The sequence below is a fragment of the Streptomyces sp. NPDC030245 genome (assembly GCF_055572995.1).
On record NZ_JBVICF010000002.1, the window covers coordinates 56,361 to 112,101 of the forward strand.

The following is a 55,741-nucleotide window of genomic DNA, read 5'->3' on the forward strand; positions in this document are numbered from 1 at the left end:
ACCGACGACATCGACCCCTCCACTCTTCCCGTCACCGCGCAATCCTGGCTGCGCATCCGGAAGTTCGGCGAATTCGTCAAGTTCCTGCACCAGTCGGTGGAGTGGGAGAACGTCCTCTACTTCTTCTACCCGTACTTCTGGGGGTCGGAGAAACTCGCCGAGACCAAGCGGCTGCTGTGGCATCCCGACCCGCTGCGCCGGGAGTTCCTGCGGGCGGGCGCCGCACGCGTGGTCCTGCCCATCCGGCCGGGGTTCGAGCGCGCGTTCTCCCGGCTGATGTCCACCGGCCGCATCGACGGCGACGGTTCGCCGGACCCCCAGGACCCGCCGTACATGTCCATCGCCGAGGAGATCCAGGCGTACGCGCGGACCAACTACCCGGGCATTCCACCCGCCAACCCCGACATCGCCGCCCGCGCACGCCCGCTTCTGACGGTCAATCAGCAGCGGGCCTGGCGCGAGATCGAGGCCATCGTGGAGGCCCTGGAGGAGTACGCCGAGAAGGCGAAGCAGCGGGTCGATCCGGCGTGGCGCGGCGTACCGATCGAGCCGGAGTACTACCCCACCACCCGGCAGGGTCTGCGCGTGCTGCTCGACGGCCGTCCGAACCTGATCATCACCGATCCGTGGGGTCGGCCGTATCTCTATCAGAACCCGGGGCGCACCGCGCCTTTCGTGGTCACCAGCCAGGGCGCGGACTCGTCGGCGGGCGGCACGGACGAAGGGCTGGACATCTCCACGGACGCGGAAGGAAATCTCGTCGGCACCTGGTTCGAGTACACGCCGTGCAGCGGCCTCGACCTCGAGGTGGGCTCCGACTTCGCCGAGAACGGATAGCGGGAGCGCCATGGCGGACATCCAACTCCTGGACTCCTTCTGCTCGTTGCCGACCCGCAAGGTCGGTGCGGACGGCAACGGCAACAGCGACGGCACGCGCCGGTATGTGGAGGCGCTCACCGCGGAGTACTACATGGTCGAGTGCTTCACGAAGTACTACACGCGGCGCTATCCGGACTCCGAGGTGTTCAGCGAGATCAGCTACCTCAACACCAAGCGGTTCCGCGGCGCGACGGAGATCCTCGCCAAGTGGATCCTGGCGGAGTACCGCAACGTATTCGGCCGCGCCGCCCTCAAGCGCGACATCAAGACGCAGACCTCCGGCCGGCAGCTGCGTTCGGACATGCTCGGCGTCCGGACCGAGGGGACGACCATGCTCCTCGAACTCGTCGAGGTGACCACGGTCGACGAGGCCAAGGACGCCGAGGTCGAGGACCTCCAGCACAAGATGGACACCCTGCGGCGCTTCGTCATCGACCCGGCCCTGAAGGAGATGCTCACCCTTCAGCGTGCCGGGCGGGTGAGCATCGGCGCCCCGACGCGGATCGAGGTGCGCCCGTCGACATGGCGGCCGTACTGGAACGAGCTGTACTACCCGCTCGTCCCCACCCAGGCCTCCACCGGCGCGCCCGGGAATGTCAAGTACGAGTGGATCTGCTACAAACCCACGTTCCGTCCGGACGGCATCGGCAAGGACGGCCTGGTGCTGTACGAGATCCACACCACTCCCCTGCCGCAGGGCGCCCCACTGGAAGTGCTCAGAAGGGTCGCCCGCCGCCTGCGCGAGCTGGAGAACCAGCATCAGCTCGTGCTGCTGCCCGCGATGCAGCAGTACTGGGACGACAACTCCGCCGACAGCCGGGAGCTGAAGAAGTGGCTCGCGATCGGCCTCGGCGCGGCCCTGATCGTCACGCTCGTGGTGCTGGCCTGGCCGACGGCGGTGCCTCTCGTGGCGGCGGCCGCCGAGACCGCCGGTACCGCGGGAGCCGCGGGAGCCGCTGAGGCGGCGGCCGCGGCCGAGGCCGCACAGCTGGCGAACGCCGTCCGGTACGCCCAGAGCGCGACGAAGGTCCCCGGCTACTTCGAGCGGGCGCAGGTGGCCCTGCGCCCGCTGCTCGCCGGCGGCCCCGGCCTGCGCCTCGTGGGCAGCCACTGACAGGGAAGACGCACGCGTGATGGCAGAGAACGTCGAACACACCGAGGACGGCCACTTCATCATCGTCAAAGGGCGACGCTGGCGGGCCACCGACCCCGACCTGGCCGAGGACGTGAGGGAGCGGCTGGTCCACCACCTGATGGCGGCCCGCCGGGCGGTCGCCGCCGCTCGCGACGACGAGACCGCGCGCAAGGCGGCCAGGGCCCGCGTGCAGCTGGCGAAAACAGGGCTGGGGGAACGCGGCACGGCGTGGTGGGAGCTGACCCCCGCGGAACGGAGCGAGCGGGCCGACGACTGCCTGCGTCGGCTGGAGGAATCCTGACATGCTGCGCGTCGAGCAACTCACCGACACCGTGCGTGCTCGATACCCCTGTCCCCCGCGATGCCCGGTCTCGGTCTCAGTCCCCAGACCCCGGTTCCGCCAGCCGCCGGTGGGCCGCAGCCTTCACCCCGTCGGGGAGCACCTTCCCGGCCAAGCCCTGCGCCTTCGCCTTGAGCGACCCGGTCACTGCCTTCTTCTCTCCCCGCACTATCGCTTCGAACGCCTGCTCTGCCACCTGTGCGGGATCGTCCTTCTTCATGGTGCCGATCCTGGTGTCGTCCGCCATGCCCGCCCGGTCGAAGAATTCCGTGTCTGTCGGGCCCGGCATGAAGGCGGTGACCGTCACGCCGGTGTGCCGCACCTCCTCCGCCAGCGCCTGGGCGAAGGATTGCACGAACGACTTGGACGCGTTGTACACGGGCTGAAAGGGGCCGGGCATCGTCGCGGCGACGGAGGAGGTGAAGGCGAGCCGGCCCGCGCCGCGCGCCACCATGGCCCGGAGCAGCGGCTTGGCCAGCCGTACGGTCGCGGTGACGTTGAGGTCGATGACCTCCTGGTCGTCGGCGAGGTCGGTGTCGACGAAGGCGCCGCCCCGGCCCACCCCGGCGTTGAGGACGGCGACGTCGACCGTCAGGCCGTCGAGCGCGTCCAGGAGCCGGAAGCGCCCTTTGGACGTCCGGAGATCGGCTCGTACGGCGCGTACCTCCGTGCCCGACTCGCGCAGGGCCTGCGCAGCGGACTCCAGCGACTCGTCCTCGGCGTTCACCAGGAGGTCGTAACCGTGGAGCGCGAACTGTCGGGCCAGCTCGTGGCCGATTCCGCTGGACGCACCGGTGATCACGGCGAGCGGCCGTGTGTCAGTCCTGCCGGGCCTTGTGTCGGTCATGCCGGACCTCGTCTCACTCATGCCGGACGAGTAACCGCCGCGCCCCGTGCCATGCCATGCCCGTTCCGGGCTCAGTCGGTGTTCTCGGTGCGTTCGCCCTTCGGGCCCCGGCCGCGTTCCGTGCGCGGCCCTCTGCTCTGCCAGGCGGGGTCGGCCTGGAGCGTCTCGTTCGCGGCCTCGTTGGCCTCTTGGTCGCTGATCCCGGACTGCTCCGCGTCCTTGCGCAGCCGCGCGCGACGGGTGTCGTACTTCTTGCTTCCCGGTTCGGGCATGGCGGTCGTCTCCTAGCCCTTGCCGAACACGGTTTTCTGGACGTCGTCCGGTCCGTCGAACCGGTCGGCCGACGCGTCGCGGAGCTTCGACACGAGGCTCTCGTCCGCGCCGTTGTCCTGAGCCAGCGAGACCAGGTCGTCTCTGCCTGCGGGGTACTCGGCGCCTTTGAGCGCCTTCTGGAGGTCGATGGGGCTGACGTCGGCCATGATGTTCTCCTTGGTGCCTTGTCGGAGGCGGCGGAAGGTTGCCGGAGGCAGCGGAAGATCAGTACTGCCCCTAAAAGTCTGCGCACCGTCTCGCCGGACCGCCACTCGGTCGGGCCCGGCGCCCCACGGGCCGGAGGCCAGGTTGGTGCATGCCGCTTGGCTCACTCCGGCCATTCCCATTCCATGCCGTAGACACCCGGCGAGCAGTGCGCCGGCAGCAGGTGGGCCGTGTGGAAGGCGTCGAGGGTGGAGCGGTGGCGGTGCTGAGGGACGGCGCCGATCTGTTCGCGGTGGTAGCTCCAGCAGCTGGCGGGGACCGCCCGGGGATGGAAGCGCACGTGCAGCAGATACGTGCGCAGCGGTGTGGTGATGCGGCGCTCGTGCTGGTGGGAGACGTCCGAGGCGGACCGGAGCGTGTAGGCGACCACTGCGGTCTCGGTGCGGGCGAGTTGGCGTCCGAGGGGGATGTCGGCCGCCACACAGCCCAGCTCGGGCACGAAGCGGATGGGCGGCGGTGGGCCGCCGGGCACGGTGAGGTCGACCGTCCCCGCCTTCGGGGAGTCGAGGAAGTGGACGACGGTCAGATGCCGCACGCCGCCCATGACGGCCTGCACCACGGTGACGATGGACGTCTCGTGGATGGAGCGGTGCTCGTCCAGGTTCACGGTCTCGTGGACGGTCAAGGTCCGCAGTCCCTCGTTGAAGTGGGGGAACGCGTCGCCGAGGGCCTGTTCGACGTCTGAGTTCTCGCCGAGGACCTTGCGGGCGGCCGCCGGGTCGTGCGGCGGGGGCCCGCCGCGCGGCCGGTGCGGGCCCAGCAGCGAACGCAGGGTGCCGGTGGGCAGGTTGAGCAGCGGCTCCAGCGCGTCGACGGCGAGCAGGGACTGGGCTCTCTCCGGCTGGCTGCGCCCGCGCTGCCAGTGGCTGAGGGTGGCGAGGCTGACGGTGATCTGCTGGGCCCGCAGGTGGTCGCGTATGCGTTCCAGTGACAGACCGCGCTGTCGCAGGGCCTGCCGGAACACGGTCGCGAACGTCGGGTCGGGCCCTTCGGCGTGGGGGTTGTTCGGCATGGCGTCCGGCGTCTTTCAGCGGGCGGGGAGGCACCATCGGCTCTTGGGTCGGTGGGTCCCTCGCTCCGATGAAGGCGCGACTCAACGGCGGTTTCAGGCCACACAGGCGACCAGGGGCCGCCCACCTTAGCCGGTGGGCGGCCCCTGGTCTGCCCTCGAAGGCCGGTCAGTTGGTGTTGAGTGTCAGCCCGTAGTACGAGAGGGCGTCGTCGAGCGGCTGAAAGTAGGAGGAACCGCGCGAGTTGACGCCGCCGGTGCACTCCTGGCGGAGCGGGCCGCCGGAGGTCATGCCCTGGGCCTGGTTGCCGGAGATGTACGCGCCGCCGCTGTCGCCGCCCTCGGTGCAGACGCTGGAGGTGGCGAGACCCGTGACGACCGTGTCGGGGCCGCCGTTCTGGTCGACGTAGGTGACGGAGACGTTGTACGAACCGATCGCGCCGCACGTCCATCCGGTGGTCGCGCCGGACTTGCAGATCGCGGCGCCGGACGCGGCACGGCGACTGCCGTTGACGGCCACGTCGGAGGCCTGGCCCCAGGTGCCGACCCTGGTCGTGATCGAGTGGCCGGAGTTGACGGAGGCGACGCCCATGTCGACGCTGCGGGTGCCGACCGCGAAGCGGGTGTGGGTGCCCTTGGCGAACGCGACGCCGCCGTAGCGCAAGGTGGGCAGGCCGGCCACGCAGTGTCCGGCGGTGACGAGGTACTGCTTGCCGGAGCGGTCGCGTGCGCCGTAGCCGACGGAGCACCACCCGGAGGTGTCGTTGATCGTCATCTTGCTGCCGGGGGCGATCGCGGCCTGCGGCGCGAGCCGCTCCCCGCCCCGCACGATGCGGACGGCGGAGCCGTACTTCGCGGCCTTGGTCAGGAACGCCTTGGCGGCGGCTCCACGGTCGCTGTTGACCTTGACGGTGACCTTGTCCGCGGCCAGATCCACGGACCAGTCGGTGATTCCGGCGGGAGTGCGGCGGGTGGCCGCGGCGTCCAGCCGTGCCTTGATGTCGTCCAGCTTCTCCTGGCCGCGGGCGGGCACTCGCGCGTCGAGACCGGCCTTCTCGATGGCGGCTGCGTCGGCGCGGTCGTCGGCGTTGACGGTGAGATTGCCGGAGGCGTCGAAGAAAGCGCCGTCCTCGGATATCCCGTTCTTCTTCAGCTTCGCGAGCTTGTCCTGCTGTATTTCCTGCCGGTCGAGCCGATCGCTCGCGGCTTTCTCACTCACGCCGAGCGACGCGGCCAGCGCTTGCACCATCTCCGGCTGATAGCGGTCGGCGCGAGCGCCGTCCGATACCTGCGTCTCTGCTTTTACCTGTGCCGCTGCCGTGACCTGCGTTCCCATGACCACCGATGCCGAGAGCAGCGCTGCCACGGCGGTGAATCTGTATCTACGAGCTGTACGAGATGGGGGCACACCGATTCCTTCCGGATGGCAGGCAGGAACTCTCGGGGAATACCGGAAGACAGTGGGGGTGTATTCACCGATGGATGAGTCCCTGCCCGGCGACGGGCGTGGGGCCCGCCGCGGCATGAACTCTCGCGCCGACACCCGGGATTCGGCAAGGTCCACAACAGCAGGAGCTTTTAACAGAACATCAAGGGAACTGTTAAAAAGGCTCGTCGCGGTAGTGCTCGTCTATGTGTGCCCGGTAGCTGGGGTCGGTGACACGCAGGTCTCTGTCGAAGCGCGGGGCGTCCTTCACCCGCTCCTTCGTGCGCGGCACATGGACGGTGCGGCTGACTTCGTCGACGTGCTCGATGACCCAGAGGGGCAGCAGCACCTTCTTGCTCAGCAGCGCCCCGCCGGTGTCGACGACAAGGTGATCGGGCGCCACTTCCTCGGTGACCGGGTCGACTTCCCCGATCGAGCCGTCACTCGCCTCCACGGTGCAGCCGATGAGACCGGTGGCGGAAAAGCGCCTGTTCGGGTCGGGGTTCGGGTTCGGGGTTCCGGAGGCCTGGAAGTCGTCGGACATTCGCTCTGAATCCTCTCCCTCGTCGATGGAGTGGGGACCTGATGTCCGCGCCGACGCGGACGAAACGTGGGAGGGGACGGGGGGTGAGCGACGGTGCGACGGCAGGGCGTTGCGGGACCTTCACATCTTCAAGTCCGTGAAGGCGTTCGAGCGGGGCAGGCGAGAAGGGACGCCGCGGGGAGGTCGCCGCAGATGCTAGTTGTCGCTCTCTTGTTGTTGCCGGTCATGGGTCTTCTGCTGATCGGCATGGACCGGGTCGAGGACCGGTTGAACGGACGCGCCGCCTCGCCGGGTGGCCGCCATCGAGGTCATCTACGCCTCATTCACGGGCAGAAACGTTCGGGGCGCCGCGACACGGCACCGCAGAGGCGCCGCGATTCCGGGGAGCACCCCGAAAAGCGCCACGCGGCCTGAGGCGCCCGCCAGACGGGCACCGCCGAAGGGGCATCCGTGTCCATAGGTGGCATCTATAGCGGGCATGGTGAGCGCGTCTTGGACGCTATGCGCCCAGCTCACGCAGACTGAACACGTCGGCATGCTACAACCCACCGGAGGCACGACGTGGACTACGTACAGCGCACCATCGACCTGGCCCGTCGGAACGTCCAGGACGGCGGCCGCCCCTTCGCCACCGTCATCGTGAAGGACGGCGAGATCATCGCCGAGCGGGCCAACCAGGTGGCCCAGACCCACGACCCGACGGCCCACGCGGAGGTGCTGGCCATCCGTGACGCCTGCACCCGGCTCGGCACCGAGCACTTGACGGGCGCCACGGTCTACGTACTGGCGCAGCCGTGCCCGATGTGCCTGGGAGCGCTCTACTTCTGCTCTCCGGACGAGGTGGTCTTCGTCGCGACCAGGGACGCCTATGAAGCGCACTACGTCGACGACCGCAAGTACTTCGAACTGAGCACGTTCTACGACGAGTTCGCCAAGCCGTGGCAGGAACGCCGCCTCCCGATGCGGCACGAGCCGCGGGACGGCGCCGTGGACGTCTACCGCCTGTGGCAGGACCACAACGGCGGGGACCGGCGGGTGCCGGGCGCGCCCACCGCCGCCCGGTGAGACCGGCGAAACCCATGAGCACGGCGCGCCGCATGCGCTTCGACGGCTGGATCGCGGGCCTCGGCACGAGCGTCGGCGTACGCATCGTCGTCGGATACTGGCCGTCGTCCCCGCTGGGTCCCTTCGCCGACGTCATGGTGGAGCGGGCCGACGGGCACCGGCTGCTGCTTGCGCCCTCGGAGGAAGTGGCGCGGTTCGTCACCGCCACGTACCGCTTCGACGAAGTCATCATCTGTCCCGTCGCCGTCGGACCCGCGCGTGACCGGTGGGATGTGACAGCCGGCCCGCTGCGGCTCACCTTCACGCCCGGCCGGTCCACCCCGCTGGGGCGCCTGCTGAGGCTGGCCCCCGGCCGCCTGGCGGGCAGCCCCGGATGGGCCGCGCTGTGCGACGCGCCGGCCCGCGTCCTGATGCGCGGTGTGCGGACGCGTGGCAGCGCGGGGGCGGGGCGCCGTGAGTGGTACGCCGCCAGGGACCTGCGCTCGATCACCTCGGCGGACGCGAGCTGGGACGGGCAGCGGCTGGGTGCGCTGAGCGACGTGCACCCTCCGGTCCGCTTCGGCTTCGGCTCCGTACCCCGCCGTCCTTCTCTGACCCGTGTCGTCACCACTGTGGAGGTCTCCGACGACGCGTGACGTGGCGGGGGGGCGGCGTCGGCGTGCTGCCACGGCCATCGCGCGCTCGGCGGCGGACTGAGGGCGGCCCTCAGCCGAGGACGGCTCGCATCTCCTGCTCGATGATCTCCTGGAACGGTATGTCGTCCTGATTGCCGAGGACGACGCCGACCCAGCCGGTGTCCGGGTAGATGTTCCAACTGGCGACGGAGCCGGGGTTGACGCCCGCGCGACCGTTCACCCAGCGGCCGCCCACGAGGCTGACCGGCATCATGTAGGCCGCGAACGACGCGTCGGCCGGGGCGGTCCGGGCGGCCAGACCGCCGCCCTGCGGGGGCAGGGGTGCCTTGGCCCCGGTGAGCAGTTCGGCATAGGGGCGGTCCAGTACGGTCCCGTCGCTCAGCGCGTGCGCGAACCGGACGAGGTCCGGCGCGGTCGCGAACCCGCCGTCCCCGGGCGGGTCGATGAAGTTGCGGCCCGGGTTCTTGCCGAGTTGGTACGGATCCGGGCTGCCCTTGTCCAGGTTGCGGACGGCGTCCACCCGGCTGCCGTCGGCCTGCCGCATGTACGAGTGCGCGATGTGCTGGTCGGTGAGCCACTGCGGCCGGGTGTAGAACCCGGTGCCGGTCATGCCGCAGCGCCGGAAAACGTGCTCCTCGACATAGTCCCAGTAGGTCATGCCGGTCACGGCTTCCACGATCAGCGCGGGGATGGCGACCTCGGCCCCGGCGTGGTCGGTGGGCGTACCGGGGGCGCTCACCGGTTTCGCCTGCCTCGCCCACCGCTCGTAGAACTCTCGCACCTCCTCCCGGCTCCGGAAGACGCGTTGCAGGTCCTCCTCCGGGGTGTTCAACCCCGAGGTGCCGGACAGCAGGTGATGGATCGTCACCTGCTCGGCGATCTCCTTGGCGAAACCGGACAGATGGGTGCCCACCGTGTCCGAAAGTCTCAGCTTGCCGCGCTGCGCCAGTTGCAGGATGGCCACGGCACCGAACGGCTTGCCCGCGGAGGAGAGGTTGAACGCGATGCCCTCGTGGTTGCGGACTCCCTTCTCCTTGTCCGCCATACCGTAGCTGCGCGACAGCACGGTCCGGCCCCGGTGCGACAGCAGGACCACGCCGGAGAACCTGTCCTCGGCGGCCAGCTTCGCCACGTACCGGTCGTAGGCCCCGCCGGGCCGGGTGTCCGGCGGCGCGGCGGCGGAGTCGACGGCGGGTGGGGCGGCGCGTGCGGTCCGGGCGCCCACCGGCCGAGCACCCGCCGCCACCGCACCGACGGCCGAGAGCCCACCCCACCCCAGCAACCGCCGCCGGTCGACACCCTGTACGGAATCCGAGCCCATCCCCACGTTCCTCTCCTGGCCACCGGGTCCTGGTCGACGGGCCGGTAGGTCACATCCGCTGGCCCGTGCGACTACTGAACACGGGCGGGAGTTGCGGGAGCGTATGCGCTTTTCGATACGTCAGCGATATGTGCGGGATCCCTTCGGATCTGCGCACGATGTGCAACCGCCTCAGGTCAGGGGTGGTCGATCGATTCGGTAGACGTAATGAGCCCGACCATCAACAGGGTTGTCAGGCGTCATGTCGCCTTCGGTGACACGCCGCAGCCCTGCCTTTTCGAGGGCCCGCCACGATGCCCGGTTGGCCACCGGCACCGGCACCAGGACGCAAGGCGCATCGGGATGGTCGCTCCAGGTCGCCTGGGCGACCGATCGGATCATCCGCGGCCCGAGCCCGCGGCCGATGTCCGCGGCCTCGCCGATCAGGTAATCGATGGTCATGGCCCCGTCGGGCACCTCGGTGAGGGCTGCGAGCTCTGAAAGGTACTCGGGGTAGTCCGACAGGCGACAACGCTGCACGAGGCCGATCGGGCGGCCGTCGAGGTGGACCAGCAGGTCCTCGGACGGCTCCTCTCCCTTGATGGCGGGACCGAAGTCCCTTGCCACCGCCTCCGTAGAGGTCTCGTGATTCCACCAGCGGGCCACATGCGGCTGCCGCAGCCAGTGCCTCAGTAACGGAAGGTCGTGCTCGGTGAGGCGACGGAAAGTGCACATGGGGATGGCGCCGGTGTCGGTGGCGTGGAGCATGCGCGTGGCGGCCCGGTGGAGGTAAGCGGTCACTTCGGGGTCGGCGTCGAGGGTGTAGTCGGTGTCGAGGGCGGTGAGGGCCTGGGCGACGGCGGGGAGGTGGTCGGCGGAGCAGTCGACCGTGCAGGTCGCCTCGGAGCGGGGGCGGATGCGGGTGGCCAGGGCCCGGGTGCGGCGGCGGACGGTGTCGGCGGGGACGTGGACGGTGGCGATGGCGCGGTAACGGGTCGGCGCGGTGGCGATCTTGTCGGCGACGTAGGCGGCCGGGTCGTCACCGGGGACGGGGCGGGGCGTGAAGCGGTGGCGGGTGGGGGCCGGGTCGGTGATGCGGTCGAGACGGTAGATACGCCAATCGTTCTTGTCGGTGTCGTGGGCGAGGAGGTACCACAGGCCGCCGGAGACGATCAGGTGGTGGGGCTCGACGCGGCGGGCGGCGCGGCCACCGTGCCGGGTGGTGTAGTCGAAGGTGACGCTCTCGTTGTCGCGGCAGGCGGCGGCCAGGCCGCCCAGCAGCTCGGGGTCGACGCGCGGGCCGCGGGTCTCCCAGCCGATGGTGGCCGTCGTCTCCTGCACGGCCGCGACGTGGGTGCGCAGCCGGGCGGGCAGGACCTGTTCGAGTTTGGCCAGGGCCCGCAGTGAGGTTTCCTCCATGCCGGTGAGGTGGCCCGCGGCGGTGCGCAGGGCGACGGCGGTGGCCATGGCCTCGTCGTCGTCCAGGATGAGCGGGGGCATGGCGGTGCCGGAGGCGAGGCGGTAGCCGCCGGCGTGGCCGGTGGTGCCCTCGACGGGGTAGCCGAGGTCGCGCAGGCGGTCGATGTCGCGGCGGACGGTGCGGCCGGTGACACCGAGGCGTGCGGCGAGTTCGGCACCGGACCATGCGCGGCGGGTCTGCAACAGGGACAGCAGACGGAGCATCCGGGCGGGCAGGTCGGTCGTCATGTCTTCCAGCATGCCCCTCTTTACGGACGTGAGGTGTCCTAAAGGGGTCCTAGCTTGGACGGCATGCCGACGGGGTGGCTCTTCGCAGCCGAGGGAGGGCGACCGGCGCCCCGATCACCGCCAAGGAGACAAGAGATGAAGATCGCACTGCTGGGAACCGGCTTCGGGCAGGCGCACGCCGCCGTCTACGCCGCTCGCGACGACGTGGACGTGGTGATGTTCGGCCGGGACGCGGCCAAGACCGCGAAGGTGGCGGGCCAGTTCGGGTTCGCCTCGTCGACCGAGACGGACGCCGCGTTCGAGGACGACTCCTTCGGCCTGGTGGACATCTGCCTGCCACTCCCCCTGCACGCCGAATTCGTCCTGCGCGCCCTTCAGGCAGGCAAGCACGCGCTGGTCGAGCTGCCGCTGGCCGATGACATCGACGACGCGAAGCGGGTGGTCGAGGCCGCCGCGCACAGCGACAAGCATGTGTTCGTCGACATGTTCGAGCGGTTCATCCCGGCCAACCAGGCCCTGTTCGACGCGGTGAGCCAGGGGACGTACGGGCGCTTGGAGCAACTGACGTTGTGGAACCTGACCGCGCACCTGTGGCCGGACGCCTCACTGGGGCTGAAGGTCCTGCCGCTGGAAGCACTGCACAGCGACATGGACATCATCACGCGCACCCTTGGCCTGCCCCGGGCCACCACGGTCACCACCGTGGCCCGCGGTGAGGACTCCGGGGCCGTGGACGCCGTCTTCCGCTTCGACGGCGCGGCGGCCCGCAGCTCCGTCTCCTCGCTGATGCCCCAGGCGTGGGGCGCCCGCGGCGGCTACACCGCGACCTTCGAGCACGGCGTACTGGACGCCACGTCGACGATGGGCTTCGACGGCAAACCCTCCGGCACCGTCACCGCCTACACCGCCCGGGGCGCGCACGAGCTCCAGTTGCCGGCCGCCGACCAGTACACCGCCATGATCGACCACGTCCTGGAGGTGGTGCGCGGCGAGGCGGAGAACCGCATCGCCCCCCAGAGTGTGCTGGACGCGCTTCAGCTCACCCTCGACGTGGACCGCCAGGTCAACCACCCCGCCTGAACGCGTCTCCCGGCCGTACCGCCCACCCGGTGCCGTTGGGCCGGCTCGCCAGGGCCCGGGCTCAGTCGATCGTCTTGATCACCCGGGCGGGAACTCCCGCGACCAGGGTGTTAGCAGGAACATCACGGCTGACCACCGCACCGGCAGCGACCACCGCGCCGGCGCCGACGGTCACTCCCTGCAAGATCACGGCGGACGTCCCGATCCAGACGTCGCCCTCGATGACGATCGGGGCGAAGGAGAGGTACTCGCGGCGCTCGGCGAGCGGCAGAGGGTGTCCCCCGGTGATGAGGCTGACTTTTGGAGCGATCATGACACCGTCGCCGATGCGGATCCCGCCCTTGTCCATGAACGTGCAGCCCTGGTTGACGAAGACGTTCTCCCCGAACGTCGTGTTCAGCCCGTTCTCGGTGAAGAACGGCGGGTAGATGGTCACCGACTCCGGAAGCGGGCGACCGAACACAACGGAAAGTAGTTCGGCACGGCCTTCGCTGTCGCTGAACGGCAGCACGTTCAGTCGGGACGTCGCGTCGGTCACCTCCACGATGCGCTCCGCATGAAGCGCGAACTCTTGCGTCTGGACATACATGAATTGCTCTGTGCGGGTGGACATGCGACGGATCCCACCACCGTGGCCAGGGAGTGATCAAACAACCACAGGGCCCACCGACCACAACCACTGGTTGTAGGAGTAGCCTGCCGGGGTGGATGCCGAAGCTCTGCGGACGTTCGTGACCATCGCCGAGACCGGCCAGTTCCAGGCGGCTGCGGACGAGCTCGGGATCAGTCAACAGGCGGTCTCCAAGCGGATCGCGGCCCTTGAGAGACACCTCGAAGTCACGCTCCTGGTACGCACCTCACGGGGCTCGCGGCCGAGCTTGGACGGGCAGGTCTTCCTGCCTCACGCCAAGAAGGCCCTCGCAGCCCTCGAACAGGCCGAGCAGGCCGTGCGCCCCGGCAGCCGTCCCCTGCGCGTCGACGTCCTCAACGCGCGCATCGCACCGGCTCAGGCCGTCTACCGGTTCTACCGCTCACACCCTGAGATGAACCTGGACACGGTCGCGTTGAGCGACGAGAACGCCGCTCAGGCCGCCCAGGCGGTGCTCGAAGGCACCATCGACGCGTCCTTCCGTGCCCTGCCGGTGGACCAGGTCCCGGCCGGGATCCGCGCCGAACGACTCCTGGAGGCACCCCTGGAGGTCCTGGTCGGGCCCGGCCACCCCTTGGCGAACGCCCCCTGGGTGAGGCCTGCGGACCTGGCCGGCCACCGCATCTGGATCCCCGGGATCAGACCGGGCACGGAGTGGGCGGCGTTCTACGATGCGCTGTCCGAGGCCTTCGGTCTGAGCATCGACGCGCTCGGCCCCCACTTCGGCGACGAGGCCCTGATGGACGCACTGGCCGACTCGGCGTCGCTGGCGACCCTCGTCGGCAGTGGCGACCGGTACCTGTGGCCGCACACCCACGACCTGCGGCGCATCCCGTTGCGCGAACCCACCCCGGTCTACCCGCACGTACTGTTGTCCCGCACCGGGGACCAGCACCCCGTGCTGACCGCGCTCCACGACCACCTGCGCACCTCGGGACCACCCACCCCGGACGACGTGTGGGTGCCGGACTGGATGGCCCGCTGACCGTACGCCCGGCCGGATGCGGTCAGGGATGTGCAGGGCGTGTGGGCGCGTCCGCGAAGCGCGCCGCTTAGGGCGTGTTCGCCAGGCTGCATCTCCAGATGAGCGTTGAGCGCAGCGATGTACTGCTGCGGCGACCGCTGGCAGACCCACGCCCTCGGCCCGCCCAGGTGATGACGGACGACAGGTCGTGGACGTCCCGCGGGCCCGCGGTGTCGATGCGCCCGGTGGATGGGCGCCAGCTCCGGGTGACGAAGCCGCGACGCAGACCAGCCCGGCGGCGACTGCCCAGTTCCGGCAGCGCCGGGCCGCCCGCCTCGCTGAGGAAGGCACGAGTTGTTCGCTCCTCGGTGGCAGCAGTCTCGGTGGTGCAGTGGTGCAGTGGTGCAGTGGTGCAGTGGTCAGGCGGTCGAAGACATCGACGCGGCCGCCGAGTTGTGCGGGGCATCGGCATCGGCGAGACGGCGGCAGTAGGGCAGACCCAGGCAGTCCTGCCCCCGGAAGTGGGTGAGCAGCAGCTGCGCGTACTCACGGTCCCGCTGAAGGAACGAGAGATGGTCCGTCCCCGCGATCGTGACGAAGGAACCGCGGGGGTAGGCGACGGCGAGCCGGCGCCCGCCTTCAGGAGGCGTCAGCGTGTCGAACTCGCCGGTGCACACGAGCGTGGGCGTGTCCGGCATGGGGCCGTCGTAGGCGATCTGGGAGGTGTACAGGCGACGCGTATTGGCGATGATCTTGGACCGGGCCTGCTGCGGCAGTCGGAGCATCGCCGCGTGGAGCATCCGGCGCACGACGCTGTGCCGGTGGACGGGCCCGGGTGGAGAGGCGGGCGAGAGGTGATCGACCGCCATCCGGGCGAACGACTCCGCGTCGCCGGTTTCCAGGAGGTCCGTGAAGCGACGCAGGCCGGCGACTTCGTCCTCGTGCAGGGGCTTCCGCGGGTCGGCCGCCCCTGTCAGTACGAGGCGCCGCACCACGTCCGGCCCGTACCGCTGTGCCAGACGGTGACCCACCAGCGCGCCGTAGGAGACCCCCACCACGTCGTACCGCTCGTGCCCCGCCGAGCGCATCGCACGGTGCGCCGCCACGGCGAGGAAGTCGATGCCGTAGTGCACGGGCAGTTCGTCGGCGATCCCGTACCCGGGCAGGTCGAGGGTGACGATCGTGGCGTACGGCAGGAAGGCCGCCTCGTGGCGACGCATGAGCTCATGTCCTGGAACGCGCCGCCGAGGAAGAGCACGGGAGGCATCCGCGGCCGGGCGTGGGGCAGCACGCGGCGGAAGTACATGAAGCCTTCGTGCTCCAGCCGGTGGACCGCGGCGGACACCGGACTGGCTCCCTCCTTGGACACCACGCCCGCTCCTACCTCCGTGTCGTTCCGGATGCCGGTGTCACCCGGATCAGGGTGTTGATGACGTGGTCCATGACGTCGGACGCGGGATCGTCGGTCAGGTTGGAGAGGAGCCGGACCATGAAGCGCATAGCGTTGGGTGACCCGACGGCGTTCTGGGTGACCACCGATGTGAAGGCGGGGCGGGCCATGAGGGCGGAGAACACCCGGCCGAACCGGTAGTAGCGGCCCAGTCTGTGGGCCATCTCGCGCGGGTAGTGCTCCATGGCGCGGTCCCGGGACGGTCCGGTGGGCCGGGCCAGGGCCTGTGCGACGACGTCGGCGGCGAGCTCCGCGGACTCCATGGCGTAGGCGATGCCCTCGCCGTTGCACGGGTTGACCATGCCGCCGGCGTCACCGACGAGGGCGAGTCCGGGACGGTAGTGGGGCAGGCGGTTGAAGCCCATCGGCAGGGCGGCGCCGCGCAGCGGTCCGTCCGCGTTGTGTGCGTCGCGCAGCCCCCAGGAGGCGGGTGTGCGGGCCAGCCAGGTGTCGAGCAGCGTGGGCAGCCCCATGGAGCCGGTCCTGGTGTCGTTGAGGACGCCGAGACCGACATTGACCCGTCCGTCGCCCATGGGGAAGATCCAGGCGTATCCGGGGAGGATGCGGCCGTCGTGGCGGCGGAGGTCCAACCAGGTCTCCAGGTAGGGGTCCTGGTGCTTGACGGGGCTGTGGAAGTACCGGCGGACGGCGGTGCCGAGGGGGCGCTTCTTGAGCCGCTCGATCCCGACGGAGACGGCGAGCCGCCCGGCGACACCGTCCGCGGCGATCACGAGGGGTGCTTGGAAGTTTTCCGGCCGGCCGTCCGCCCCGGTCGCCGAGACGCCGATGACCCTCCCGGCTCGGTCGAGCAGAGCTCCCGTGACCTTCGTCCGGGTGTGCAGCCGCGCTCCCGCCGCCGTGGCGTGCTGGACGAGTACGTGGTCGAAGTCGTCCCGCGTGCGGGTCAGTCCGTGCCCGGGGAACCGTCCGCATTCGGGCCAGTCCAGTTCGACGGTGCGTCCCCGGGAGACGAAGCGCAGGCCCCGGTTGCGGGTCCAGCCGGGCCCGGTGGTGTCGACGCCCATCCGTACCAACTGCTGTACGGCGCGCGGCGTCAGTCCGTCGCCGCAGACCTTCTCCCTGGGGAACTCCGACTTCTCCACCAGCACCACGTCCAGGCCCTGTCGCGCCAAGTGATAGGCGGCGGTGGAGCCCGCGGGGCCCGCGCCCACCACGACGACCTGGGCGTCCGCCGTCCGTGCCGTGGTCATGCGTCCGCCTTCTCGGGTACGGCGGTGGGGCGCGTGGCGGGGCGTGTGGCGCGGTGCAGGGCGACGATGCCACCGGTGAGGTTCCGCCAGGAGACGTGGGACCAGCCCGAGCGGGCGATCACGTCGGCGAGCCCCGGCTGGTCGTGCCAGGCGCGGATGGTGTCCGCGAGGTAGGTGTACGCGTCGGGGTTGCTCGACGTCCAGCGCGCGACACGGGGCAGGCCGCCCATCAGGTACCGCAGGTACACCGTGCGGAACGGCGCCCATGTGGGATGGCTGAACTCGCAGACCACCAGGCGCCCCCCGGGTCGTACGACCCTGCTCATCTCGCGCAGTGCGGTGGGCGCGTCGACGACGTTGCGCAGCCCGAACATGATGGTGACCGCGTCGAACTCCGCGTCCTTGAAGGGCAGGGAGAGCGCGTCGCCCACCTGGAGGGTGACGTTGCGGTGAGTGCCCCGGCTGATCATCCCGGCGGAGCGGTCGATGCCCACGACGGTCGCGCCGGAGCGGGCCAGGGCCTCGGTGGAGACGCCGGTACCGCACGCGACGTCCAGGCACCGCTCGCCGGGGCGCAGTCCGAGAGCCTGGCGCGTATGGGCCCGCCAGAGGCGGTCCTGCCCGGCGGACAGGACGGTGTTGGTGACGTCGTAGCGGTGTGCCGCCTGGTCGAACATGCGGGTGACGGCGTCGGGTTGCCTGGCGAGAGTCGCCCTCGACATGAGTGCTCCTGCGGTCTTGGGCAGCGTCGGCCCGGGGTCAGAGGTTGCCGCGTCGTTCCTGTTCGCGTTCCACGGCTTCGAAGAGTGCTTTGAAGTTGCCCTTGCCGAAGCCCTGGCTGCCGTGGCGTTCGATGAGTTCGAGGAAGAACGTCGGACGGTCCACCAGGGGGCGGGTGAAGATCTGCAGGAGGTAGCCGTCGGCGTCCCGGTCCACCAGGATTCCGCGGGAGCGCAGTTCGGCGATGTCGACGCGGACCGGGCCGATCCGCGCGCGCAGCACCGGGTCGTCGTAGTACGTGTCGGGTGTGGGCAGGAAGGCGACGCCGGCGGACCGCAGGGCGTCCGTCGCGGCGATGATGTCGTCCGTCTCCAGGGCGATGTGCTGGGTGCCGGGCCCTTGGTGGTAGGCGAGGTATTCGTCGATCTGCGACCGGCGCGCGCCGGGGGCCGGTTCGTTGAGCGGCAGTTTGACCTTGCGCGTCCCGTCGGCGACGACTTTGCTCATCAGGGCCGAGTACGTCGTCGCGATGTCCTCGCCGATGAACTCGGCCATGAGCGAGAAGTCCATGGTGCGCCGGTAGAAGTCGACCCACTGGTCGAGCAGTCCCAGTTCGACGCAGCCGACGACGTGGTCGATGCCGTGGAAGAGCGGAGGGCCTGCGGGACGGGGGAAGTTCCCGGCGGGCGGCTCGAATCCGGGCCGGAAGGGGCCTTGGTAGGAGCCGCGTTCCACGAGGGTGTGCCGCAACTCCCCGTAGGTGGCGATCGCCGCGGTGCGTACGGCTCCGAAACGGTCCTGTTCCAACTGGGGTTCCTGGAGGACCCGCGCGCCCGCGGCCACGGCGTGCGCGAGCCCTTCGTCCAGATTCCGCACGGCCAGGGCGATGTCGCTCACCCCGTCACCGTGCGCGGCCGCCCACCGCACGGCGGGACTGTCCGGTTCGGCTCCGCCCGTGACGACGAAGCGCGCGGAGCCGGAGGTGAGCACGTACTCCGCGTGGCCGTGCGGGGAATTCTCCGGCCGGCGGCACGCCGTGAGCTCCATGCCGAGGACGGAGACGTAGAAGTGCGCGGCCTGAAGGGCATTGCCCACGCAGAGCCGCACATGGTCGATCCCGGTGATGTCCCAGGGGCGCGGGGAGACGGCGGAGGCGGCGGGCGTCTCCGTGTCCCGTGCCGGGGCAAGTGTCGTGGGTTCCATGGCGACTTCCCATGCGCAGGGGGCGGGTGGCGGTGCCGCACAACAAGCGACGAGCCGTCACTATACGTGATGAATCAACTGCGTATAGTGACTGTGCGTTCCGGTTCCGCCGGTGCACCGGGATTTCGCCGCGTGTCGGCCCGGTCCATGGGGTCCGGAGCGGTCAATGAGCGACGAGTGACGAGCAGAAGGAACGTATGACCACCCAAGTGATGGACTCTCCGGCACACTCCTCGGCCGTCCCCGGCTCCCGGGAACCGTCCGAGCTGGACATGGACGGGCTGTCCCGGCTCCTTTTCGGACACGCTGCCTTCCAATACCTCAACGCCGCCTGCGAGCTGCGGCTGTTGGACCTGCTCATGGAACGCGGAGCACTGACCGCCGACGAGATCCGGAGCCAACTGGGCCTGGCCGAGCGTGCCGCCGACATCCTGCTGCTGGGTTGCACCGCCCTCGGGCTGACACGCAAGGAGGGCGATGCCTACAGCGTGGCACCCTTGATCGCCTCGCTCGGCGCCGAGGGGACCTGGGGCAAGATCAAGGACACCGTCGCGTTCGAGCAGCACATCGTGTACCAGGGCCAGGTCGACTTCGTCGCCTCACTGCGGGAGAACACGAACGTCGGACTGCGGCACATCCCGGGCGACCACCCCGACCTGTACCGTCGCTTCAGCGGTCACCCGCAACTGGAGTCGGTCTTCTACCGCTACATGCGGTCGTGGTCACAGCTGGCCAACGAACACCTGGTGGCGGCGGTGGACCTCGGCGACGCCGGGCGGCTCCTCGACTGCGGCGGAGGCGACGCCGTCAACGCGCTCGCCCTCGCCCAGCGCAACCCGCACCTGGAGGCGACCGTACTGGAGATCCCCTCCTCGGCCCCGCTCACCGAGAAGAGGATCGCCGAAGCAGGCCTCGGCGACCGCGTCTCGGTGCTCCCCTGTGACATGTTCGCCGACGCCTTCCCCACCGGGAACGACTGCGTCCTGTTCGCCCACCAACTCGTCATCTGGACTCCGGACGAGAACACGGCTCTGCTCCGCAAGGCCCATGACGCGCTCAACCCGGGCGGCCGCGTCGTCATCTTCAACTCGATGTCCAACGACGAGGGGGACGGCCCCCTGGTGGCGGCTCTGGACAGCGTCTACTTCGCCACCCTGCCGGCCGAAGGCGGCATGATCTACCCCTGGCGGCTCCACGAACGCTGCCTGCGCGAGGCCGGCTTCACCTCGATCGAACGCGTCCCGGTGCCCGGATGGACGCCGCACGGCATCATCATCGCGTACAAGCAGGACGGGTGAGCGTCCCGCACGCGGCGGCGACATCTCCGCGCCCCGGTTCACTCGCCGCCTTCGTCAAGCTGGGGCGGGTCAAGTTCCTCTTCCAGAGCATGATGGTGACCGGTTTCGGCGTGGGCCTCTCCGTCCACATGACCGGCACCTTCTCCGTCAAGTGGTACGCGCTGACACTGGCCTTCGCCTGGTCCACGCATCTGATGACCCACTTCTGCAACGAGTACTTCGACCTCGAGGCGGACCGGGCGAACACCCGCCCCACCGCCTGGACCGGCGGCAGCCGCGTGCTCGTGGACGGGCTCCTCAGCCCCGCCACGAGCATCGGCGCGGCGTTCGTCCTGCTCTTCGTCTCCATGGCGCTCATGGCCGCGATGCCATCGCCGACCGCACGGGCGCTGGCCTGTGCGCTGACGGCGCTCGCCTGGTTCTACACGGCGCCGCCGCTGCGCCTGAACTACCACGCGTGGGGCGAGGTCACCTGCGCGGCCGTCCTCTACGGAATGGGACCGCTGCTCGCGGCCCAGCTCCAGGCCGGCCGGTGGAGCCCGCTCCTGCTGTGGAGCACCGCCCTCGTCGCGGCACTCCAAGTGCTCCGCTGCCTGATCATGAACCTCGCCGACATCAAGGGCGACACCCTCGTCGGCAAGAGGACGCTGGCGGGCGTCCTCGGGCCGAGCCGGCTGGTACGCGTGTACGTGATCGGGCAAGTGGGCCTGTATCTGGGCGTGCTCGTGCTGGCGACGGCCGGCCTCCTGCCTCCGCCCGTGGCACTGGCGCAGCTCCTGGTCGCGCCGGTCGCCGTCTTTGTCGCCCGCAGCCTTCGCGGCGGCGCGATGGACGACCCGGTGCGCTGCGACGACGTCACCTTCTGGTCATCCATGCAGCTGCCGCTCACCACGTGCTCGACGATGCTGGCCCTGCTCGTCGACATGCTGCGCCGGGACCGCGCCGTCCCCCCGCTCTGGCTCGCCGTCGCAACCATGACCACCGCACTGTTCACGCTGTGGCTGTACCGCACCATCGCCGCCCGCCACCGGAAAGCGCCGAGCCGGACCGCTGCACCCGTCCGGGGGGAGCGATGACGAACCAGCTGCGCGACTGGTGGCGCAGGACCGGGGCCGACCTGCCCGGCGGAGACCCGCTGCTCTCGCACCGGGCGCCGATGGAGGGTTACCTCTGGCGCTTCACGGACACCGCGCGCGGCAGAGTCCTGGTCGTCGCCTGCGGTGTCAACCACCACCCCCAACGGCCCTGGGGGACGGTCGTGGTCGCGGCGCACCCTCTGGGCCTGGTGCGCTCGACCAGCGTCGACGGAGCACACACGAGCACAACAGGCCACGAGGTGTTCGCGCCCACTGTGTTCAGCCTCAGTGAGGGCCGACTGCACGCCCGCATCGGCGACGACGTCGACATCCGGTGCACGCTCACCCCCCTGCGCACCTGGCCGCCGGGGCGTCTCCTGCACGGCAGCGGTGTCTTCTCCGTCGTCCCGGGCCTCAACCACTACTGGCACCCGTACCTCTTCGACGCCCGGGTGGAGGGGACAGCACGCCTCGCTCAGGACACATGGGACCTGTCCGACTGCCGCCTTTACGCCGAGAAGTCCTGGGGGCGCGGCTTCCCAAGGGCCTGGTGGTGGGGCCAGGCACACGGCTTCGACAACCCGGAGCTGTGCGTGGCCTTCGCCGGGGGCCTGCTCGGCCGCGGCCGTGCCACCGTGAACGTCAGCGGCCTCACCCTCAGCACGGGAAGCAGGGTGTTGAGTCTGGTGCCCCCCACGGCGATGGTGCGGGCCAGGGTGCGGGACGGCGTCTGGCGGCTCAGAGGCCGTACCCCCCGTTACGAGGTGGACCTCATCGGGGACGCGGCACACAGTCGGGCCGTGCCCCTGCCGGTTCCGCTGCTCCAGCCGCACCGCTTCGGGCACTCGCTCCAGCACCTGGCCGGCCGCCTGCGTCTGCGCGTACGACGGGACGGCCGAGAGGTCTACGCCGGGAGCTCCGCGCTGGCCGCGCTGGAGACCGCGGCGCTGTGACCCGGCCGGTTCCCCGCGACGGCATCCCCATGGCATCCGGGGCGGTCCCCCTGGCCGGTCATGGCTGGCCGATGCTCCGACAGCCACTGGACTTCACCACTTCCCTCGCCCGGCACGGGGACATCGTCCGGCTGCGGCTGCGCAGCCCATCGGCAGCAGAGACGCGCGCTGCCACCTCTCTTCCACCCGGCGCGCTTCCCGGGCTACGTACGGGCAGTGGCCACCGCCGCCGACGCGCTGGCCGCCTCATGGCCCGGCGACCGGGTCGTACGCGTCGACCGGGCGGTGGAGCAGCTCACCTTGAGCATGCTGCTGACGGTGTTGTTCAGGGCAGCACGAGGACAGCGCTTCGACCCAGGACCGATGGCTGCCCGCCACCGCGACGGATCCGTGCCGCGGCACCGTGGTTCCGCTCGAGAAGCGTGGAGCGGACTCTGCCCCAGCCGGTCAATGTTCGACGTTGGAAGCGCTCATGGCAGCCAGCGTTGTCAGTTCCTCTGCCACGGCGTCGGCGATCAGTTGGGAGTCACCGGGGCGGAGGTGGCTGACGACGGTGAGGGTGTAGGTGTCCGCGTTCTGGATGAGGTCGAGGTTGACGGTGCCGGGTGGCGGGAGGGGAGGCAGGGCCGTGATGCCGGTCAGGCGGCGGCCGTGCAGGTGGCTCGGGCCGCCTCGCCACTTGAACGCCGTGCACACCGCTGTGCTCACGTCGGGCTGGAGCATCCGCCTGGTCAGCGTTGTGGTGAGCGCCGTGGTCAGCCAGGGTGCCGCGCGGTTCAGGTTTTCCAGGACGGGCAGGGCCGCGCGGTGGGCCTGGCATCGCTGGTTCGCGGCCGACAGCAGGTGCTGGCACGTCCGCAGGCGGTCGGCCGGGGATTCGGTGTCCACGGGCAGCGGGACGCGGATGGCGGTGCTGAGGTTGCCGAGCCTCTGCGCCTCGGACGGGCCGCGCAGGTCCACGGGCACTCTCGCGTACAGGGGCGGTGCGTCGCAGGACCGGGTCGAGAGGGTGTCGTAGCAGGTGGGGAGGGCACCGGCCAGCGCGCTGAGGAGGAGCTCGTTCAACGTCGCGCCCCGGCCGGTCGCGGGCTGGCGCCGTGCCGAGCGCATCACGGCGGCGTCGAGCCGGGTGACGGTGAGGGAGGGATGGCATTCGCCAGGTGTCGGCGGCAGGGGCTGTCCTGGGGCGCTGCTGGCATGCCACTCCCCCAGCAGGTCGGCGACCGGGACGCGGGGCCGCGGCAGCCTCGGGACGGGTTGCGGTGCGCGGACCCGGACGTCGGCCTCGTCCATGAGGAGGCGGAGGAGGATGGCGAGGGAGCCGCCGTCAAGAAGCGCGTGGTGGGCCAGGAGCACCAAGCCCTGCTCGCCGGTCGGTGCGGGCTCGGGCACCAGGAGCTGCCAGGGGGGCCGGTCGGCAGGCAACTGTCGTACTACCGCCGTGGTCAGGAGCGAGGGCAGATCCTGTGCGCAGGCGTTGATGTGTGCGGCCGGGTCGAACGGCCCCGCGAACCGCCAGCGGTGGCCGGACAGCGCTGTCGGCCGGGAAGACGGCTGAAGGATCTGGTGCATCCGCTCCAGCCCGCCCCAGCGCTCACCGACACGAGAGCGGAGTTCGGCCAGGTCGAACGGCTCGCCCGTGTACAGCGTGGCAAAGCCCATGGTGCCGGGCAGCCCCGGCCGCAGGAAGCTCGCCTCTTTCCCTGACAGCCGCATGCGGCTCCCCCTGTGCTCGTGATGGATACGGTCGTCGTTCTCGGTGCGGTCGGCGGGTCAGATCCAGGGGGTGTCGAAGACGAGGCAGGCGTTGTGGCCTCCGAAGGCGAAGCTGTTGCTGAGCGCCGGCCCGGCGGGCAGTTTGCGGGGCCGGGCGGTCACGAGGTCCACGTCGCACTGCGGATCGAGGCGCACGGTGTTCGCGGTCGGCGGCAGGATCCCCTCGTGCAGGGACAGGCAGGTGATCACGGCCTCCAGGGCTCCCGCCGCTCCGAGGGAGTGCCCGGTGACCGCCTTGCTCGCGGTCACCGGGACGGCGGAGGGGCCGAACAGGGCGGTGATGGCGCGTGCTTCGGCCAGGTCGTTCAAGGTGGTGCCGGTGCCGTGCGCGTTGATGTGCGTGACCGCGTCGGCGTGGGTGCCGGCGTCGGCGAGCGCCTCTTCCATGCAGGCTCGGGCGCCGGTGCCTTCGGGGTGCGGCGCCGTGAGGTGATGGGCGTCGGAGGTGCTGCCGTATCCGGTGAGGGTGGCGTAGATCCGCGCACCGCGGTCGCGGGCGTCATCCAGCCGCTCCAGCACCAGGAAGGCCGCGGCCTCGGCGAGCAGAAATCCCTGCCGGTCCGTGTCGAAGGGCCGCAAGGCACTGGCAGGGTCGTCGCATTCGGTGACCATGGCACCGGATCGTCCGAAGGCGAGCGCTGTTGTCGCGGTCATCGGGCTCTCGTGGCCGCCCGCGACGACCACGTCGGCGCGCCCGGCCCGGATCAACTGCATCGCCTCGCCCAGCGCGTGGCTACCGGAGGAGCAGGCCGTGGAGAGGGTCAGTGTGGGCCCGGTGGCGTCGTGCTTGGCGCTGATCCAGTGGGCGCCTGCGTTGTGCATCATCCGGGGTACGTACGGTACGTCGGGCCCCCCGATCCCGGACTCCTGCGCGATCACTCCGCCATAGGCGGTACCGGTGACGACCGCCCTCCGGCCTGCGGGGGCCCGGAGGCCTCCGGCATCCACGACGGCGTCCGTGGCGGCGCACACCGCCAACTGCACGGACCGGTCCGTTCGCCGCACTTCCTTGTAGGTGAGGTAGCCCTCCGGTGTGAACTCGGGCATCGGGCAAGCGGGGCGTACGACGGTGCCTTCGGCATCGAAGGCGTGCATCCGGGCCGGGGAGCGTGAGACGAGCAGGTTCTCCCACAGTGCGCCGATACTCGCCCCTGCCCCACAGCGGACACCCAGGCCGGTGACCGCGACAGCGCGTCGGTGAGTCATCCGGTGACCACACCCGAGGCACGGGTGGTGCGCAGTTGCTCGGTGAGCTCGGCCAGGTCGCCGACCGTGCGTACGGAGGCGGGATCGACACCTTTGAACGACACGGCGAAGTGGTCCTCCACGACAGCCTGGAGTTCGGTGATGTCCAGACTGTCGGCTCCGAGGTCCGCCACGAGCCGAGCTTGCGGCACGACGTCCTGCACCGGCACGGACAGGCAGTTCGCGCACATGGCGCGCAGCTCATCCCAGTGGTCCGGGTGTGCTGTGTTCACGGTGTCTTCCTTTGTTCTGGTGCCGTCATCAGGGGCCTGGTCGGTGCGCCACCGAGGTGGCCTGCGTGGTGGCCCGGCTCTGCCATCCGCGCCAAGGTGTCGATCTCCTGGGATACGGCGTCGACGAGCCGGTCGGCGCTGCCGGGGAGCAGGTGGCACACGGCGGTCAGCGCGTACGCGCCCGGAGTCTGCATCAGCAGGAAGCTGGCACCGCCCGGCCGGGACAACGGCGGCAGGCCCACCATGTGCCTCAGCTCCCGCCCTTGAAAGGTGGTCGAACGGGCACGCCACTTCGCGGTGGTCGTCACCGTCGCCATGTAGGACGGTCTGCCTCCTCTGCCGGTCAGCCGCGCGCCCGCCCACGGCATCATCCGCCGAACACTCTCGGCCAGGGGGAGCAGTACGGCGGCGTGCACGCCGGCTCGTCCGGGCACCGCTTGGAGCGCCTCCTGGCAGACCCGCAGGCGGGCCACTGGGTCGGTGATCCCGAGGGGCAGCGCGACCCGGATGGCGGTGACGATGTTGCCCAACTCGTCCTGGTTCTCCCGCGTCCGCAGGTCGCACGGCACGCACGCGTACACCGGGCGCGCGGACGGCCAGTCCTGCGAAGGGCCGAACTGAGTGTGCAGGGCTCCGGACACGGCGCTGGTCAGCAGCTCGTTCGGGGTGGCACCGCGCGTGCCCTCAGGGTGCCGGGCCGCGGCACGCAGCGTGGAAACCGGCAGCAGGCGGACGGCGACCGAAGGTTCCGCATGGTCGGGAGAGGACAGGGGGAGGGTCTGCCCGGGTGAGGTCAGCGACTTGAGCTCCCGGGCCACCGCGGCGAACGGGATGCGGGGCCGGGGCACGAGGCCGGTGGCCCGCACAGGATCAGCGCCGTCCATCAGCACGCGCAGCGCAACGGTGAGGGAGTGCCCGTCCAGCAGCACATGCTGGGCCACCAGCGCCAGCGCGAAGCCGCCTTCCGATCCGCCCGGAACGAGGTACAGCCGCCAGAGCGGCACTCCGCCGGGCGGCGGCCGGTTGACGAGGTGGGCCCACAGGTCGTGCAACTCACAGTCCGCGGCAAGAACGTGCTCACGAGGGCGAAACGGTCCCGGGACGGTCCAGTGCGCGTGGCTCCCGTCCTCGTCGGCGCCGGGCTTGAAGTGCAGCACCTGGTTCAACCGGGGCAGGGCCGTCCAGCGTTCGGCGACCCGCCGCCGGACTTCCTCCAGCGAAGGCGGTTCCCCGGTGAAGACCGCCGCCAGCCCCGTGACACCGGAGCATCCGTTGCGCAGGAGCATCTCATCGACGAGGGACAGTCTCATGAGTCGCACCGCCTGTCTGTCTTCTGTCGGTACACAGCCTTTCGTCGGTACACGGCTCCGATGCCGGGCGCTGGAGAGGAGGCAGAACTCATGGCCTTCCACGGTGATCAGGTACGTCCATGGCACAGCGACCGGCCCGGTGTGCGAGACCGGTGACGGGCCGGTCACCGGGCCGGGTGCTGAATGCGGGCACGCCGTCCGCGAGCAAGGCCAGTTCTCGCCCGAACGCATCGGCCAGCTCCCGGGCGTGGCCCTCAGGGGTGTGGCCCGTCACGGTCAGGGTGAAGGAGCGCGCGTAGTCCGTGAGTGTCAGGCGGATCGTTCCGCGGGTCTGCAACGGCGCCAGGGGAATGACCCTTTCCAGCGCTCCGCCGTCCAGGGACCAGGGCCCGCGGGGCCAGGTGATGACGGTGCAGGCCACCGGGGCCCAGTTCGGCAGAGCGGCCGGAACGCTGACCAGGCGAAGCGCCCAAGGCCCGATGCGGGCGGCGGAGTTGATGAGGTCGAGCGTGGCTTGCGCCTGTTGCAGGAGGCCGGGGCCGGCCAGCAGCGCACGGCAGGCTCGCAGCCGTTCTCGGGGGTCGTCGACCGCCACGGGCAGGGGAAGTCGTACCACCGAGAGGAGGTTGCCGAGCTCGTCGCCCTGTTCGGGTGTGCGCAGGTCCACGGAGAACATGCCATAGAGCGGGCGAGCCGCGCCGGGCCGGCGCTCCGGGGGGCCGTGGACGGCGCGGAGGGCGCCTGCGGACGCCGTGAGCAGCAGTTCGTTGAAGGTCGCGCCCAGCCCCGGCAGAGCGCGGCGGGCCGCTCGTACGGTGTCGGTGTCCAGGCCGCTCCAGGCGAAGTCCCGCTCCGGGCGGGCCGGCCCGCGCAGCCGTGGCAGGGCACGCCCGCACCGCAGGGTGTCGAGCGGCCGGCCCGCGTCCCGAGGCGCAGGTGCGGCCCGCACACCGCGGTGCGTGGTGCGGCCGCGTTCGCTGCCGCTGTCGAGGAGCCCGCTCAGCAGGCGCTCCAAGGACCGTGCGTCCATGAGGGCGTGGTGGGCGGTGAGAATGAGGGCGAAGCGCTCCTGCGCCTCCTTGTGGCCGGGGCGGACCAGCAACAACCGCCAGGGGGGCCGCCCGGCGGACACCGGCTGGCTGCTCAGGCGGCCGAGCAGCCCCGTGAACGCCTCTTGTCCCATACCGTCACTGGGCACCGCCGCGCGGACCTCGGCGACATGAGCGCCGAGGTCGACGTCCTCACTGTGGTGCCAGCGGTGACGGCGCAGCCAGGAGGGCTGCCCGGGCCGCACCAGGACGCGGCGCAGCTGCGGAATGCCGCCCCAGCGGTCGGCCACGCGAGCGCGCAGATCAGCAAGGGACGGTGGTCTCCCCGTGAACAGCAGGGCCATGCCGATGGGAGGTGAGGGACGTGCGCCGATTCCGGCGAGGAGTTCATCAACGGGCGCCAGAAACACACGCTTGCTCGTCTTGCTCGTCTTGCTCGTCTTGCTCGTCTTGCTCGTCTTGCTCATCGTGTGAACCGGGTTTCCATCTCCGAGCCGCTTGCCGCGTCTTGGCCACTGCTCGGTGTCATGGTGCCGTCACCTCTGCACCGGCGGCGCACGAGTCCGCACCTGCGGCGCATGTGCCGTCGATGAAAGCGGCGACCTCACTCAGCGTCGTGTCCAAGGTGACCTGATCGTGGCTGAATGGCAGGCCGGTCCGGTTCTCCAGGGCGACAGCGAACTCGACCTGCGACAAGGAGTCCAGGTCCACGTCCTCCATCGTGGTCTCGGGCATCAAGTCGCCCTCAGGGCAGCCGAATTCGCCGACCAGAACTTCCACGACGATGCTGTATCCCGTGCCCACTACAAACTCCTCATGACGTCACTCGAACGGCTGCTGCCATCGCTGTAAACAACTCCCGATTCTGGCTGGGGAGAACCGCGCACCTGGCCAACGGCGGGCCTTTCACTCGTACGAGGCTCCGGCTGTGGCACAGCGCGCGAGGCCAGCTCCCCGGCACCCTGCCTCACCACTCCACAAGCAGCCGTGAGAGCCCGCGAGTGAACAGACCCTCCTTCCAGGCGACGGCCTGCGGTGGCCCGGCGGCCAGACGCAAGGACGGGAAGTGCCGCAGCAGTTGCGCCAGGACGATCTGTAGCTGGAGCCGGGCGAGCGGCGCGCCGAGACACCGGTGCGCGCCGTGTCCAAACGTCAGGTGGCCGGCAGAACGGTTCTGCGACGTGCCGCTCCGCGACTCGGCGAAAACGCTCTCGTCCCGGTTGCCGTGCAGCAACGACACCACGACGGCCTCGCCTGCGGCGACGGTGACTCCGCCCAGCCGAACCGGTTGCGTTGCCACCCGGGTCAGACTCACCGGGGTGGAGGGCGTGAGCCGCAGCAGTTCCTCCACCGCGGCGGGTAGCAGCTCGGGCCGTCGGCGCAGTTGCCCGTACGCGAGCGGGTCGGACACCAAGGCGAGCGCCGCCAGGCCGATCTGACCCGCGGTCGTCTCGTATCCGGCCGTCAGCAACGTCAAGCCCATGGTGATCAGTTCGGCGGAAGACAGCGTGCCCTCGTCGTGTGCCTGGATCATCGCGGTGAGGAGGTCGTCGTCCGGTTCCCGGCGCCGGCGCTCGATCAGGCCCGCCATATAGCTCACCAGCCGGACGCGGCGCCGCGCCTTCTCCTGGCGTGTGCCGTGCGTACAGTCGAACACCACTTCCACATGCTCACGGAAGCAGTCACTGTCCTGCGCGGGGATGCCCAGCAGCGAGCAGAGCACGCCGCGCGCCAGCGGCAGGGCCAGACCTCCGCTCAGGTCCGCGGGTGGCCCAGCGGCGATCAGCCGGCCGATGTGCTCGTCGGCCAACCGCTCGATGGACGGGCCCAGAAGCGCAGCCCGGCGGCTGGTGAACGCACCCGCCACCACGCGCCGCAACCGCGCATGGTCGGGGCCGTCCATGCTCACCATCGACTGCGGGGCAGGCTGGACGTCGACCAGCTTCGGCGCCGGGGCCCCGGCGGCCGCGACCCGGCTGAATCTGTCGTCCGTCAGCACCAGGCGTCCGAGGGCGTGGTCACGTACGAGCCACACGTGGTCGCCGGTCGGTGCTGTCACACGACCAACGGCTTCCGGGGCTCCCGGAACTCCCGGGGCTTCCGGGGCTTCCGCCAGGAACGCCGGCAAGGGCCCCAGCTCATCCATCTCGATGCACAGGGACACAGATGCCGCCGCTTCCACCGTTTCCATGGCCCTCCAACTAGCCCTTCAACTGGCCCTCCAACTCGGTCGGACACGTCCACGGGACGTCATCCGGGCCGATGGCCGATACCGCTGACGCATTCGGGCGTCCCGCAGTTCGCCGTATACCGGCTGGCGGCGACAATAACAGCCCACGAGGGTGCAACTCCCGTTGTACGCACAGGCGTTCAATACTCTACGGAGACGGGTTTATGCGATTTCATTGATGGCTTTTCGGGGCAACACAGCTTCACGGAATCACTCATGTGAGTGATTCCGCCTTCCCTGCTGTCCGGTAACGGTCACTGCTGGATCGCTCTCGACCATTAAGGGGTGCGGGAGGCACGGAGAGCCGTCCGCGACGTGGCTCGACGTGGACGGCGGCTGAGACGAGTACGACGCGGCGCGGCGCGGCGCGGTGCCATGCGGCTTGAACTCAGGCGGTTGCCTGCCGCTTGCGCAGAGCCTCGCCGAGAGCTTTGCGGACAGGAGTGGGCAACGGCTCACCCTCTGTCGTCGCGATCAACTCCTCGGCGACCGCGCGCAGCTTGGTGTTGGAGTGCTGCGACACCTCGACGAGGATCCCCCACGCCTCGTCCGCCGTGTACGGGCCCAGCGTCATCAGCATGCCCCGCGCCTGGTCAATGGAGGGATGGGACTCCATGGCGCGATGGAGTTCGTCGACTTCCTTGCGCAGCGCCTTGATCTCGGCGACCTCGTCCGCGCACTCGTCGCCGGAGTCCTGTGGCTCGCTGTCGCGACGAGGGTTCAGTGCCGATGTGCTGCGAGAGTCCGGTGAGGAATTCACCTGATCTACCTCTCGTCCACTCGGGCTGCCCCGGTCGAGGCCATCAGAACCGCTGATGAGCCAGAACCGCTGATGAGCCGAGCATCGCAGATTTTCCGGGCCCATGGCCATAGTTTGCGATTCCGCGCATGTGGCAGCGCCGGTGGCTGTCTGTCCGAACCGACCGGCGCCTACGTCGCACAGCGCTGTGCCTACGCAGCGAGCGGGTAGCCACCTGCACTGATCTCAAACGGCCTAGGCGCCCGTCCGCTCCGTGGGCGGCATGGGACCGAGCTCGCCGAGGTCGCCGAGGTCGCCCTCGATACGGGTCTGGATGATCTGTGGTCGGCCCCAAAGGGCCAGGATCTCGTTGGCGATGGCCACGGTGAGCAGCGGGTCCTGCTCACCGTGGACCGTGATGCCGGCGGCCAGCAGGCTGCGCGGTACGGCTCCCGCATCGAGAAGGACGCGCCATTCGGCCGGGCCGATCTCCAGGAACTCCAGGGTGGTGAGGTTGGCGATTTCCAGGGGGTCGGCGAGAGTGTCGGGATAAGCCGCAAGGGTTCTCAGACGGGGCAGTTGGGCGACCGGGGCGAGACTGAGCGGCTCGGCGTCCCAGACGCCGATGGACAGGACCTCCAGACCGGGGTGCGCTGCGGCCTCGATGCTCGGCAGGCTCCGGATGTTGACGTGCGCCACGGCGGGCGGCTGCTCCACGCCGACGCCACCGCCGCGGTCTGTACTGCCCCGCCGGTCCCCCAACAGGTTGGGGCCCATCACGAGATCAGTGAGCGAGTCGGCGACCAGGCAGCCTCCGATGTTCGCCTCGTGGCTGAGAATGATGATCTGTCCCACATGCCCGCCCGGCCCTGGTGTCAGATCGACCGCGAGGCAGTCGCCGCCGCCGTTGTCCCCGAAGACGATCCAACCGGGCGAGCCGACCAGACCCTGTACGGCGGCGTCGGGTGGAGTGACGACCGCTTCCATCGCCGCGGACGCCCAAGGACTCGGGCGGGACGACGCGTCGGCGATGTACAGGTCGTCCACGGCCAGGAGTTCGCAGCCGATCGCCTCGCAGGCGCGCTCCGCCGCCTCGGCGTCGTCACCGAAATCCTCCCAGCGGGCCCGCGTCACCCCGTAGAGCACCCTGAGCTCCTGTGGCAGGGGGACGCCGAGACGCGCTTCGGTGGCGGCGAGCTCCGCCTCGGTCGCGCCGACGGCGTCGGGCAACCGCTCACGGAGCGTCCTCTCCAGCAGCGCCGCATCCGCCGAGGGGGCCGGCACCGCTCCGGGTGCCGGATCGGGAAGCCGGCGCCACGGCTGGGGAACGGCGCCCTCGACCAGGAGGAGTGCCCCCGGGTGCGGGGTGCCCACGCCAGTCTCTACGGCGGGGCTCGGCCCGAGCAGGCGCAGCACGGTGTTCCCGTCCGGCGATATCTTCGCCGTGAACGAGACGGTGTCCACGCCAGCCTCCGCGAGCGCGCGCCGCACTGGCCCCACCGCCGCGGTCTCGTCCCGCACGTCGTCGGCCTGCGCCGCCGGGCCGGGGGCCGGTTGCCGTCGCCGCAGGGGCAGACTCCAGCTCTGCCGACTGATGCGTCCCGACAGGCGGAGGTCCGTCGCGGCGCCCTCCCCCTGCGTCCCTCTATTCCACAGGAGCCTCAACACCGGCTCCCAGGTCGCGAAGCGGCACACCGAGGGCACGGAAAAGTTCCGATCACTCTCATCGTCCATGCGCAGACCGTACGCGCCGCCACTGACAGAGCAGGCAGCCCAGCTCGCCGTACTGACCACAGCGGGACAGTCACGGCACTCAGCGACGCCGACTGCGTCCGATAGACCGAGCCCTCAGTGCCTACGACGTAGGACAGGCCGCCACCGTCCGACCCGATCACCAAGCCCTGAGGCTCTTGGGCGTCGCCCACCCTGACGGGCCCGTAGTCCGCGAGATGCTGGAGGACATCGTGCACGCGATGAATGAAATAGCCGTTACCGACGTCCTCCCACACGAGTTCGCTAATGGTGCCGTAGAAGGTGACCAGATCACTGGCTGTCCGAGCATCACTGCCCAGAGCCCGCGATGCCTCTCGATCAGCATGGTCGGCGAGACGGATCTCGTTGGTACCCGGCGGAAAACCGTGCTTGCGCTCGAACTCTCCCGACAACTCACCCAGCAGACCGGACACTGCACCTGCCCACGAAGCCACCCAGGCTGACGACAGCGAACGCTCACTCACAAGGCCAGATCCTGCCATGAGCTGCGGGGCCCTCAAGACCTGATCAGGGGCACGGAGTCGACAGGGACGATCTCAGCGCCAGCTCAAACCTGTGCTTCTGCTTCCACGCGCTCGGCCGCGTCTCAGGGGCGAAGTCACCCGCGCCAGCGTCCAAGACGTCCTCATGCAACGACCACGACCCGCAAACCCATGCAACGACGGCATTGCCCGAAGATGTGGTCACCCGCCAGGGAAAAGGCAGCTCAACCCGGCGGTCTACCAAGCTGGGTGGAGGAGGGTGACCGTCGCTCTGCTGTCTTGAAAGAGCGGAACCGGGGACGCTAGCGTCATGGCCGTGACGACCGACACCCGTGGGCCCATCGCCAGCTCTTCTGAAACTGCCAGCGCCTTCGCTGGCCAGGGGCGTACTGCCCGAAGGGTCGCCGACATCACCGTCGTAGTGACGCCCATCGTCATGTTCGCCGTTCCCGTGGCTTTGGTTCGGGCTGGGGTAATCCCTGAGGCATTCCTCTTGCTCAATGTGGCCTCGCTGTTGATCAGCGTCATGGTGGCCGCCTATGCCCACATGGGATGGCATGCCCGACTCCATGACGGTCATCTTCTCTCTGCCCGAACCCTGACCGGGCGGCACACGGTTGACCTGGCCCGGTTGACCAAGGTCGGTCGCCTTGAGGTGCCGGGTCAAACGCGAACCGATGACCGGTTGATCCTGACGGATACCCACGGCGTGCGGCTCATCTGGAACAAGCTACGGGGCGGTGACGACACCGTCGACGCACTGGTTCGAAAGGCGCTGATGTCACAGCCGACCGATGCTGGAGTAGTTGTATCGGACCACGCCGCTGAACGCCTCGACCTGCAAACGGAACTGGCCCGCTCACGCGGGCGTTTGCGGGCCGGCCGCAAGATTCGCCCGGGGCTGATTGGTTTCCTGCCGCTGTTGTCCCTCTTCGTGGTGGCGCCGGTGTCCATTGGTCTGTTGGTCCTGTCCCTGACACTCGCTGGCGTCCTCTAGAAGCCGCCCAGGCGGTGATGTGACTCCTCAGTGTCGGATGCTCGTTCATACCGGCTTGGGTATCCAGGCGGGCGTCCTACGAGAGCACTGCACCAGGAAGCCGTCTCCGCATTGCGGCTTTCCGACTTCCGCGCAGGCGTAGGTCTGCGAGCACGAGTGGAAGTAAGCCAGGGCCGACAGGGCGTTCCCAAGGCTCGCCGCGCTGAGCCGCGGCCGGGCAGCCAGGTTTCGAGCGGGGCGGCATAAGAGACGTATCACTGCTGTGCGAGCCAGCAACAAAACGGTACACCGAGTTGTCGCGACCCCGATACTGAGCATGCGGCCACGCATTGCTCGGCATGGCCACCGCAGCAGCAGCCACGCTCTGACTTCCTTGGAGAACTGCACGTTACGGCGTCAGCTCACCGATGCATCGGGAGCGAGCGCCAAGCCGGAGGCCGCGAGGAATGCCTCAAGACTGATGACTCCGCTGCCGGTACCGTCGTCCCATTCGACCAGCAGCGCCGAGAGGCCCTCGTTCCAAGAGTCTGGCGTGTCAATGTCAGGGCCAGGGTGCCGCTCGACGCAGCCTTCGCCGTGTCGGTACCGGAGATACAAGTACTGCCCTTTTGCCGTCCAGGCATCCCACTGGGAAGGGTGGGCGGCACACGTCTGAACGACCCTCACCAGCGTCAGGCCCTCATCCTCATTCATCCGGCGATGGTCATGTCACTAGCGGTGCTTCGGCAAGCGGTTTCGGCGAGGCTGACAGTGGTCACAACAGCGGTCATAAACGCCCGGGACGGCTCCTGGCGCCCCGACTGCTAAGGGCTGTCCCGCAAGCCAGGGTCTCTTCCGGCGACTGGACCTCAGTCGATATACCCGGGCCTGTGACCGCGTGCTGTGGCAGCCTGCCGTCATGCCAGCAGAGCTGAGAGAACATTCAGGTCGTCACTACGCCGTCCAATTGCACTACGCCTTGCCCGACGACTCATGGGCTGTGGAGCTGAGCGAGGCTGCGCCTGCCCCAGCCGCATGGGCTAAGACGCCCAACGCAGCGTCCCATCTGCCCGGGCCAGCCTTCCTGGTGGCGCTTGTCCCCGACGAGGACCCTGATCTGGAGCCGACCGTCCGCATCTACAGCCCTGACGAGCACGTCATCCCCTACGAAATTATGCAATGGTTCATGGAACAGGTGGTTGATCAGGTGGAACGCTGCCGCATCGCGTTCGAGCAGGGTGAACCCGAAGCGGTGGAATGATCATGAAGTGGCTGGTGTGATCACGGCGTCGGAGCCGTCCCGTTAGAGGACCGGGCCTTGCTGCTCGCGGCCTACTGGCACGGACTTGACGAAGCGGCAGATCGCCCCGCTGTTCGGGGTGTCCAAGTCGACGGCGGACGCACCATCGACCACCTCGGGCCGATGCTCGCGCTCCAGCCCCGCAAGCGGTTCGCCAAGGGCACCGTGCTCATCGTGGACGGCACCCTGGTACCCACCCGCGACCACACCATGGCCGAGCAGTCCAAGAACTACCGGTACTCCACCAACCACCAGATCGTCATCGACGCCGACACCCGCCTGGTCGTCGTGGTCGGCCGGCCCGCTCGCCGGAAACCGCAACGACTGCAAGGCATGGGAGGAATCCGGCGCCGAGGCCGCCGTCGGCAAGACTATGACGATTGCCGACGGCGGCTATCCCGGCACCGGGCTCGTCATGCCCCATCGCCGACGCAAGGGCGAAGAGCTGCCCGACTGGAAACAGGAACACAACAAGTCCCACAAGCGGGTCCGCGCACGCGTCGAGCACGTCTTCGCCCGCATGAAGACCTGGAAGATCCTCCGCGACTGCCGCCTCAAAGGCGACGGCGTCCACCACGCCATGCTCGGCATTGCCCGCATGCACAACCTCACCCTCGCCGGATAGGCCAGCGACCGCACGGCGACCGCCCCTGCCCTGGGTGACTCATAGATCATTTGCCGGACAGCCCTTAGGACCGGAAGCCAGGAATCACCGCTGCGCCGGATGGCCGCCGGTGCCGGGTAACCGGTCAGCAGCGCGGCCGACTCGTGGTTGGTGAGCGTCAGGCATTGCCGAAGTCGTCGTTCGTGGCTCCGCGGGTCGAGACTACGGAATGGGAGCGTGAGGCCGCCGGTGCCGTGTGCGAGCAGGTCGTCCAGTTCGTTTCCGGCCGGACGGCGCCACTCTGTGGCTGACCAAGGAGGAGAAGAGCCGGTTCGTCGACATCGCGTGGACCGCGCAGTTGTACAAGTACGTCGGCGCGCCCGCGCCCGCCGACGTCTTGGACCATGCCGATCTGCCCCCGTGGCAGCGCGAGATGTACACGGACATCTTTGCGGCCATCGAACACTGACCGCTCATCGCTCTTCGCTCAACGAGGGCCACATGCGTCTGCGGTGGGCCAGCCCGGCGTGACGGGCGCGAGCAGCGGCGGGGCGGTGGGTGCCGGTGGGCGGACGCCGTCCCTGGCTCTCCGGGGCCTCACCTCTTGTGTGTCTCCACTCGGGCCACGATCAGGTTCGCCACGATCCCGAGCACCGTTGCCGCTGCCGCCGGGAGCCATGGGTTGGTGGCGTGCAAGCCCGGAGTGAACTCGAGGACGAAGAGGGCGGCCAGGAACGTCGTCAGGCACGAAGTGGCCTCTTCTGCTGCCCGCTTGGTTCGTTCGGCGAGACTGCTGAGCCGCAGGAGAAGGCGTACCGGAGCGGTGAAGAGAGCGGCGAGGACCCCGCAGGGGAGAGACAGTAGTGCGGCCCAGAACAGCGCGCTCAATCCATCGAACTCGATGAGGTCGCTGAACAGAGCCGTGACCACCAGGATCACGAGTAGGAGGAAAAGCATGACGAGGGCTGCGACACCGAGCCCCAGCCCAGTGACCCCGACCGCGGCAAGGACTTTTCCTCCGGTGGTGAAGGAACCCCATGTCGGCTCCTTTTCGTCCTCTGGCCGACGTTCGTCACTCATCGCTGACACCTTCCTGGCGCAAGTGGGCAGTTCCTGAGGCGGGCCGCGCCCTCGCGGGGCACGGAGAGCGCGGCCCGACGCTCATGGGGCAAGGCTCAGATTGCGACGAGCATGATCGCGTGCGCGAGGTCGCGAGCGACGTCGGTCGGGACACCGGCGCGGACCAGGGCGATGCTCAGGGCGGTCTCGCTCCAGCCCTCGACGTCCTCGATCGCGTCGGCGATCTTGTTGCCGTACTTACCGACGTACCGTCCGGTCTTCTTGTTGACCTTGCCCAGGATCTTGCCGGCCCAGGTGCCGCCGTGACGCAGACCCGCGACGATCAGCTTGCGCACGATCGTGCCCATTCCCAGGGCTCGCTTCGTGCGGTGGTGCGGGTTCTCCAACTGCTGGGCGTAGAGCTCGAACTGCTCGATCTCCTGCTCGCTCGCACCATCGGTGCGCATGCGCGAGATGAGGTCGCGCACGTCGCTCGCTGTCGGGCGCAGCGCCTCCTCGGACTGTACGGCTGCTTCCTGCGCGCGGTGGGCTTCAGTGGCCGATGCCATCGGGGCGGCGACTCCGAAGGCGACGCCGGCCGTGGCAACGGCGGCGGCTATGCGCAGTCCCTTGCGGTTCACGTATGCTCCTTGATTGAAGGTGAAAAGGGTGTGGGCGTCACGAGTGCACCTGGGCTTGCGAAACCTGTGCACTGGCGCCCGCATCCGCCTGTAATTCCCCGGGTCGGGGCGGGGTTGGGCCCGGCCCCGAGCGGAATGATCATGAACATAACGGACCACTCAGGGGCATCGCCAATCACCATTGCGTGACGATCCTCACTGAAGTTACATGCAACGCACACGCGGATTAATCGGTCACTTCGTTTCGGGGTGGCCCCTGTGCAATTTCCGCTCGGAAATGGGCCCTGCCGGGGATGGGCTCGGCGGCACGACAAGGACACATGGGCCCGGCTGGACGGCGATAGTTCAGGCGGACCGAGCGCAGGCCACCTTGGGCAGGACCGAACGCGTGAGGACCCGGGCTGCCGCACGCGCGCTCCCGCGTGCTCAGTTCGGCCGCTCGTATTCGTCGACCGTCCCGTCTCCGTTGGTGGAGGGTGACCCGGATGCCGTCGCGCCGGCACGGGCGCCAGGAACACCAAGACGCCCGAGGCCTGATGGTGCAGGTGAATTCGACACCTGACGGACCGCCACCACGAGAGCTACGAAACCGTGCAACCTAGGCGCGGCTCGGCACATGGCCAGCCGACCTGTCCGGCGTCGATCACCAGGGGCAGGCCCCCGAGTGCTGCGTAGACGATCCAGCACCGCCCCGCAGCACGGCGTCGGCCGCTGCCATCCGCACGTCCTGGTCGGGTCCGGTGACCGAGGCGCGGGGTCACCCGTATGGCGTACCCCAACCCGTCGTGGCCTGCACAGAAGCTGAAGCTGGACACATGCCGACCCGACCGCTTGTCGAAGGAGGGACCATGCGCAAGCAGAGGCTGTACAGCGAGGACGCGGGCGACGCGCGGTGGCACAAGAGCAGCTACAGCGGAGGAGACGGCGCCTGCGTCGAAGTGGCCCACCTCCCCGAGGGAGCCGTCGCCCTGCGCGACTCCAAGAACCCGGACCGGCCGGACCTGCGCTTCACGCAGGAAGAGTGGGCCGCCTTCTGCGCCGGCGTACGAGACGGCGAATTCTGAAGCCGTCGTGCCGGATTACCCGGCGGCGAGGGTGGCTCAGCGGACGACCTTGATGCCGAAGTGGCCGCCGAACTGCTGGCCGAGGCCGAAGCCGATGGCGGAGTGCATGTGGGCGTACATCTCCATGCCTCGGGCGCAGACCAGGGGGCCGAGGTCGAGGATGTCGGTCCAGCCGTAGGACCTCAGCAGGTCGTTGGCGTGCTGCTTGGCGTCGGCGTGGTCGCCTGCGACGAACATGGTGTGGTCGCCACCGCCGACGGAGGCCGGGTTTACGACGGTGGCCTGCTCCTGGGTGACGAAGCTTTTCACGACCTTCGTGGCGGGCAGAGCGCGCTGGATCTGCTCGGCGAGGCTGTCGGTGTCGCACGGGTCCAGCTTCGGCATGACGCCCCACGGCGTGGGCCAGGGGTGCTCGCTCTGATGCTGGTAGACGAAGGGAACGGCGTAGTCGATGAGCGTCTTGCCGGCGAGCCGGTCGGCGATGGCGGTCAGGGCGGCGACGGAGTGGTGGCCGTCGATGCCGTTGATGACCACCTCGTCGGCGGCGGCCGCCGCGTCCCCGAAAGACTCAAGGCTGATGCCGGGGTGGCCTTCCAGCCACTGGCCGTAGGGCACGTTGCCCATCATGTCCGGCTCGGTACGGGCCAGCGTCACCTCCGGGTCGCGGGTGCCGACGACCACCTCGTGCCCGAGTTCGACGAGCTTGGCCGCGTGCGCGCGTGCGCCCCCGCCGGTGCCGAGGACTGAGATCTTCATGGAACTATCTCCCGCTTTGCTGGGATTGGGCAGCTCCACACTAAGACCCTTTTAGGACAGGATGTGTCCTTTGACTCGGTCATGGTGGTAGTCACGACCAGCGACATGACCGGATAGGTGACCGTCCGCACCGTCCGCCGAGGCTTGGGCCGTCTGCGCGAGATGGGCTACTCGGAAGGACGCCTGGTCGGCTCGGAAGTACGCCCGGCCGGCTTGGGAGGGCGCCCGGCCGGCCATGTACAGCCGGGCGCCCTCGGCTCGGTCAGTGGGGCTCAGGGCAGACCGGCGGGTTGCCGTTCTCGTCCTTCATGACGAAGTTGGCGTCACCGGCGCCGAGACCGTCCACCGAGAAGTTCACCCGCGGCACCTCGCACGGCGTCAGGGACTTGTGGGTGCCCACGATGGTGCGCAGTTCGATCGACTCGCCGGGGTCCAGGTTGAGGTTGACGTCCTTGCACAGGACCTTGTCGGAGTCGTTCTGGTCGATGCGGCACTTGAACTCCTCCGTGCCGCCGTTGCGCGGCGTGTAGAGGCTCTGCCAGCCCATCCAGTGCAGCCCGCCCGGACCGAGGGTGAGGGTGACGTCGCGCTTGCCGATCCGCTCGCCCGTGGTGTTGGTGACGATCACCTTCGGCACGGCCATGCCACCCGGTACCGCGGTCACGCCCTCGACCTGCACCACGGGGCGCGACTTGATCTTGACCGTCAGGTCCTGCGTCTCGCCGGCGGCCGTGAACGAACCGTGGAATGTCCCGCCGACCAGCGGGGCGTCCTTGTCCGCCCGCAGGAACACGTCGTAGGGCAGGCTGTTGATGTGGTTGTGGCTGTTGAACGCCACCCGTGCCGTCTTGCCGTCCGGCGAGATCGTCACCGGGCATGACATGCCCGAGCAGTTGGGGTTGATGTGGGTGATGCGCGTGTGCGGCGGGGCCTGGACCGTCAGTTCGGTCGGGTGGTTGTAGCTTCGGTTGTTCGGCGGGAGGATCACCTTCTGCTCCGCGCCACCGGCCTCCAGCTCGGGCACGTTCTCCTGCGGCGGCCGCTCCGTGAGGCGCACGGACGGAGCCTGTGCCGACTGGGCGACGGCCACCGCGGGTACGGAGGCCAGGACGCCGCCGGTGAGGGCGGCCACGGCCATCGCGGCGGCCGCCCACCGTCCCGCGCCGGACGGCATCCGTCCACGGGCGGGCCCGCGGGTGTTCGTTGCTGTGCGCATGATGAATCTCCTTGTCGTGGGCGGAGGTGGGGCGGGGTATCCCGCCGCTTCGTGACTCTCGCCCTCAAAAGCGGAGATGCGCTCCCGGACCGACAGCCATGCGGGCGGGGGCCCAGTCCTGGCCGCTCGGTCGAAAGCCGGTGACGAGGAGTGCTCCCAGGCGTCCCCGACGAGGCCACATCGGCCTGTCCGGCCGGTCGGCGTGCGGGATGCGGAACCGGTGGAGGGGACGCTCGGAACGGGTACCGGCCCGTGCCAACCACACGGACGGCCCGCTTCCCGGCCCGTCGAGTCCCGCGGTCCGGTACCCGTCACCGTCGCCTGAACCATCGACTCCGAAGGGCACCTCGCCGTGACTCAGCTCCCCAGCACACCCGCGGGTCTGTTGACGCCGGACCTCCGCCCAGCACTCGGCGGTCCGCGGCCCGCCGGACCGGCGCAGTCCCCCGACACCGGACCCGCGGCCACGTACCCACTCGACCTGGAGATCATCGTCCCCGCCCGCAACGAAGAGGAACGGCTGGGCCCCACCGTGCGGTCCCTCAGCCAGCGCGCGCGGACGCTCCCCTTGAGCTGCGCGCTGCGCGTGGTGGACAACGGCAGCAGCGACCGGACGCTGGAGTGCGTGGACCGGCTGGCCGCGTCGGGCATCGCGGTGACCGTGACCGGCTGCGCCCGGCCGGGCAAGGGGGCGGCGGTGGCCCGGGGCATGCTGACATCCCGCGCGAAGTGGCGGGGCTTCTGCGACGCGGACCTCGCCACCTCCGCCGACGCCCTCGACGACGCGGTGGCCCTGCTGGGCCGGGGCTTCGACGTGGTCATCGGTTCACGCCGCTGCCCGGGCGCACGCGTACGCACCCGGCAGCCGACCGCGCGACGGCTGTGCGGGGCCGGGTTCCGCCTGTTGTCCCGTCCACTGGCCGGGCCCGTCGCCGACACACAGTGCGGGTTCAAGTTCTTCACGGCCGACGCGGCGTGTTTCCTGTTCCGCGACCTGATGACCTCCGGCTTCGTCTTCGACCTCGAACTCGTCGCACGGGCGAGGGCGTCGGGCCTGCGCATCGCCGAGTTCCCGGTCACCTGGAACGACCGGGGCGGTTCCACGTTCCGGCCGCTGCGCCACGCATGGCCCACTGCGGCGGAGTTGGTGCAGTTGTACGGGGCGGTACGCCGCCTGCGGAGGGCCGGACGCGGCTCGGGGACCCCGCCCTCGCCGGACGACGAGCCCGTGCCGGGCAACCGCTCCGTGCCGGGAAACGGCTCAGTACCGGGCGACGGTCCCTCCCCTGGCAGCACGACGCCCCGGAGTGTTGCCTGCACGACGCCCGGGAGCGATTCCGCCCCCGCTCAAACCCCCGCTCCCAGGCGATGAGGCGGAGAAAGGGGGCCGCCGCTGTGGCCAGTCGCCGGGGCGAAAGGCAGAGGGCGTCCTCGGATGCGAGGCCGGGCAGAGGCACCACGGGCGTCCGCGCCGCGCTGGTCAGCCTGCCCCGTGCGGCCCTTGATGGTGCCGACCCGAGCCTCTTGGGGGCAACCGTCCTGGTCGGTGTCTCGGCCCACCGCCCCACTCTGCTGCTGAAGGACCACGACGTCCATGCCGCCCGTGAACGGCTCTCCCGCGCGGGCATCGATCCCGACGGTGCGGGGGTCGCCGTACGCCCCGCACGCCACGCGGACCTCCTTGACCGGTACCGGCGCGCCGACACCCGTGGCCAGGTGGAATCGCGCGGGCGGGGCCGCCGCGCCGCAGCGCTGGGCGTGCTGTTCGCCCTGGCCCTCGGCGCGCGGCTGACGGCCCTCGACACGTCGTACGACGTGTTCGTGGACGAGCTGTACTACACCGACATCGCCCACAACCTCGCCACCGGGCACGACCTTACGTTCAACGGTGAGCTGTTCGCCCTGCATCCTCCGGCCCTCTTCGCGGTGCTGGCGTCCGTCCTGCGCGTGACCGGCGGTGGCCATGGTGACCTGCTGTCGACGGTCTTGGCCGTGCGGCCCGTTGTCGCCGTCACCGGGTCGCTGCTGGTCGTCACCGTCACCGCCCTGCTGCACCGGACCGTACGACCCGGCATCGCCGGGGCGGCCGGGCTGCTGCTGGCCGTCGACCCGTTCCTGGGCCGCTTCGACAGCCGCGTCATGCTGGAGAGCCAGGCCACCGCCGCGGCGGCAGCAGGGATGCTGGTGCTCGCCCAGACCTCTGCCACCACCCGCGGGCGCCGCGTTGGAGCGGTCGCGGGCGGCCTGCTGTTCGCGGTGGCCGTCCTCACCAAGGACTGGTACGTCCTCATCACCGTCGGGCCGGCCCTCCTGCTCGGCGCGGTGTCCACCGGTACGACGCGGCGCATGATGCTGACGGCCTCCGCCGTCGCGGCCGCCGGTTACGCGACCTACGTGACCGTCGTATGCGGCACGGGCGGCTGGCCCGCCTGGCGGGAACAGAAACTCGACGGGGTAGCCCGCGCTGTCGGGCTGAAGCAGACCACCGGGTTCCACCGTCCGGAGGCCACTGACGGCTTCTCCGACCGCTTGCTGGCCAACGCCGGTCATCTCAGCGTCTCGTACACCCTGATCCTCTGCGGGGCCGCCGCCACCTGCTGCCTGCTGTGGCAACTCCTGAACCACCCCTGGTCGTTCGTGGGTGCGCCCGTACGTCCACTGATCGCGGTGTGGGGTGCATGCGCCCTGCCCGCGCTGCTGTACGCCGTGTTGTGGGGCACGTGCGAGGAGCAGATGTTCTATCCCTTGCCCGTCCTGGGCACCGTCGCTCTCGCCATGAGTGCGGAACTACTGCTGTGTCGTGGGAAATCCGTCCCCATCGCCTCCTGCCGCCGGCTGGTTCCGGTGTTCCTCCTGGTCGCCGCCCTGACGGTGGACACCGTGGCGTGGTCGCAGGTGCACACGCGTGAGGACGATGCGTACCGTCGCCTGATCGGCTGGACCTCCCGTCACCTCCCGCCGGACGTCCGCGTGGCCGTCACCGAGGAGACGCCGACGCTCCTCCTCCCCCGTACCGTCAAGGGCACATGGAACAACCGGGCAGACCTCGCCCACCACCGCGCCGACTACCTGCTGCTGTCCGACACCCAGCTGGAGGCCCAGGGGCCCGCCGCCATCAGTCCCGGCCTCCTGAGAGACGTCGAGCGGCGGGCCCGGCTCGCGCGCCGCGAAGCCGGGGTCAGCAACGGGGCGTTGCGTCTCTACGACGTCCGGGGGCTGGTCACGGCATCCACCTCGGCGTCGTGCTGCGCTCCCGCGGCCGCTCCGGAGCGTGCCCGGTGACCGACGCCGCCCCGTCCGGTCGCGTACGGGGGTATGAGGCTGCTGCTAAGGGTGGGCCCGATGCCGCCGGGTCCGCCGGGTCCACCGGGTCCGCCGGGTCCACCGGGTCCACCGGCTCCGCCGCCATGCTGCTGGCCGCTTCCACCGTGCTTGCGGGCGTCGGCCACTACGGGCTGTCGCTGGTGTTGGTACGTCTGCTGCCGCCCGGCCAGTACACCCTCTTCGCCGCCGCCACCTCCGTCCTCCTGACCGTCGGTGTCCTGTCCACCGCCACGGTTCCGGCCGTCCTCGCCCGCGAGGTGGTGAGCACCCCCGGCGGCACTCCCCTGCGCCGCGCCGCCGTGCGTGCCTGCCTCCGGATGACGGCGACGCTGGGCGTGACGAGCGCCCTCGCGGCCTGCCTGGCCGTGGCTCCGTACGCCGGGTCCGGTCTGCTCGCCGCCACCGCCGCCGCCTGCCTGGCGATCTGGTGCAACTCCGCGGGCGCCGGTTACCTCCAGGGCGTGGGCGGGTTCCAGCACGTGGCCGGGCTGCAACTGGCGGAGACAGCCGTGCGCTGTTGCGCCGCACTCGTCGCCGTCGCCGCCGGATGGGGAGCCGCCGGTGCGGTCGGTGCCACGGCCACCGCCGCGGGGGCCTCCGCCCTGGGCGCACTCGCCGCGGTCCGCCTGGGCGGGCAGAGGGCCCGGCGAGACCGCTCCGGCCGGCCCGGGGTCGAGCCGCACCCGCGTCCCTGGTTCCATCGGGTTCGGTTCCGCTTCCGGCTCAAGTCCCTGCTACGGGGCCGACCCGGAGCCCCGGACCCGCCTCGGTATCGACCCTGGCGCCGGACCGCTCTCCGTACGTCGGCGGAAGCCCCGGCCGTCGCACCGCCGAGCGGACTGTGGAGCCGCGCCTGTTCGGTCACCGTCGTGCAGCTGCTGCTGTGCCTGATGCTGACCTTGGACGTGGCGCTGTCCACGGCCGTCCTGGGCGGGTCCGCGCTGCTGGCCCCGTATCAGGCGCTGGTCGTCCTGGCCCGTGTCCCGCTCCATCTGGCGTCGGCCACGGCCACCGTGCTCTTCCCGCGTCTGGTGGCGAGCGGCCCTTCCAGTACGGGCGGCCGTACGGCAGTGCAGGAGGCGTTGCGCACCCACTGGATCACCGCCGGCTGCCTGACCACCGTCGTGGCCACCTGCCCCCGCGAGCTCCTCGCTCTGCTGCTCCCCGCCTCGTACGCCGATTCATCCTCCCTGCTGCTTCCGCTGGGCATCGCCGGTCTGGCCGGCGCGACCCTCACCGTGACCACGACCGTCTTCCGCGCCGGGCCGGGCGCCCGCCCCGCCGTACTGCTGTTGGCCGCCGGCTGTGTGGTCCTGGCGTCCGCCACCGGCCTCACCGCGGACCGTCCAGCGGTGCTGGCCTGGGGTACGGCGGTCGTCACCACCGTTGTCGCGGCCGGGTCCGTGGCCCTCACACGGCGCCGGGTCCCGGGCCTCGGTCCGGCCGGGGGTGCGACAGCGCCCCTGGCCGCCGCCGCTCTCGCCGCCGTGGCCCTGTCCGCACTGCGGCCCCACCCGGCTGTGTGGCTGCCCGGGGCGTGCGCGCTGCTGCTCGCCGCGGGCCTGGCCGCCCGCCCCCGGCGCCGCGGCGGCGGGCCGTTCCGCGTCCTCCACCTCGGCTTCGATGCCCCGCACAGCCCCGGGGCCGGTGGCGCGGCAATGCGCGCCCACGAGGTCAACCGCCGCCTGGCCGCGAAGGGCGTCGAGGTCACCGTCGTATGCGCCCCCTGGCCGGGTTGCGCGCCCAGGGTCCGCGACGGTGTGCGCTACTGGCCGCTGCCGCCTCGGATCGGACCCCTGGCCCGGCACCGCTTCCTCTATCAGATGGCCTACTTCCCCGTCATCACGCTCGGTCTTCCCTGGCTGCTGCGCCGCACGGATCCGGACCTCGTCGTGGAGGACTTCGTGCCGCCCTTCTCCAGCGTCTGCGTCCCGTACCTGACCCGTCGCCCGGTCGTGGGAGTGGTGCAGTGGCTCTCGGCAGCAGAGATGACGGCCCGTTATCGGCTCCCCTTCCACCTGATCGAAGGGCGCGGCCTGCGCTCTCACACCTGTCTGATCACCGTGGGTCGGCACCTCGCCGCCGAACTGCGCCGGCGCCACCCCGGCGCCGACGTCACCGTCCTGCCCAACGGGCTCGCCCCGGCCGCCTTCGTCCCTCCCCAGCCGACCCCGCGCGACCACCTGCTCTACCTGGGGCGCCTGGAGACGAAGTCCAAGGGGCTCGACCTTCTCCTGCGGGCCTACGCCGACGCCGCTCCCGGCCTGGCGACGGAGCTGCTGGTCGCCGGGGACGGCCCCGACGAGCGGGCGGCCCGGACCCTGGCGGCGCGGCTGGGCATCGGCCACCGCGTCCGCTGGCTGGGCCGTGTCGACGGTGACGCCCGCTTCCGCCTGCTCGCCGGAGCCCGACTGGTGTGTGTGCCGAGCCGCTCGGAGACGTTCGGCATGGTGGCCGCTGAAGCGCTGGCGGCCTCCACGCCCGTCCTCGCCTTCGATCTGCCCTGCCTGCGCGACCTGGTGACGGAGTCGGTGGGCGTCAGGGTCCCACCGGAGGACGTGGCCGCCTACAGCCGGGCGCTCACGGAACTGGCCGGTGACCCCGCGCGCTGCCGTTCTCTGGGCTCCGGGGGCCCGGCGACCGTGCGCCGCCTCGACTGGGACGACGTGGCCGAGCGCCAACTCGCCCTGTACCGGCGGGCAGCCGCACTGGATTCGGGTACGCGGGAACCGCACCCCGAGTGAGTGGTGCAGCCCCCGTGCCCCGTCCCGCCGCGCGGTCACCTGCCGCGTTGCGCGGCGGCGACGGTCAGCCAGGCGGTGGCGGGCAGCACCTCCCGTTGGACACCGGGCAACCGTGCCGCAGCAGTCAGAGCAGGGCGTGCGGATACATGGTGCAGCGCCCGCCGCCCCGAACCGCGCTGCCGTGAGGCGTCTTTTGCCATGCCGGCGCCGGAGACCGGGCGGGCCCTGCCGCGTCGAGCAGCGCGTTTGTTGGACACAATGCACCGTTTACCCGGCGCGTCGCGGCCGCTTTTCTCGCCCGGTTGTCCATAGCCCCGGGCCAGAAGGGACATTCATGCTGGTTTACGAAGAAAGCAGACCAGTGCGTTTCCCGATGCCACAGGAGCGACCGTGCACGACACAGCGATCCCTCAGCTCTTCCCACCGCACCGCCCTGCCGCTTCCGACACCCGGCCCGCACACCCTCTGCACGGGCAAGTGGCGGCGTTGACCCAACAGGTGCTCCGCGAGCCCCTGTTGCGGGACTCCGACAACCCCCGACGCGGCGCAACGGTCAGTGACGACCTCGCCGCCTGGATCGCCGTACTCACCGAGGACCTGCCCGAGGAACGGGTGGTCGCGCTCTTCCACGTCCGGGCGGCCGCGCACTCGGCGGCCGGTCTCCGGTGCGAGGAGTCACTGGTGCAACAGCACGTGTGCGTCACCGCCCTCAACCAGGCCGCCGCCGACCACACCGGCCGGACCGGCACCGACGGCGATCCGGGCGGCGCCGGCGGGCAGCTCAGTCTGCACCTCCTGGCCATTGCCACCACGGCCATCGTCCACCACTACCGAGGCACGCCCGCAACCGCCGTGAGCCCGCTTCCCGCTCCTACGGCTCCGGCACCCGACACGGCGCCGCGCTGGTGCCTGTCCGCCGCGCAGCTGGGCGAGGACTACAGGACCGCGTTGTCACGGTTCCGTGACGCCAATCCCCAGGCCGTCATCGCCGTCACCGGCACGCACCTGACGGCCTTCACCCACCACCGCCCCCGACAACCAGAGGTGTTCGGCCCGTACGGGCTCGTACCCGTGGTGGACGGCCAGACAGCACGCGCCGCACGGCGAGCCGCCCTCGCCGCCGCGGTCGCCAGGCACTACGGCGAACGCGTGGAGGGCGAACGGGTCCTTCCGCTCGTCGCCGCCCTGGATGTGGCGCCCGACGAGTGCGAGGCGTACATCGCCTCCTCCCTCGGGCCGTTGTACACCACCGAGCGCTACGCACACCTCCTGGAGACGCTCAGCGTCCTGCTGGCGCACAACCTGTGTGTCGCGGCCGCAGCTCGCGCCCTCTACGTGCACCGGCACACCATGACGTACCGCTTGCGCTCGATCCGGGACCTCACCGGTCTCGATCTGAACAACCCCTTCGACCGGATGCGGGCGGAACTCGCCCTCATCCTCAGCCGCACCCGGCACTGGACACTGCCGAAGCCGCGCCGTCACTGAACAGGCACGAAGCCGCACCAGGGCTGGCCGACATGTCCAAATCCGCCACGGTTTCCGCTTGCCCCGGCTCACCGAGGCGCACGTTTCCGGACGGAAGGCACGGTTCGTACGCGTGGGAGCGACCCACCGGATCGTGCCCGAGCAGGAGACCACCATGAAGAACACCATGCGGCGACGGTCGCGGCTGGCCGCCGCGGTCCTGACCGTCGCCACGCTCACCTCCGGAGCGGGGGCGGCGGCCTCCACCGCACCCGCGTGGGCCAGTGCCCCGCAAAGGGTGACGGCCCAGGCCGACGCGGACCCCTTGAACTGCCCGTCAGCAGCCTGCCGGAAGCTGAGCCAGGACGTCGGCTACCCCGACGGCGTCGCCCTGGACGGCAAGGGGAACGTGTACGTCACCGACTACTACGGTGGCGTGCTCAACCAGGCCGACACCAAGAGCGGTGCGTCGAAGCAGGTCGCCACTGGCTTCGACCGGCCCGAGGGGGTTGCCGTCGACGGCCGGACGGCGTACGTGGCCGGCAGCAACTCCTCCAGCACCCTGTGGGCGGTCGACCTCGACTCCGGCTCCAAGAGCGAGGTCGCCACCGGGATCGACGGCGTGCTGACCGGCCTCGCCCTGGACGGGCACGGCTCCGCGTACGTCGCCTCGTACGACAGCGGCAAGGTGTGGCGGATCGATCTGCGCAGTGGCCGCAAGAGCCTGATCGCCTCGGGCATCGGGAGTGCGGACGGGCTCGCGGTGGACCCCTCCAGGAACACCGCCTACGTCACCAGCCACGACGGCGACGGCGCGCTGTGGGCGGTCGACCTGTCCACCGGCCGCAAACACGAGGTGACCACCGGGCTGGGCAACCCCGAGGGCCTCGCGATCAACCCGGCCGGCACCAAGGCATACGTCCCGGACTACGACAACGGCAAGCTGATCCAGGTCGATCTGGAGACCGGCCGCAAGACGGACGTGGTGACCGGGTTCGGCAAGCCCGACGGTGTCGCGATCGACGCGTCGGGGACCGCATACGTCGCCGACTACGACGGTGTCCTGTGGAAGGTCACCGATGTGGAGGACGACGGGTCGCAGCCGACCCCGCCGACACCGCCCGGCCCGAGCGGCGTGGAGATCAAGCAGGCGGAGGGCGTCACGGCCGTCCCCGGTAAGGACGCGGTGCCGAAGGTCACCGTCACCAACAACACCGACCACCGCATCGGCCGCCAGGACGTCACCCTCAACCTCGGCCCCGGCGGCCTGAAGTGGCTCGACCAGCAGAACCTCTACACCTCCCGCGACGGAGGCAAGGAAACCTTCGGCTGCGAGATCATCAAGGACGAGCCCAAGAAGGCCCTGTGCAAGGGCGTCGACGCCAACCTCGCCCCCGGCGAAACCGTCGAACTGCGCACCGTCGTCGGCACCATGGCCTCCCTCAAGCCCTGCGAAGTCCCCCGCGTCAACTTCCAAGTCGGCAACAACGGCAACGCCGACGCCAACTTCGTCATGAAGGACAAGGACGGCAAGCCCGACACCTGCCCCGGCCCGAAGGCCTGACCCCCACACCCCCACACCCCCACGGCCCCTGGCACCGCACACCCAGCGCGGCGTCAGGGGCCTTCACCGGTCATGTCGGGGGACGCTCCCGTGCGGCGGGGTCGGCCCGCGCGGGCAGCAGGAGCAGGGCCAGTTCGGCACGGAGCCGGTGCAGCGGCTGGTCGAGATCCAGGCCAGTCAGGGAACGGATGCAGCGCAGCCGGTAGGTGAGTGTGTGCCGGTGGACGTAGAGGCTCCGGGCCGCGGATGCCGTGCGCAGGCCGTGGGACAGGTAGACCCGCAGGGTGTCGAGAAGGTGGTGGTGCTTCTCGCAGGTGTAGAGCGGCCCCAGACAGGCCGAGAGGAACTCCTCGTGCCTCTCCCGACCCCACTCCAGCGCGCGGATGAGCGGCAGCACCTGGTCGGCGTCGACGTGGTCCGTACCGAAGCGTGCGGCCATGTCGGCGGCGACTTCCGCATACCGTACCGCGCGCACGGTGTCGTCCTCGAGACGGGTGAGCCCGTAGGGAGGGCATCCCTCGGGGGGGTGCGGACGATGGTGGGAGAAGCAGAAGACCCGCCCCTCCACCGAGGAGACGAGCGCCCACGGGTTGGCGACGCGGAAGCGGCCGACCGCCGCCTCGGCCGAGGGCTGGGCCACCGTGACCAGGCACCAGAACAACGGAGTTCGTACATGCGCGGGAAGCCGTGGCTGTTCGGCGGGAGACGCAGGAGACGCGGGGAACTCGGGAGACGTTTCCCGCCGGGCGAGGAATTGGACGGCGTGCCGCGCGGCGTCGCGGGCCGGAAGTGCTCGAATCGCGCGGTACCCGGACGCGATGGCGGAGGTCGCCAAAGCGAGACTGTGTCCGCTCACTTCGTCGAAGAGCTGCATGACACCCACCTTCTCCGCACGGGCCACGGGGCGTTCCGCGTCTCTGGGGGCTACGACGCCTGTGATGCCGCCGCCACTTCCGACGATCGTCGTGGAGACGGCCTCACGGAGCAGCTCGCGAACAGCGTGTTGCAGGAGGATGGCATCCTCCAGCGGGACGCCACGGCCGGCGTGCTCACGGCCACGTTCGTCGAAGCGCGGGCCGATGTCGGATGCGGTGACCTCCCCGTTCAACGCCCCGGCCCAGACGGCGAGGTCAGCGGCCACCTGCCCGGGGGTCCAGTGGTCGGCGAGCGCGATCGGCGCGTTCCCGACGTCGAGCAGTCGACCGGCGAGCGCTCCGGTGTGGTGGCGTACCGCGCGTACCGCCGAGACGAGGGCCGGGGACAACTGGAGCAGTTCGGTGGGGCAGTGTGTGTGAGGGCTGGCGATCACGAGACGTTCATCTCCTTTCGAATACCAACTGTTCTTGACTGAGGAACGGATCGCCTCGTCGAGTCAGAGCCGTCCGAGTGAGAGGACAAGGGCAAGGGCAAGTCAAAGGGGTCTTCACGGGAGCACAGGTGGAGCCACCCGCGCCGTCCCGGCCGAGGCGGCCTCCGACTTCGCGGTAAGCGGCAGTTGATCGCGGCCGCAGTCGTCCACGTATCACTGGCGTGAGCACCCACAGCAGGCCTCCGTTCATGGTTGGTCAGGGTTCCGAGCTCGATGTCACCGCGGGGCGGCTCCCGCGCGATGGCGTGGCAACCGCAACCTGATGTGCGCAGAGCACGTCTGCCGAAATGCAAGTCAGGTTCTGCGTAGGCCACGGGTTTAACAAGATCGGTCGAAAGCGATCGTGCCCATCACCATGCGTGACGACGATGCCCCAACCGGGGGGCGCGGGAGTGCGCCTGCGCATTACGGGGCGCACCACCGCCGCCCCTGCCCGTCACCGTGCTGTACGTCTGCGAGACGACGCACGCCGACGACCAGGCATATGGCACCGAAGGGTCGTACACCTGCCCGCGGCAGCAACAGGTCCCGGCCTGCTTGCAAGAGCGCAGTCGAGGCGTAGTACGTCGAAGGCCGGCCGTACTTGCGCCCCTTGCGCCCACGGAGAGGGTGGTTTGGCTCAGCTGATCAAGAGGCTCTTTCGATGATCCAGATGACCCAGATGACCCAGATGGCAGTTCCTGGCGAGAACGGAAGGACCACCATGCACAGTCACCTCCCCCGAAACACCCGGCGGGCAGCGACGGCCGCGGCGATGGCCGCGCTGCTTCTCCCGCAGGGCATCGCACACGCCGACGACCCGGGCTCCATTCCGGCCAGTAACCCGCAGCACTTCATCAACTTCAATTACGACCTGCCAGGGAACTTCGCCGAGTACCGCTACACCGTCAAGGTCGACACCCCACTGGCCACCGACTTCATCTACTACGCGCACTACCTGTTTGGTAACGCAGACACCGGCTACTACTCGGGCATCCAGCCCCACCCGAACAGGAAGGCCGGGGTCAGGTTCTCCTTCTTCGGCGACGGCGCCACACCTGTCCACCCCAACTGCGGCGGAGGCGCCGACGGCGGACAGGGCGTCACCTGCGGTATCGACGACTTGGACTACGCGCCGGGCCGCTCCTACACGATCACGACCAGGAAGGCGAGCAGCGTCGCCGGAGTGACCTACACGGGCACCATCAAGGACGTCGCCACCGGCGCGGAACGCACGATCGGAGCCTGGCGCGTGGCGCGCGATTTCCCCGGCTTCCAGAACTACGCCGACGCGTTCATCGAGAAGTACGGAGGCGTCAGGACCTGCGCCGACATCCCCGCGGTGAACGTCTCCTACACCGACGTCAAGGTCGACCAGAAGCCCGTGACGTTCAAGACTTACACACACGAGCCGACAAACGTCCCGGGCAACGACATCTACACCTGCGCCAACGTGCCGTACTACACCGTGACAGCCCCGGAACCCGGAAGCTACACCGTCCGCTCACGCGCCGCATCGGGCTGAGCCCGGCGTAGCGGCGCTTGACCACGTAGAGAGAACGTCGGCGTGCGGGCGGCGAGCGCTAGCGCGAGAACAGGGGCGAGGCTGGGCGTACGCACCGCTCGGAAGCGGCTGTGCCGCCGCCTCTACACGATGAGGCCGACCAGCAGTATGAGCACGAGTAGAAGCACGACAACGACCGCAAGAGCGGCCAGTCCAGTCACCCACCCGATGATGCGCCAGGCCACCCCAGTCAGGCGCTCCGCCCGGTCGACGGCCTCCTGATAGACCCGGTCGTCGTCCCAGTCACGGTCCATGGGCACCCCGCCAGCAATCTACAGGTACCGCTCTGTGTGCTCAGGCGGGCTGACGGAGTGCGCTGACCAGAGCGCGCGGGTCGTCTGCGTGGAAGCGGATGGTGTGGGCCTCTTCCGTTGCACCGAGCGGGCGGGTGAAGGGGAGTGGCCGGTTCAGCTCCAGAGTCACCGAGGTCTGGCTGCCCACAATCAGGTCGAGGGCCCCGTCCTTGGAGAGGGTGATCAGGCTGCCTGAGGGATAGCGCCGGTCGACCCGGACCGAGGCCACCGCGTCCGGTGGTACGGCGAGGTCGAAGAGCGCTCCGTAGCGGATCCGCAGAGAGCCGTCGGGGCGCACGACGTGCGGCCGGGTGACGCAGGCTGCGTGCAGGGCCAGCACGAGGACGAGGCCATACAGGTCGAGTACCAGGAGCACCCCGTGGACCACCGGCCAAGGGACGAGCAAGGCCAGAACTACCGTCTCGACACCCATCACGAAGAGCAGCCCGTACATCGTCGCGGTCTGGGGTCCGGTGTACGCGGCAGCGTGGTCCCCGGGGCGTACCCCGTGCGTGCCGCGCCGGGCCCACTGCCCGAGGGAGGCGAGGGCGCGCAGTTCGTGGAGGACCAAGCGGCGGACCGTCATCGGCACCGGCACCGCCTCCTGTACGGCGGACCGCCGTGCCGCCCGGCGGTCCGCGCCGTGGGCGCGCGCGGCAACGTACAGCGAGTGCAGCACCCATGCCTCCCACAGCAACACCACGAGCACCAGCGCCTCGGCGCCCGCCAGCACCCACCCGGGAGGCCGGACCCCGGCCACCAGGCAGGCTGCCAGGGCCAGTTCTCCCGGCAGCACGGCGGCCACCGCACCCCGCGCCGCCCGTACACCCCTTGGTCGGCCGCTCATCCCCGGCCCCTTCCGACGAAGGCCTCCATGAGCCGGCTGACGACCTCCGCTTGCGCGGGGGTGTACTCGGCGAGCAGCGCCTCCTTGAACCCGGTCACGACCACCCCGTCCTCAGGGATCGCGGCGAACAACTCCGCGGGTACGGCTGCCATCAGGTCGGCTGCCAGAGGTGCGATCCGCGGATCGTTGGTGGGGGCTTCGGCGAGAGCATCGAGGCGCTCATACAGTTGGATCATCGCGGGATCGGCGACCACCGCCCCGAGCAGCCCGAGCATCTCTGGGTCAGCGGTGCTGGTGGCGTCCAGCAACGCGGCGTACTCGCGGTCCTTGGCCGCGCTCGGCGAGTCTGTCGGGGGGTCTGTTCGGGGGGCTTGTGCCAGCAGTGCGGCGAGGGCGGGTGAGACGGGCCCGGTCGCGCCGGGCGGCTCGGCGAGCAGGGCGCCGATCCGGCAGCGGCGCTCCCTGATGTCGGCTTCCTGCCGGGCCAGGTCGGCGTCGAGTTCTTCCAATATCTCGGTCAGTTCGCGCCCGGCATCGTTGGCGAGGACGTCGCGCACTTCATCTAGGCTGAGGCCGAGTTCGGTGAGCCTGCGCAGCCTGGCGAGCAGGACGGCGTCGCGGACGCTGTAGGCCCGGTAGCCGTTGGCGCGCCGCTCCGGTTCCGGAAGCAGCCCGACATGGTGGTAGTGCCGAATCGCCCGGGTGGTGAGCCCCACGATCGCGGCGATCTCTCCGATTCGCATGCCGCCAGTAGAAACCCTGCCGTTGCGTCAAGGTCAAGCGCTGATGCAAGGGGGCCTGCACACCGGAGTGGTACGCCCTCGCCAGCGCACGTATCTGGCCAGCGTCAACCGCTCCTACTAACGACGGAACCGGGCCGCCGTGGCCGGAAGTTGTGCTCTGGAGATCGAGCCCATGTGCTCGGCGGGTGTGTCGGCTTCTGCCGGTGAGGAGCTGTTCGAGGTGAACGCTTCTTATGCCCTGCGCAGACGACATCGGCTTAGCCCTGAACACACCGCTGAACTACCGGTTCACCTACCGCCGTTACCCCGCAGGCACGTCCATCCGCCTGAGCAACACGGGCTCTATTTGCTCCCACGCCGCATCCGTGCGGGGGCCGTTACGAAACGGCTCAGCCGGTAGGTGGTCGGCAGCGCGAGACGCCCGCACAGCGTGTCGATCCGAATGATTGACTCCTCGATGCCTGCTTCCCGAAGGTGACGCAACCGCGTACGCATCTCCGCCTGGTCCCGAGTCTCAACGATCACTTCCCACTGCCCCGCGTCCGGCGCGGTGCTAGCAGCAAGCCGCCGCCGTGCGCCCTCTTGCCGCCTTCTTTTCCCCTGTCCTGGCACCTGCCCAGAATCACTGGCCGGTGCCACGACGGCAAGGCAATTGGACCGAGCACGCACACGCTCGGTGATCTTTGTCAGCCAGACCCCAGGAGACCGGACGGCGCTTCAACTTCGTCGGCGCTCTCTGATCCCGGCCGATGTGAACAGTTGGACGGTCAGTTCCGCCGGGGCGCCACTTCGGAGTGCACAGGCGCGGATGCAGCACGCGCCACCCGGCGCAAACCGGCCGCCCGATGCGAGCCCCGTCGGCTGGCCGACGGACTACCCGCTCCCCCGGTGTGCGCACAATGGCCCGAATTGCTTTAGCGTTCAACCGAATCGACCGGCATGCTGACCACTAGGCCGACGACCACCCGGTCACCAGCCCGCCCAACATCCCCATCCCCAATCCGTCACGGGAGATGAGTTGACATGAGCGAGACCCTGCCGCTCCGCCTCCACCACCACGCCTGGATCACCGACGACCAGGAAGCCAACCGACGCTTCTACGAGGATGTGATCGGCCTGCCCCTGATCGCCACATGGACCGAGCGCGAGGTGCTGTTAGGAACCGAGCGCGTCTACAGTCACACCCTCTACGGCCTGGCCGACGGCAGTGCGCTCGCCTTCTTCCAGTTCGCGAACCCCAAGGACCAGGAGGAGTTCAAGACCGCCATCAATTCCACCCCCGTGCGCCACATCGCCTTCAAGGTCGAAGCGGAGGCCCAGGAAGCCATACGCGAGCGCGTCACCGCGGCCGGCCACGCGGAGACGA

52 protein-coding genes and 2 pseudogenes (2 of these 54 only partly in view) are annotated in these 55,741 nt (G+C 69.9%); 22 read left to right on the forward strand and 32 right to left on the reverse strand.

Annotation, left to right across the window (positions count from 1 at the left end; all coding sequences use genetic code 11):
• The 3 genes in view from ACZ4Z4_RS04860 to ACZ4Z4_RS04870 are tightly spaced (at most 19 nt apart) and all read left to right on the forward strand, a layout consistent with a single transcriptional unit that may run on beyond the window.
• Positions 1-837 carry the 3' end of a type II secretion system protein GspG gene (locus ACZ4Z4_RS04860; RefSeq protein WP_468322273.1) on the forward strand. It extends 1,884 nt beyond the left edge of the window, so only the last 837 of its 2,721 coding nucleotides appear in the window; its start codon lies off the left edge, out of view; it ends in the stop codon at positions 835-837.
• A 10-nt stretch (positions 838-847) separates the two neighbouring features.
• On the forward strand, positions 848-1,993 hold the full coding sequence (locus tag ACZ4Z4_RS04865) for a hypothetical protein (RefSeq protein ID WP_468322275.1): 1,146 nt from the start codon (positions 848-850) through the stop codon (positions 1,991-1,993).
• A 19-nt stretch (positions 1,994-2,012) separates the two neighbouring features.
• Positions 2,013-2,315 (forward strand): hypothetical protein, encoded by a 303-nt coding sequence (locus ACZ4Z4_RS04870; protein ID WP_468322278.1) that lies wholly within the window; start codon positions 2,013-2,015, stop codon positions 2,313-2,315.
• Positions 2,316-2,391: 76 nt separating this feature from the next.
• Here the strand turns inward: ACZ4Z4_RS04870 and ACZ4Z4_RS04875 are convergent, their stop codons facing one another.
• From ACZ4Z4_RS04875 to ACZ4Z4_RS04900, 6 genes are all read right to left on the reverse strand, one after another.
• Positions 2,392-3,201, reverse strand: coding sequence for an SDR family NAD(P)-dependent oxidoreductase (locus ACZ4Z4_RS04875; protein WP_468322281.1), 810 nt, complete (start codon positions 3,199-3,201; stop codon positions 2,392-2,394).
• A gap of 71 nt (positions 3,202-3,272) precedes the next feature.
• Positions 3,273-3,473: a hypothetical protein gene (locus ACZ4Z4_RS04880; protein ID WP_468322284.1), complete on the reverse strand. Its 201-nt coding sequence runs from the start codon at positions 3,471-3,473 to the stop codon at positions 3,273-3,275.
• Positions 3,474-3,485: 12 nt separating this feature from the next.
• Positions 3,486-3,680 carry a DUF2795 domain-containing protein gene (locus ACZ4Z4_RS04885; protein WP_468322286.1) on the reverse strand — a complete coding sequence of 65 codons (195 nt, stop codon included), beginning with the start codon at positions 3,678-3,680 and terminating at the stop codon, positions 3,486-3,488.
• A 161-nt stretch (positions 3,681-3,841) separates the two neighbouring features.
• Positions 3,842-4,750: a hypothetical protein gene (locus ACZ4Z4_RS04890; protein ID WP_468322289.1), complete on the reverse strand. Its 909-nt coding sequence runs from the start codon at positions 4,748-4,750 to the stop codon at positions 3,842-3,844.
• Between the two features lie 166 nt (positions 4,751-4,916).
• Entirely contained in the window at positions 4,917-6,083 is a 1,167-nt protein-coding gene (locus ACZ4Z4_RS04895; RefSeq protein ID WP_468324115.1) for a S1 family peptidase, read from the reverse strand.
• A gap of 265 nt (positions 6,084-6,348) precedes the next feature.
• Positions 6,349-6,717 (reverse strand): PRC-barrel domain-containing protein, encoded by a 369-nt coding sequence (locus ACZ4Z4_RS04900; RefSeq protein ID WP_468322292.1) that lies wholly within the window; start codon positions 6,715-6,717, stop codon positions 6,349-6,351.
• 561 nt (positions 6,718-7,278) lie between these two features.
• Between ACZ4Z4_RS04900 and ACZ4Z4_RS04905 the strand changes: the two genes are divergently transcribed.
• Together ACZ4Z4_RS04905 and ACZ4Z4_RS04910 are read left to right on the forward strand one after the other, a co-directional pair.
• Entirely contained in the window at positions 7,279-7,782 is a 504-nt protein-coding gene (locus tag ACZ4Z4_RS04905) for a nucleoside deaminase (RefSeq protein WP_468322294.1), read from the forward strand.
• A 14-nt stretch (positions 7,783-7,796) separates the two neighbouring features.
• A complete protein-coding gene (locus ACZ4Z4_RS04910) occupies positions 7,797-8,417 on the forward strand; it encodes a hypothetical protein (protein ID WP_468322297.1) in 621 nt (206 codons plus the stop codon).
• A gap of 70 nt (positions 8,418-8,487) precedes the next feature.
• Here ACZ4Z4_RS04910 and ACZ4Z4_RS04915 read toward each other — a convergent pair whose 3' ends face one another.
• From ACZ4Z4_RS04915 to ACZ4Z4_RS04925, 3 genes and pseudogenes are all read right to left on the reverse strand, one after another.
• The gene (locus ACZ4Z4_RS04915; RefSeq protein ID WP_468322300.1) at positions 8,488-9,738 is read right to left on the reverse strand and encodes a serine hydrolase domain-containing protein; all 1,251 of its coding nucleotides are present in this window, start codon (positions 9,736-9,738) and stop codon (positions 8,488-8,490) included.
• A gap of 171 nt (positions 9,739-9,909) precedes the next feature.
• Positions 9,910-10,485, reverse strand: coding sequence for a GNAT family N-acetyltransferase (locus tag ACZ4Z4_RS04920; protein ID WP_468324117.1), 576 nt, complete (start codon positions 10,483-10,485; stop codon positions 9,910-9,912).
• Positions 10,465-11,424 (reverse strand): annotated as a pseudogene (locus ACZ4Z4_RS04925) (helix-turn-helix transcriptional regulator); the annotation flags it as partial. The gene ACZ4Z4_RS04920 and the pseudogene ACZ4Z4_RS04925, both read right to left, overlap by 21 nt.
• 135 nt (positions 11,425-11,559) lie before the next feature.
• Between ACZ4Z4_RS04925 and ACZ4Z4_RS04930 the strand changes: the two are divergent.
• The gene (locus ACZ4Z4_RS04930; protein WP_468322303.1) at positions 11,560-12,504 is read left to right on the forward strand and encodes a Gfo/Idh/MocA family protein; all 945 of its coding nucleotides are present in this window, start codon (positions 11,560-11,562) and stop codon (positions 12,502-12,504) included.
• Between the two features lie 61 nt (positions 12,505-12,565).
• Here ACZ4Z4_RS04930 and ACZ4Z4_RS04935 read toward each other — a convergent pair whose 3' ends face one another.
• Positions 12,566-13,093, reverse strand: a complete 528-nt coding sequence (locus ACZ4Z4_RS04935) for a DapH/DapD/GlmU-related protein (protein WP_468324120.1) — start codon at positions 13,091-13,093, stop codon at positions 12,566-12,568.
• A 115-nt stretch (positions 13,094-13,208) separates the two neighbouring features.
• On the opposite strand from ACZ4Z4_RS04935, the gene ACZ4Z4_RS04940 reads away from it, so the two are divergent.
• Complete coding sequence (locus tag ACZ4Z4_RS04940) at positions 13,209-14,138, forward strand: LysR family transcriptional regulator (protein WP_468322306.1); 930 nt, start codon at positions 13,209-13,211, stop codon at positions 14,136-14,138.
• A gap of 398 nt (positions 14,139-14,536) precedes the next feature.
• Here ACZ4Z4_RS04940 and ACZ4Z4_RS04945 read toward each other — a convergent pair whose 3' ends face one another.
• The 4 genes from ACZ4Z4_RS04945 to hppD all read right to left on the reverse strand — a co-directional run bounded on the left by ACZ4Z4_RS04945 (position 14,537) and on the right by hppD (position 18,701).
• On the reverse strand, positions 14,537-15,337 hold the full coding sequence (locus ACZ4Z4_RS04945) for an alpha/beta fold hydrolase (protein WP_468322308.1): 801 nt from the start codon (positions 15,335-15,337) through the stop codon (positions 14,537-14,539).
• Between the two features lie 160 nt (positions 15,338-15,497).
• Positions 15,498-16,778, reverse strand: coding sequence for a geranylgeranyl reductase family protein (locus ACZ4Z4_RS04950; RefSeq protein WP_468322311.1), 1,281 nt, complete (start codon positions 16,776-16,778; stop codon positions 15,498-15,500).
• Positions 16,775-17,500, reverse strand: a complete 726-nt coding sequence (locus ACZ4Z4_RS04955) for a demethylmenaquinone methyltransferase (protein WP_468322313.1) — start codon at positions 17,498-17,500, stop codon at positions 16,775-16,777. Before ACZ4Z4_RS04955 ends, ACZ4Z4_RS04950 begins: the two co-directional genes overlap by 4 nt.
• Before the next feature lie 37 nt (positions 17,501-17,537).
• Complete coding sequence (hppD, locus tag ACZ4Z4_RS04960) at positions 17,538-18,701, reverse strand: 4-hydroxyphenylpyruvate dioxygenase (RefSeq protein WP_468322315.1); 1,164 nt, start codon at positions 18,699-18,701, stop codon at positions 17,538-17,540.
• Positions 18,702-18,898: 197 nt separating this feature from the next.
• Between hppD and ACZ4Z4_RS04965 the strand changes: the two genes are divergently transcribed.
• Genes ACZ4Z4_RS04965 through ACZ4Z4_RS04975 form a run of 3 tightly spaced genes read left to right on the forward strand, consistent with a single transcriptional unit; the run spans position 18,899 to position 22,028 of the window.
• Positions 18,899-19,999, forward strand: coding sequence for a methyltransferase (locus tag ACZ4Z4_RS04965; RefSeq protein ID WP_468322316.1), 1,101 nt, complete (start codon positions 18,899-18,901; stop codon positions 19,997-19,999).
• Positions 19,996-21,075 carry a prenyltransferase gene (locus tag ACZ4Z4_RS04970; RefSeq protein ID WP_468322318.1) on the forward strand — a complete coding sequence of 360 codons (1,080 nt, stop codon included), beginning with the start codon at positions 19,996-19,998 and terminating at the stop codon, positions 21,073-21,075. Before ACZ4Z4_RS04965 ends, ACZ4Z4_RS04970 begins: the two co-directional genes overlap by 4 nt.
• Positions 21,072-22,028 (forward strand): tocopherol cyclase family protein, encoded by a 957-nt coding sequence (locus ACZ4Z4_RS04975; protein ID WP_468322321.1) that lies wholly within the window; start codon positions 21,072-21,074, stop codon positions 22,026-22,028. The genes ACZ4Z4_RS04970 and ACZ4Z4_RS04975 overlap by 4 nt, the downstream gene beginning before the upstream one ends.
• 447 nt (positions 22,029-22,475) lie before the next feature.
• Here the strand turns inward: ACZ4Z4_RS04975 and ACZ4Z4_RS04980 are convergent, their stop codons facing one another.
• The 9 genes from ACZ4Z4_RS04980 to ACZ4Z4_RS05020 all read right to left on the reverse strand — a co-directional run bounded on the left by ACZ4Z4_RS04980 (position 22,476) and on the right by ACZ4Z4_RS05020 (position 32,344).
• Complete coding sequence (locus ACZ4Z4_RS04980; RefSeq protein ID WP_468322323.1) at positions 22,476-23,744, reverse strand: wax ester/triacylglycerol synthase domain-containing protein; 1,269 nt, start codon at positions 23,742-23,744, stop codon at positions 22,476-22,478.
• A 57-nt stretch (positions 23,745-23,801) separates the two neighbouring features.
• Positions 23,802-25,010, reverse strand: coding sequence for a beta-ketoacyl-[acyl-carrier-protein] synthase family protein (locus ACZ4Z4_RS04985; RefSeq protein ID WP_468322326.1), 1,209 nt, complete (start codon positions 25,008-25,010; stop codon positions 23,802-23,804).
• Entirely contained in the window at positions 25,007-25,282 is a 276-nt protein-coding gene (locus tag ACZ4Z4_RS04990; protein WP_468322329.1) for an acyl carrier protein, read from the reverse strand. Before ACZ4Z4_RS04990 ends, ACZ4Z4_RS04985 begins: the two co-directional genes overlap by 4 nt.
• Positions 25,279-26,592 carry a wax ester/triacylglycerol synthase domain-containing protein gene (locus tag ACZ4Z4_RS04995; RefSeq protein ID WP_468322331.1) on the reverse strand — a complete coding sequence of 438 codons (1,314 nt, stop codon included), beginning with the start codon at positions 26,590-26,592 and terminating at the stop codon, positions 25,279-25,281. Before ACZ4Z4_RS04995 ends, ACZ4Z4_RS04990 begins: the two co-directional genes overlap by 4 nt.
• An 88-nt stretch (positions 26,593-26,680) precedes the next feature.
• On the reverse strand, positions 26,681-28,108 hold the full coding sequence (locus ACZ4Z4_RS05000) for a wax ester/triacylglycerol synthase domain-containing protein (RefSeq protein WP_468322333.1): 1,428 nt from the start codon (positions 28,106-28,108) through the stop codon (positions 26,681-26,683).
• Positions 28,109-28,166: 58 nt separating this feature from the next.
• Entirely contained in the window at positions 28,167-28,445 is a 279-nt protein-coding gene (locus ACZ4Z4_RS05005; protein WP_468322335.1) for an acyl carrier protein, read from the reverse strand.
• A 163-nt stretch (positions 28,446-28,608) separates the two neighbouring features.
• Positions 28,609-29,832 (reverse strand): cytochrome P450, encoded by a 1,224-nt coding sequence (locus tag ACZ4Z4_RS05010; protein WP_468322337.1) that lies wholly within the window; start codon positions 29,830-29,832, stop codon positions 28,609-28,611.
• A 427-nt stretch (positions 29,833-30,259) separates the two neighbouring features.
• On the reverse strand, positions 30,260-30,631 hold the full coding sequence (locus ACZ4Z4_RS05015) for an ANTAR domain-containing protein (protein ID WP_468322340.1): 372 nt from the start codon (positions 30,629-30,631) through the stop codon (positions 30,260-30,262).
• Between the two features lie 234 nt (positions 30,632-30,865).
• Positions 30,866-32,344 carry an SMI1/KNR4 family protein gene (locus ACZ4Z4_RS05020; protein ID WP_468322342.1) on the reverse strand — a complete coding sequence of 493 codons (1,479 nt, stop codon included), beginning with the start codon at positions 32,342-32,344 and terminating at the stop codon, positions 30,866-30,868.
• A gap of 837 nt (positions 32,345-33,181) precedes the next feature.
• On the opposite strand from ACZ4Z4_RS05020, the gene ACZ4Z4_RS05025 reads away from it, so the two are divergent.
• Positions 33,182-33,862, forward strand: a complete 681-nt coding sequence (locus ACZ4Z4_RS05025; protein WP_468322344.1) for a hypothetical protein — start codon at positions 33,182-33,184, stop codon at positions 33,860-33,862.
• Between the two features lie 396 nt (positions 33,863-34,258).
• On the opposite strand, the gene ACZ4Z4_RS05030 is transcribed toward ACZ4Z4_RS05025, so the two are convergent.
• Positions 34,259-34,555 carry a hypothetical protein gene (locus tag ACZ4Z4_RS05030; protein ID WP_468322347.1) on the reverse strand — a complete coding sequence of 99 codons (297 nt, stop codon included), beginning with the start codon at positions 34,553-34,555 and terminating at the stop codon, positions 34,259-34,261.
• A 205-nt stretch (positions 34,556-34,760) separates the two neighbouring features.
• Here ACZ4Z4_RS05030 and ACZ4Z4_RS05035 point away from each other — a divergent pair, with 205 nt between their 5' ends.
• The 3 genes and pseudogenes from ACZ4Z4_RS05035 (at position 34,761) to ACZ4Z4_RS05045 (ending at position 36,214) form a co-directional block, all read left to right on the forward strand.
• Positions 34,761-35,102: a hypothetical protein gene (locus ACZ4Z4_RS05035; protein ID WP_468322350.1), complete on the forward strand. Its 342-nt coding sequence runs from the start codon at positions 34,761-34,763 to the stop codon at positions 35,100-35,102.
• 33 nt (positions 35,103-35,135) lie between these two features.
• Positions 35,136-35,766, forward strand: a pseudogene (locus ACZ4Z4_RS05040) (transposase); the annotation flags it as partial.
• 235 nt (positions 35,767-36,001) lie between these two features.
• A complete protein-coding gene (locus ACZ4Z4_RS05045; RefSeq protein ID WP_468322353.1) occupies positions 36,002-36,214 on the forward strand; it encodes a hypothetical protein in 213 nt (70 codons plus the stop codon).
• A gap of 128 nt (positions 36,215-36,342) precedes the next feature.
• Here the strand turns inward: ACZ4Z4_RS05045 and ACZ4Z4_RS05050 are convergent, their stop codons facing one another.
• A complete protein-coding gene (locus tag ACZ4Z4_RS05050; RefSeq protein WP_468322356.1) occupies positions 36,343-36,825 on the reverse strand; it encodes a hypothetical protein in 483 nt (160 codons plus the stop codon).
• A gap of 95 nt (positions 36,826-36,920) precedes the next feature.
• Positions 36,921-37,445: a hypothetical protein gene (locus ACZ4Z4_RS05055; protein WP_468322359.1), complete on the reverse strand. Its 525-nt coding sequence runs from the start codon at positions 37,443-37,445 to the stop codon at positions 36,921-36,923.
• A gap of 848 nt (positions 37,446-38,293) precedes the next feature.
• Between ACZ4Z4_RS05055 and ACZ4Z4_RS05060 the strand changes: the two genes are divergently transcribed.
• A complete protein-coding gene (locus ACZ4Z4_RS05060) occupies positions 38,294-38,509 on the forward strand; it encodes a DUF397 domain-containing protein (RefSeq protein WP_468322362.1) in 216 nt (71 codons plus the stop codon).
• Positions 38,510-38,545: 36 nt separating this feature from the next.
• On the opposite strand, the gene ACZ4Z4_RS05065 is transcribed toward ACZ4Z4_RS05060, so the two are convergent.
• Positions 38,546-39,265, reverse strand: coding sequence for an NADPH-dependent F420 reductase (locus tag ACZ4Z4_RS05065; RefSeq protein WP_468322363.1), 720 nt, complete (start codon positions 39,263-39,265; stop codon positions 38,546-38,548).
• Between the two features lie 262 nt (positions 39,266-39,527).
• A complete protein-coding gene (locus ACZ4Z4_RS05070) occupies positions 39,528-40,481 on the reverse strand; it encodes a hypothetical protein (protein ID WP_468322366.1) in 954 nt (317 codons plus the stop codon).
• A 352-nt stretch (positions 40,482-40,833) separates the two neighbouring features.
• Between ACZ4Z4_RS05070 and ACZ4Z4_RS05075 the strand changes: the two genes are divergently transcribed.
• The 5 genes from ACZ4Z4_RS05075 to ACZ4Z4_RS05095 all read left to right on the forward strand — a co-directional run bounded on the left by ACZ4Z4_RS05075 (position 40,834) and on the right by ACZ4Z4_RS05095 (position 49,580).
• Positions 40,834-41,853 (forward strand): glycosyltransferase, encoded by a 1,020-nt coding sequence (locus ACZ4Z4_RS05075; RefSeq protein WP_468322368.1) that lies wholly within the window; start codon positions 40,834-40,836, stop codon positions 41,851-41,853.
• Between the two features lie 152 nt (positions 41,854-42,005).
• Positions 42,006-43,763: an ArnT family glycosyltransferase gene (locus ACZ4Z4_RS05080; protein ID WP_468322370.1), complete on the forward strand. Its 1,758-nt coding sequence runs from the start codon at positions 42,006-42,008 to the stop codon at positions 43,761-43,763.
• Complete coding sequence (locus ACZ4Z4_RS05085) at positions 43,760-46,549, forward strand: glycosyltransferase (protein WP_468322372.1); 2,790 nt, start codon at positions 43,760-43,762, stop codon at positions 46,547-46,549. The genes ACZ4Z4_RS05080 and ACZ4Z4_RS05085 overlap by 4 nt, the downstream gene beginning before the upstream one ends.
• A 477-nt stretch (positions 46,550-47,026) precedes the next feature.
• Positions 47,027-48,037 (forward strand): PucR family transcriptional regulator, encoded by a 1,011-nt coding sequence (locus ACZ4Z4_RS05090; protein ID WP_468322375.1) that lies wholly within the window; start codon positions 47,027-47,029, stop codon positions 48,035-48,037.
• A gap of 112 nt (positions 48,038-48,149) precedes the next feature.
• Complete coding sequence (locus ACZ4Z4_RS05095; protein ID WP_468322377.1) at positions 48,150-49,580, forward strand: SMP-30/gluconolactonase/LRE family protein; 1,431 nt, start codon at positions 48,150-48,152, stop codon at positions 49,578-49,580.
• A gap of 70 nt (positions 49,581-49,650) precedes the next feature.
• On the opposite strand, the gene ACZ4Z4_RS05100 is transcribed toward ACZ4Z4_RS05095, so the two are convergent.
• A complete protein-coding gene (locus tag ACZ4Z4_RS05100) occupies positions 49,651-50,889 on the reverse strand; it encodes a PucR family transcriptional regulator (protein ID WP_468322380.1) in 1,239 nt (412 codons plus the stop codon).
• A 763-nt stretch (positions 50,890-51,652) separates the two neighbouring features.
• Here ACZ4Z4_RS05100 and ACZ4Z4_RS05105 point away from each other — a divergent pair.
• Positions 51,653-52,453 carry a DUF3472 domain-containing protein gene (locus ACZ4Z4_RS05105; RefSeq protein ID WP_468322383.1) on the forward strand — a complete coding sequence of 267 codons (801 nt, stop codon included), beginning with the start codon at positions 51,653-51,655 and terminating at the stop codon, positions 52,451-52,453.
• A gap of 122 nt (positions 52,454-52,575) precedes the next feature.
• Here ACZ4Z4_RS05105 and ACZ4Z4_RS05110 read toward each other — a convergent pair whose 3' ends face one another.
• Genes ACZ4Z4_RS05110 through ACZ4Z4_RS05120 form a run of 3 tightly spaced genes read right to left on the reverse strand, consistent with a single transcriptional unit; the run spans position 52,576 to position 54,375 of the window.
• Complete coding sequence (locus ACZ4Z4_RS05110) at positions 52,576-52,746, reverse strand: hypothetical protein (protein ID WP_468322385.1); 171 nt, start codon at positions 52,744-52,746, stop codon at positions 52,576-52,578.
• A 40-nt stretch (positions 52,747-52,786) separates the two neighbouring features.
• The gene (locus ACZ4Z4_RS05115; protein WP_468322387.1) at positions 52,787-53,632 is read right to left on the reverse strand and encodes a hypothetical protein; all 846 of its coding nucleotides are present in this window, start codon (positions 53,630-53,632) and stop codon (positions 52,787-52,789) included.
• On the reverse strand, positions 53,629-54,375 hold the full coding sequence (locus tag ACZ4Z4_RS05120) for a MerR family transcriptional regulator (protein WP_468322389.1): 747 nt from the start codon (positions 54,373-54,375) through the stop codon (positions 53,629-53,631). The genes ACZ4Z4_RS05115 and ACZ4Z4_RS05120 overlap by 4 nt, the downstream gene beginning before the upstream one ends.
• Before the next feature lie 1,023 nt (positions 54,376-55,398).
• Here ACZ4Z4_RS05120 and ACZ4Z4_RS05125 point away from each other — a divergent pair.
• Positions 55,399-55,741 carry the 5' portion of a VOC family protein gene (locus tag ACZ4Z4_RS05125; RefSeq protein ID WP_468322393.1) on the forward strand. 188 nt of this gene lie beyond the right edge of the window, so 343 of the gene's 531 nt are visible here — the first part of the coding sequence; it begins with the start codon at positions 55,399-55,401; its stop codon lies off the right edge, out of view.

Bases quoted from the DNA above. Each gene is read 5' to 3' on its own strand.
- ACZ4Z4_RS04865 (WP_468322275.1), top strand. From the start codon at position 848: ATGGCGGACATCCAACTCCTGGACTCCTTCTGCTCGTTGCCGACCCGC.
- ACZ4Z4_RS04870 (WP_468322278.1), top strand. From the start codon at position 2,013: ATGGCAGAGAACGTCGAACACACCGAGGACGGCCACTTCATCATCGTC.
- ACZ4Z4_RS04875 (WP_468322281.1), bottom strand. From the start codon at position 3,201: ATGACCGACACAAGGCCCGGCAGGACTGACACACGGCCGCTCGCCGTG.
- ACZ4Z4_RS04880 (WP_468322284.1), bottom strand. From the start codon at position 3,473: ATGCCCGAACCGGGAAGCAAGAAGTACGACACCCGTCGCGCGCGGCTG.
- ACZ4Z4_RS04885 (WP_468322286.1), bottom strand. From the start codon at position 3,680: ATGGCCGACGTCAGCCCCATCGACCTCCAGAAGGCGCTCAAAGGCGCC.
- ACZ4Z4_RS04890 (WP_468322289.1), bottom strand. From the start codon at position 4,750: ATGCCGAACAACCCCCACGCCGAAGGGCCCGACCCGACGTTCGCGACC.
- ACZ4Z4_RS04895 (WP_468324115.1), bottom strand. From the start codon at position 6,083: ATGGGAACGCAGGTCACGGCAGCGGCACAGGTAAAAGCAGAGACGCAG.
- ACZ4Z4_RS04900 (WP_468322292.1), bottom strand. From the start codon at position 6,717: ATGTCCGACGACTTCCAGGCCTCCGGAACCCCGAACCCGAACCCCGAC.
- ACZ4Z4_RS04910 (WP_468322297.1), top strand. From the start codon at position 7,797: ATGAGCACGGCGCGCCGCATGCGCTTCGACGGCTGGATCGCGGGCCTC.
- ACZ4Z4_RS04915 (WP_468322300.1), bottom strand. From the start codon at position 9,738: ATGGGCTCGGATTCCGTACAGGGTGTCGACCGGCGGCGGTTGCTGGGG.
- ACZ4Z4_RS04920 (WP_468324117.1), bottom strand. From the start codon at position 10,485: ATGCTCCACGCCACCGACACCGGCGCCATCCCCATGTGCACTTTCCGT.
- ACZ4Z4_RS04930 (WP_468322303.1), top strand. From the start codon at position 11,560: ATGAAGATCGCACTGCTGGGAACCGGCTTCGGGCAGGCGCACGCCGCC.
- ACZ4Z4_RS04935 (WP_468324120.1), bottom strand. From the start codon at position 13,093: ATGTATGTCCAGACGCAAGAGTTCGCGCTTCATGCGGAGCGCATCGTG.
- ACZ4Z4_RS04945 (WP_468322308.1), bottom strand. From the start codon at position 15,337: ATGCGTCGCCACGAGGCGGCCTTCCTGCCGTACGCCACGATCGTCACC.
- ACZ4Z4_RS04950 (WP_468322311.1), bottom strand. From the start codon at position 16,778: ATGACCACGGCACGGACGGCGGACGCCCAGGTCGTCGTGGTGGGCGCG.
- ACZ4Z4_RS04955 (WP_468322313.1), bottom strand. From the start codon at position 17,500: ATGTCGAGGGCGACTCTCGCCAGGCAACCCGACGCCGTCACCCGCATG.
- hppD (WP_468322315.1), bottom strand. From the start codon at position 18,701: ATGGAACCCACGACACTTGCCCCGGCACGGGACACGGAGACGCCCGCC.
- ACZ4Z4_RS04965 (WP_468322316.1), top strand. From the start codon at position 18,899: ATGACCACCCAAGTGATGGACTCTCCGGCACACTCCTCGGCCGTCCCC.
- ACZ4Z4_RS04975 (WP_468322321.1), top strand. From the start codon at position 21,072: ATGACGAACCAGCTGCGCGACTGGTGGCGCAGGACCGGGGCCGACCTG.
- ACZ4Z4_RS04980 (WP_468322323.1), bottom strand. From the start codon at position 23,744: ATGCGGCTGTCAGGGAAAGAGGCGAGCTTCCTGCGGCCGGGGCTGCCC.
- ACZ4Z4_RS04985 (WP_468322326.1), bottom strand. From the start codon at position 25,010: ATGACTCACCGACGCGCTGTCGCGGTCACCGGCCTGGGTGTCCGCTGT.
- ACZ4Z4_RS04995 (WP_468322331.1), bottom strand. From the start codon at position 26,592: ATGAGACTGTCCCTCGTCGATGAGATGCTCCTGCGCAACGGATGCTCC.
- ACZ4Z4_RS05000 (WP_468322333.1), bottom strand. From the start codon at position 28,108: ATGAGCAAGACGAGCAAGACGAGCAAGACGAGCAAGACGAGCAAGACG.
- ACZ4Z4_RS05010 (WP_468322337.1), bottom strand. From the start codon at position 29,832: ATGGAAACGGTGGAAGCGGCGGCATCTGTGTCCCTGTGCATCGAGATG.
- ACZ4Z4_RS05020 (WP_468322342.1), bottom strand. From the start codon at position 32,344: ATGGACGATGAGAGTGATCGGAACTTTTCCGTGCCCTCGGTGTGCCGC.
- ACZ4Z4_RS05030 (WP_468322347.1), bottom strand. From the start codon at position 34,555: ATGAATGAGGATGAGGGCCTGACGCTGGTGAGGGTCGTTCAGACGTGT.
- ACZ4Z4_RS05035 (WP_468322350.1), top strand. From the start codon at position 34,761: ATGCCAGCAGAGCTGAGAGAACATTCAGGTCGTCACTACGCCGTCCAA.
- ACZ4Z4_RS05050 (WP_468322356.1), bottom strand. From the start codon at position 36,825: ATGAGTGACGAACGTCGGCCAGAGGACGAAAAGGAGCCGACATGGGGT.
- ACZ4Z4_RS05060 (WP_468322362.1), top strand. From the start codon at position 38,294: ATGCGCAAGCAGAGGCTGTACAGCGAGGACGCGGGCGACGCGCGGTGG.
- ACZ4Z4_RS05065 (WP_468322363.1), bottom strand. From the start codon at position 39,265: ATGAAGATCTCAGTCCTCGGCACCGGCGGGGGCGCACGCGCGCACGCG.
- ACZ4Z4_RS05070 (WP_468322366.1), bottom strand. From the start codon at position 40,481: ATGCGCACAGCAACGAACACCCGCGGGCCCGCCCGTGGACGGATGCCG.
- ACZ4Z4_RS05105 (WP_468322383.1), top strand. From the start codon at position 51,653: ATGCACAGTCACCTCCCCCGAAACACCCGGCGGGCAGCGACGGCCGCG.
- ACZ4Z4_RS05110 (WP_468322385.1), bottom strand. From the start codon at position 52,746: ATGGACCGTGACTGGGACGACGACCGGGTCTATCAGGAGGCCGTCGAC.
- ACZ4Z4_RS05115 (WP_468322387.1), bottom strand. From the start codon at position 53,632: ATGAGCGGCCGACCAAGGGGTGTACGGGCGGCGCGGGGTGCGGTGGCC.
- ACZ4Z4_RS05120 (WP_468322389.1), bottom strand. From the start codon at position 54,375: ATGCGAATCGGAGAGATCGCCGCGATCGTGGGGCTCACCACCCGGGCG.